34 protein-coding genes and 2 pseudogenes (1 of these 36 running past the window's edge) are annotated in these 57,671 nt (G+C 54.7%); 27 read left to right on the forward strand and 9 right to left on the reverse strand.

Annotated elements, in window-relative coordinates:
* Positions 1 to 104: 104 nt before the first annotated feature.
* Entirely contained in the window at positions 105 to 332 is a 228-nt protein-coding gene (locus IE099_RS15960; RefSeq protein WP_189572017.1) for a hypothetical protein, read from the reverse strand.
* 307 nt (positions 333 to 639) lie between these two features.
* Between IE099_RS15960 and IE099_RS15965 the strand changes: the two genes are divergently transcribed.
* The 5 genes from IE099_RS15965 (at position 640) to IE099_RS15985 (ending at position 8,956) form a co-directional block, all read left to right on the forward strand.
* Positions 640 to 2,142 carry a sulfatase family protein gene (locus IE099_RS15965; RefSeq protein WP_189572020.1) on the forward strand — a complete coding sequence of 501 codons (1,503 nt, stop codon included), beginning with the start codon at positions 640 to 642 and terminating at the stop codon, positions 2,140 to 2,142.
* A gap of 456 nt (positions 2,143 to 2,598) precedes the next feature.
* Entirely contained in the window at positions 2,599 to 4,575 is a 1,977-nt protein-coding gene (locus IE099_RS15970; protein ID WP_189572022.1) for a glycoside hydrolase family 97 protein, read from the forward strand.
* An 11-nt stretch (positions 4,576 to 4,586) separates the two neighbouring features.
* Positions 4,587 to 5,945, forward strand: a complete 1,359-nt coding sequence (locus tag IE099_RS15975) for a sulfatase-like hydrolase/transferase (protein ID WP_229809546.1) — start codon at positions 4,587 to 4,589, stop codon at positions 5,943 to 5,945.
* Positions 5,946 to 6,021: 76 nt separating this feature from the next.
* Complete coding sequence (locus IE099_RS15980; RefSeq protein ID WP_189572024.1) at positions 6,022 to 7,446, forward strand: sulfatase family protein; 1,425 nt, start codon at positions 6,022 to 6,024, stop codon at positions 7,444 to 7,446.
* 79 nt (positions 7,447 to 7,525) lie between these two features.
* Positions 7,526 to 8,956, forward strand: coding sequence for a sulfatase family protein (locus IE099_RS15985; protein WP_189572026.1), 1,431 nt, complete (start codon positions 7,526 to 7,528; stop codon positions 8,954 to 8,956).
* A gap of 138 nt (positions 8,957 to 9,094) precedes the next feature.
* On the opposite strand, the gene IE099_RS15990 is transcribed toward IE099_RS15985, so the two are convergent.
* Positions 9,095 to 10,087 (reverse strand): AraC family transcriptional regulator, encoded by a 993-nt coding sequence (locus tag IE099_RS15990; protein WP_189572028.1) that lies wholly within the window; start codon positions 10,085 to 10,087, stop codon positions 9,095 to 9,097.
* A 71-nt stretch (positions 10,088 to 10,158) separates the two neighbouring features.
* Between IE099_RS15990 and IE099_RS15995 the strand changes: the two genes are divergently transcribed.
* The 12 genes and pseudogenes from IE099_RS15995 to IE099_RS16050 all read left to right on the forward strand — a co-directional run bounded on the left by IE099_RS15995 (position 10,159) and on the right by IE099_RS16050 (position 31,252).
* Positions 10,159 to 11,004, forward strand: coding sequence for a sugar phosphate isomerase/epimerase family protein (locus tag IE099_RS15995; RefSeq protein ID WP_189572030.1), 846 nt, complete (start codon positions 10,159 to 10,161; stop codon positions 11,002 to 11,004).
* 87 nt (positions 11,005 to 11,091) lie between these two features.
* Complete coding sequence (locus tag IE099_RS16000) at positions 11,092 to 13,116, forward strand: DUF6807 family protein (protein ID WP_189572033.1); 2,025 nt, start codon at positions 11,092 to 11,094, stop codon at positions 13,114 to 13,116.
* The gene (locus IE099_RS16005; RefSeq protein ID WP_189572036.1) at positions 13,113 to 14,573 is read left to right on the forward strand and encodes a DUF7133 domain-containing protein; all 1,461 of its coding nucleotides are present in this window, start codon (positions 13,113 to 13,115) and stop codon (positions 14,571 to 14,573) included. The genes IE099_RS16000 and IE099_RS16005 overlap by 4 nt, the downstream gene beginning before the upstream one ends.
* A gap of 183 nt (positions 14,574 to 14,756) precedes the next feature.
* A pseudogene (locus IE099_RS16010) lies at positions 14,757 to 14,930 on the forward strand (alkyl sulfatase dimerization domain-containing protein); the annotation flags it as partial.
* 234 nt (positions 14,931 to 15,164) lie between these two features.
* On the forward strand, positions 15,165 to 17,576 hold the full coding sequence (locus tag IE099_RS16015) for a DUF7133 domain-containing protein (RefSeq protein ID WP_229809548.1): 2,412 nt from the start codon (positions 15,165 to 15,167) through the stop codon (positions 17,574 to 17,576).
* 11 nt (positions 17,577 to 17,587) lie between these two features.
* Positions 17,588 to 20,362 (forward strand): glycoside hydrolase family 20 zincin-like fold domain-containing protein, encoded by a 2,775-nt coding sequence (locus IE099_RS16020; RefSeq protein WP_189572043.1) that lies wholly within the window; start codon positions 17,588 to 17,590, stop codon positions 20,360 to 20,362.
* Positions 20,363 to 20,524: 162 nt separating this feature from the next.
* Positions 20,525 to 21,244: a PEP-CTERM sorting domain-containing protein gene (locus IE099_RS16025; protein WP_189572046.1), complete on the forward strand. Its 720-nt coding sequence runs from the start codon at positions 20,525 to 20,527 to the stop codon at positions 21,242 to 21,244.
* Between the two features lie 206 nt (positions 21,245 to 21,450).
* Positions 21,451 to 24,708 (forward strand): family 20 glycosylhydrolase, encoded by a 3,258-nt coding sequence (locus IE099_RS16030; RefSeq protein WP_189572049.1) that lies wholly within the window; start codon positions 21,451 to 21,453, stop codon positions 24,706 to 24,708.
* An 84-nt stretch (positions 24,709 to 24,792) separates the two neighbouring features.
* Positions 24,793 to 25,587 carry a glucosamine-6-phosphate deaminase gene (nagB, locus tag IE099_RS16035; protein WP_189572052.1) on the forward strand — a complete coding sequence of 265 codons (795 nt, stop codon included), beginning with the start codon at positions 24,793 to 24,795 and terminating at the stop codon, positions 25,585 to 25,587.
* A 2-nt stretch (positions 25,588 to 25,589) separates the two neighbouring features.
* Positions 25,590 to 26,990 carry an ROK family protein gene (locus tag IE099_RS16040; protein ID WP_189572055.1) on the forward strand — a complete coding sequence of 467 codons (1,401 nt, stop codon included), beginning with the start codon at positions 25,590 to 25,592 and terminating at the stop codon, positions 26,988 to 26,990.
* Between the two features lie 108 nt (positions 26,991 to 27,098).
* Positions 27,099 to 28,946, forward strand: a complete 1,848-nt coding sequence (locus tag IE099_RS16045; protein WP_189572058.1) for a sodium:solute symporter family protein — start codon at positions 27,099 to 27,101, stop codon at positions 28,944 to 28,946.
* A gap of 38 nt (positions 28,947 to 28,984) precedes the next feature.
* Entirely contained in the window at positions 28,985 to 31,252 is a 2,268-nt protein-coding gene (locus IE099_RS16050) for an alpha-N-acetylglucosaminidase (RefSeq protein WP_189572060.1), read from the forward strand.
* A 3-nt stretch (positions 31,253 to 31,255) separates the two neighbouring features.
* Here IE099_RS16050 and IE099_RS20870 read toward each other — a convergent pair whose 3' ends face one another.
* A complete protein-coding gene (locus tag IE099_RS20870) occupies positions 31,256 to 32,542 on the reverse strand; it encodes a fatty acid desaturase (protein WP_345778128.1) in 1,287 nt (428 codons plus the stop codon).
* Between the two features lie 200 nt (positions 32,543 to 32,742).
* Between IE099_RS20870 and IE099_RS16060 the strand changes: the two genes are divergently transcribed.
* On the forward strand, positions 32,743 to 33,660 hold the full coding sequence (locus IE099_RS16060; protein WP_189572062.1) for an AraC family transcriptional regulator: 918 nt from the start codon (positions 32,743 to 32,745) through the stop codon (positions 33,658 to 33,660).
* Here IE099_RS16060 and IE099_RS16065 read toward each other — a convergent pair.
* The 3 genes from IE099_RS16065 to IE099_RS16075 form a co-directional block, all read right to left on the reverse strand.
* Positions 33,653 to 34,504: a protein phosphatase 2C domain-containing protein gene (locus IE099_RS16065; protein WP_189572063.1), complete on the reverse strand. Its 852-nt coding sequence runs from the start codon at positions 34,502 to 34,504 to the stop codon at positions 33,653 to 33,655. The two genes, IE099_RS16060 and IE099_RS16065, sit on opposite strands and share 8 nt — an antisense overlap.
* Positions 34,505 to 34,565: 61 nt before the next feature.
* Positions 34,566 to 36,500, reverse strand: a complete 1,935-nt coding sequence (locus IE099_RS16070) for a family 20 glycosylhydrolase (RefSeq protein WP_189572065.1) — start codon at positions 36,498 to 36,500, stop codon at positions 34,566 to 34,568.
* Positions 36,497 to 37,279: a glutamine amidotransferase gene (locus IE099_RS16075; protein WP_189572067.1), complete on the reverse strand. Its 783-nt coding sequence runs from the start codon at positions 37,277 to 37,279 to the stop codon at positions 36,497 to 36,499. The genes IE099_RS16070 and IE099_RS16075 overlap by 4 nt, the downstream gene beginning before the upstream one ends.
* Before the next feature lie 156 nt (positions 37,280 to 37,435).
* On the opposite strand from IE099_RS16075, the gene IE099_RS16080 reads away from it, so the two are divergent.
* From IE099_RS16080 to IE099_RS16115, 9 genes and pseudogenes are all read left to right on the forward strand, one after another.
* The gene (locus IE099_RS16080) at positions 37,436 to 38,254 is read left to right on the forward strand and encodes a helix-turn-helix transcriptional regulator (RefSeq protein ID WP_189572069.1); all 819 of its coding nucleotides are present in this window, start codon (positions 37,436 to 37,438) and stop codon (positions 38,252 to 38,254) included.
* Positions 38,255 to 38,359: 105 nt separating this feature from the next.
* Positions 38,360 to 41,578, forward strand: coding sequence for a beta-N-acetylhexosaminidase (locus IE099_RS16085; protein WP_189572072.1), 3,219 nt, complete (start codon positions 38,360 to 38,362; stop codon positions 41,576 to 41,578).
* 44 nt (positions 41,579 to 41,622) lie between these two features.
* Entirely contained in the window at positions 41,623 to 43,695 is a 2,073-nt protein-coding gene (locus IE099_RS16090; RefSeq protein WP_189572075.1) for a six-hairpin glycosidase-like protein, read from the forward strand.
* Positions 43,696 to 44,457: 762 nt separating this feature from the next.
* Positions 44,458 to 47,106 carry a fibronectin type III domain-containing protein gene (locus IE099_RS16095; protein WP_189572078.1) on the forward strand — a complete coding sequence of 883 codons (2,649 nt, stop codon included), beginning with the start codon at positions 44,458 to 44,460 and terminating at the stop codon, positions 47,104 to 47,106.
* 415 nt (positions 47,107 to 47,521) lie between these two features.
* The gene (locus IE099_RS16100) at positions 47,522 to 50,992 is read left to right on the forward strand and encodes a hypothetical protein (RefSeq protein WP_189572081.1); all 3,471 of its coding nucleotides are present in this window, start codon (positions 47,522 to 47,524) and stop codon (positions 50,990 to 50,992) included.
* Between the two features lie 11 nt (positions 50,993 to 51,003).
* Positions 51,004 to 51,720: a hypothetical protein gene (locus IE099_RS16105; RefSeq protein WP_189572084.1), complete on the forward strand. Its 717-nt coding sequence runs from the start codon at positions 51,004 to 51,006 to the stop codon at positions 51,718 to 51,720.
* Between the two features lie 183 nt (positions 51,721 to 51,903).
* Positions 51,904 to 52,104, forward strand: a pseudogene (locus IE099_RS21155) (GntR family transcriptional regulator); the annotation flags it as partial.
* A gap of 156 nt (positions 52,105 to 52,260) precedes the next feature.
* Positions 52,261 to 53,022: a substrate-binding domain-containing protein gene (locus IE099_RS16110; RefSeq protein ID WP_411847739.1), complete on the forward strand. Its 762-nt coding sequence runs from the start codon at positions 52,261 to 52,263 to the stop codon at positions 53,020 to 53,022.
* A 381-nt stretch (positions 53,023 to 53,403) separates the two neighbouring features.
* Positions 53,404 to 56,853 (forward strand): family 20 glycosylhydrolase, encoded by a 3,450-nt coding sequence (locus IE099_RS16115; RefSeq protein ID WP_189572090.1) that lies wholly within the window; start codon positions 53,404 to 53,406, stop codon positions 56,851 to 56,853.
* Between the two features lie 87 nt (positions 56,854 to 56,940).
* Here the strand turns inward: IE099_RS16115 and IE099_RS16120 are convergent, their stop codons facing one another.
* The 3 genes from IE099_RS16120 to IE099_RS16130 form a co-directional block, all read right to left on the reverse strand.
* A complete protein-coding gene (locus IE099_RS16120) occupies positions 56,941 to 57,237 on the reverse strand; it encodes a winged helix-turn-helix domain-containing protein (protein ID WP_189572093.1) in 297 nt (98 codons plus the stop codon).
* A gap of 78 nt (positions 57,238 to 57,315) precedes the next feature.
* Entirely contained in the window at positions 57,316 to 57,645 is a 330-nt protein-coding gene (locus tag IE099_RS16125) for a DUF3240 family protein (protein ID WP_189572096.1), read from the reverse strand.
* 2 nt (positions 57,646 to 57,647) lie between these two features.
* On the reverse strand, positions 57,648 to 57,671 hold the final stretch of the coding sequence (locus IE099_RS16130) for a sodium-dependent bicarbonate transport family permease (protein ID WP_189572099.1). 924 nt of this gene lie beyond the right edge of the window; the window shows 24 of its 948 coding nt (coding positions 925–948); its start codon lies beyond the right edge, outside the window; its stop codon occupies positions 57,648 to 57,650.

The raw sequence follows: 57,671 nt of genomic DNA on the forward strand, positions 1-57,671 counted from the left end.
AGATGTCTTCTTTTTCGTTTCATTGGTCTGATTTCGGGGTCATTTGCCCCTTCAGACCAGCTCAACTTTTCAACAAGCTCCTGGCTCCGTTTCCCGGGACCACTTCAGTTGGCGTCGTGGGTGTTGCCGTTGAGCTGGTCGTTGGCGTTTAAGCTCTGGGACTGGTTGAGGAGGAGGGTTCGTAGGAGAATGTTGGAGCTCGTTCGGCTAAGGCGATTTCCGTCTTTGTCGGAGGCATAGCCCGGGCAGGAGGAGAAAGCGGGGAGGAAGGTTTGCAGGGCAAAGAGCAGGAGGGGGAAAAGAGCCAGTGCTCGGGAGGTCCTTCGGTTCACGGGCAGATTTTGACGAAACGGACTGGCTTGGGCAAGTGACCAGCGGGTCTGTATCAAGGCACTCTATCGGAAGATGTTCAGGCGCTGAAAGTTGCTTTTTGAGGCAGGCGCGGTGTTGGGAGCGGGTAACGTGAATTTTCAGATTCTCGCGGTTCGTTGGGGGGGAATGTGGAGGAGAGTAGAGGTGTTCGTTGAAAGAACGGTGTGGCGAGGGCCTTAGGATAGAAGCAAGAATCGAAAGGGGGAGACCGGCATTTGAAATGCTGGCTGATTTCGTTCGACTCCATCGCGCCATTCTGAAATTCAAATGAATCCAAAATTTTATCTCCTCGCTCTACTTTGTTTAACTCCGCTGGTGGGATTGTCTGGGGCGGAAAAGCCGAACCTCATTTTCCTTTTTGCCGATGATCAGAGCACGGACTCGATGGGGTGTTACGGGAATCCCGATGTCCAGACGCCTCATTTGGATCAGCTTTCTGCGGATGGGGTTACCTTTGATCGTCACTACAATACCACGTCCATTTGCATGGCATCGCGGGCTTCGGTGATGACGGGGATGTATGAGTATAAGACCGGTTGCAACTTTAGTCATGGTGACCTGGTGGCGAGCATCTGGAGAAAGTCATATCCCGTGCTGTTGCTGGAGGCTGGTTATACTACCGCCTTCGCGGGCAAGTTCGGCTTCGAATTGATGGAGGGACCCAAAGGGAAAAAGCTTCCTCTCCCCGAAAAGGACTTTGACCGTTGGGGGGGGAGTCCGGGTCAGTCGTCCTACGCGACAAAGGAGAACAAGTCGATGGTAGGCTATGCCGCCGAGTATCCTCACTCGACTCTTTCCTATGGAGCATTTGGCCGGGATTTTGTGAAGGGCTCTGCAAAGTCGGAGAAGCCTTTTTGTCTGTCGATCAGCTTCAAGGCTCCCCACAAGCCAGCAACTCCGGATCCGAAATTCGATGAGGTTTACAAGGGAAAGGCTTTTCGAAAGCCGGAAAACTATGGTCGCGAACACGGCGAGCATTTTTCCAAGCAGAGCAAGCAGGGTCGGCAGTATTCGCGCTTTCACGAGTGGAATTACTCGGACAAGTTCGATGAGGTGATGGCGACTTATCACCAACAGATCTACGCCATTGACGTGGCGGTGGGGATGATTCGGGAGGCTTTGGTTGAAAGTGGCGAGGCGGACAATACGGTGATCATCTACTCGTCTGACAACGGCTTTTTCTGTGGGGCCCATGGCTACGGTTCGAAGGTGCTTCCTTATGAGGAGTCCGCTCGGGTTCCGCTGATCATCTTCGATCCTCGTCACCCCAATTCAGGGAAAAAGTTGCGCTCAGGAGCTGTGACCGGAGGAATTGATTTCGCCCCCACGATGCTGAAGCTCGCCGGAGTGACGGTTCCCGAAAATATGGATGGAGTGGATTTGATGAAACTCTATCAGGAGCCCGAAGCTGCGGTGCGGGACTCGCTGTTGCTGATTAACGTGTGGGGCAATCTGCCGACGCAATCACTGGCGGTGGTGACGGATGAGTTGAAGTATATTTACTGGGGATACGCTGCCGGTGACTTCGAAGTGACTGAAGAGCTCTTCGACTTGAATAAGGATCCTTTGGAGCTGAAGAACGAAGCCGAGAACCCCGAATACCGGGAAGCCCTGGAGGCAATGAGAACTGCCTACGACCAGCATCTGCAGGATTGGAAAATGGAAGCGGTGGCTTACAACAATTATCAGATCTATGGCACTCTCTTTGACCGGAAAGTGAGCTGGCCGGAGAAAGCGGCTCTTTTGGGGCAACCGAGAAGGAAGAAATAGAGCGTTTCTTTATTTTTCAATATTTGCCAAGCCATCTCCTTCTAGGTGATGGCGAAGTTGGCAGGCGCGGGGTTGCTGAGGTTCGTTTCGACAACTGGGAAGGTGGTTGGGTCCTTTCTTTTCTGACAACCGGTGAGGGCTCGATTTTTGGGCTCCGGTGAAGAGTGCTGTCGTAGGAGGGCGTGGGGGTGGATGTTCAGACATAGGCTCGGAAATGAGCTTGTGCCGGCTTTTCAAAATCCACCACTTCATGCTCCAGATGCACTTCGAAGTAGCGAATCCCTTGCAGATTCAATCCTTGGCCAAGATAGGCGGAGGGGGGCTGACGCTTTTAGAATGCAATCTGAGTTGGACTTGTTAGGAAGCTTTGTTGTCCAAGCTGAAAGAACATTGGACGAACCTTCGAATATCGAATCGGCAACAGTTCTTCTCCGGTTGTCGACCGGCCGAAATTCTATGAAAATTCCTAGCGCATTCTATCTGCCCCTCATCCTTCTTCCTTCTCTGGAGGCCAAGCCCAAGGTAGTCAATTCTCCTGATGAGCGGATTCAACTTCAGGCTCACGCCGAGAACAATGGGCTGTTCTATTCGGTCACTTTCAATGGCCAGCCCATCATCGGAAAGTCCCGCTTGGGTGTGGAGTTGAATCAGGATGTATTCGCCGGTGGTGTCACCGTGACCCAGAGCGCGACCCGTTCTTTCGATGAAACTTGGAAGCCGGTTTGGGGGCAGGCGAGCGAGTATCGGAATCACTTCAATGAGCTTACTTTGGATTTGCAGGAGGTGGCTGAGAGCAAGAGGACGATGCAAGTGGTATTGAGGGCTTTTGATGATGGGGTGGCTCTGCGATACGTCTATCCCGAGCAAGAGGGGCTGCCGCATGCGAACCTTAAGAAGGAGCTAACAGAGGTTTCGGTGATTTCGCAGAATCCCGTCGCGTGGTATGCCAAATCGTCCACGGGATTGTTTAGTAATGTTCCCTTTGCGAAATTAGGTAAAAGCTGCCGCACCCCGTTCACCGCCCAATTGGCTGAAGATTGTTTCATCTCCTTGCATGAAGCCGGGGTGGTCAATTCTTCGGATGCGAATTTGATTCCGGAGAAAGATAGACGGACATTGCGTTATTCTTCGGTTTGCAATCAGGGTGCGGGGAGCGTCAGTCCCTGGAGGACGATCCAGATTGCTTCTACTCCGGGGAAGCTGATTGAGTCTTCGCTGATTCTCAATCTAAACGAGCCCAACAGGGTTGCAAAGAGTGATTGGGTCAAACCGGGCGTCAGTCTCTGGGATTGGCGGAATCATGGAGGAAAGGCGGATGACGGGTTCGAATACGGGATTAATACCGAAAGTTATCTTCGCTACATCGACTTTGCTCACGAGCAGGGCCTGGCGTATGTCTTGATCGACGCCGATTGGTATGGGCCGGAGAGGGACGACAAATCGGACCCCACGACTTATGAGCATGAAGTCGCTATCCCCAGAATTACCAGCTACGCGAAGGAGAAAGGGGTGGGGATTTGGGTCTATGTGAACGACAAGGGTCTGAAGCTCTACGACATCGACCGAACCTTCGCCCAATTTCAGAAATGGGGAATCGTGGGAATCAAACACGGCTTCCTGGGGGCAGGAAATCAGACCAAGAATGCCTTCAGCGTCGAGGTCCTCAAAAAGTGCGCGGAATACGAGATTATGTATAACCTGCATGAGCCAAACAAGCCCACAGGTCTCAATCGAACCTATCCCCACTACATGTCACGGGAGTATGTGAATAGCATGCTGGACGCTGCCAACCGCCCTCCGGCGACTCCCAGTGAACTTTGCGTCTTTCCGGTTGTTCATAATTTGGCTGGTCCCGTTGACCGCAGCTGTGGCCTCTTCGATATGGACCAGTCGATAGGTCGGGCCAAGGTACACAAGCAGATCCCGAGCACCGTGGTTTCGCAGGTTGCGCAATGTCTGGTCTTTCCCAGTGGGATCCTGACTTTGCCAGATATGCCGGACGCCTATCGTCGTAAGCTGGACCTCTTCGGGTTCATCAAGAGCTTACCCATGACCTACGATGAGACTCGGGTCTTGGAGATGGAGATAGGAAAGAAGATCACGATGGCCCGGCGATCTGGTGACACTTGGTTCGTGGCGGCTCTCGTAGATGAGAAGGGAAGACAACTGGAACTTGATTTCGATTTCCTAGAAGCGGGGGTGAAGTATGAGGTGCAGATTTTCGAGGACACTGCGGAGAGTCATTACCAGTTCCCGGGAGGGTGGAATCAAAAGGATGCCGCCAAGAAGAAGATTCCTTTCAAGCCGGTGGAGACCAAACGGGAGCTCTATCAGGTGCGTAGTAAGGCAGCAAGAAAGGGCGACAAATATACGGCCCGATTGGCTCCGGGAGGAGGGCACTGCCTGATTCTAAAGCCAGTCGCCTCAGACTAATTCCAAATTCAATGATGAACATGAAGAAGCTCTTCACCTTTGGCCTTTTGGCCGCATTCAGTTTTGCTCAAGCCGAAGAAAGGCCGAACATTGTGGTCTTTCTAGGGGATGATATGGGCTGGGGTGACTCCGGGACCTATGGGAACGATCTGATTCAAACCCCCAATATGGATAAGCTGGCTTCGCAGGGGGTGAAGCTGATGCAGTGCTACTCGGCATGCGGAGTGTGCTCTCCCTCGCGCTCGGCGATTCTAACCGGTCGAACTCCTTATCGGAATGGAGTGTGGCGACACCTTTCAGGGAATGGGCCAGCACACCTGCGGGAAGAGGAGATCACCTATCCTGAACTTTTAAAGGAAGCCGGTTACGCGACCTGCCACGTGGGGAAGTGGCATTTGCTTTCGAAGCAGCAGTTTGGCTCAGAGGATTTTCCTCATCCCGATGCGCATGGATTCGAACACTGGATGGCGACTCACAACAATGCCGCTCCCAGCCACAAGAATCCGAACAACTTCGTTCTGAACGGGGAGCCTCTCGGCGAGACTGAGGGATACTCCGCGCAGTTGGTGGCCGCGGAAGCCGGACGCTGGCTGAAGGAGATTCGCGACAAGGACAAGCCATTCGTAATGTCGGTCTGGCTTCACGAGCCCCACTCGCCGATCGCAACCGATACCCGCTTTCAAAAGCTCTACGAAGGGCATGAGAATGCCAAATACATGGGGAACATCACGCAATTGGACCATGCTCTCGGGATGGTTATGGATGCCTTGGATGAGGAAGGGGTGGCTGATGAGACCTTCTTTTACTTTTCTTCCGACAACGGGCCGGTGCCGAGTTATGGGGGGAGTTCGGGTGGTCTCCGCGGCAACAAGCGGAGCGACTATGAGGGGGGAGTTCGGGTGCCGGGAATCGTGCGTTGGCCGGGTAGAGTCAAGGCCGGCACAACCAGCGAGGTGCCTGTGATTGGGACGGATGTTTTCACCACCGTTCTCGAACTAGCCGGGGTGCCATTGCCTTCGGATCGGACTATTGATGGTGCCAACATGATGCCCGCTTTGGTAGGGAAGCCGGTCGAGCGGAAGGTCCCGCTTTTTTGGCGGACTCACGTCTCGGGACCCAAGGAGCGGGTGGCTATGCGGATTGGGGATTGGAAGATTGTGGGGGATGAGACTCTCACTCACTTTCAGCTCTACAATATTCCGGGCGATGGGCGGGAGAAGAATGATTTGGCTGAAGAGATGCCGGAGAAAACAGCGGAGATGAAGAAGGAACTCATCGCCCTCTGGAATCAAATCAAGGCTGATGGCCCCAACGAATGGTGGGAAAGCGAGCGCCAGAAGCCAAAGGGCAATGGTCAGTTGAGCTATTGAGAAAAAGCCAGTTGCCGGCGCTAACCTTTTAAAATACCGAGCTCTATAAAGCGTTCCGCTTTGGCTCGAAGACTGAATGATGATGAAATTCTGGAGAAAAATGATTCCTTCGTTGGCCTTTGCCGCCGGAGCCTTTGCCGCTGACCCACAGCCCAATTTTGTGGTCATTTATACGGATGACCAAGGTTATGCAGACCTAAGCTGCTTTGGTGGGAAGCATGTCGAAACGCCTCGAATCGATGAGATGGCCCGCGAGGGAGCCCGGTTGACGAGCTTTTACATGGGGGCACCGCTCTGCACACCTTCTCGGGCAGCGCTCATGACCGGCTGTTATCCGAAACGTATTGATATGGCCTATGGCGATGACTTCTCGGTGTTATTGGCTGCTGATCGAAAGGGGCTTCATCCCGATGAGATCACTATGGCTGAGATGTTGAAAGAGGCCGGATATACCACGGGAATGTTTGGGAAGTGGCACCTGGGAGATCAGCCGGACTTTTTGCCGACCCGACAAGGGTTTGATGAGTTTTTCGGGTTGCCGTATAGCCACGACATTCATCCTTCCCATCCCAGGCAGAATCATTTCCAGTTCCCGCCGCTTCCGCTTCTGGAGGGCGAACAGGTTGTTGAAGTGGGGCCTGATCCCGACACTCTGACGAAGCGGTTAACCGAGCGGGCCGTGGATTTTATTGGCAAGCACAAGGACGAGCCTTTCTTTCTGTATATTCCGCATCCTATTCCCCATGCGCCGCTGGCAGTCTCGGAAGAGTTTTTGAAAATGGCGCCGGAGGCCGTGCGGGAGCAGATGGCGCAAGAAGGGCCGGACATCGACTATGGGTTGAGGCGCAAGCTATTCTCCCTAGCTATCAGTGAGATTGATTGGTCGGTGGGGCAAGTTCTCGACGCGCTCAAAGAGAATGGCCTGGATGAAAAGACCGTCGTGATTTTTTCTTCCGACAATGGACCTGCAGCGGGCAAGGCGCATCCCCTCAGTGGAAGAAAAGGGAGCACCTTGGAGGGGGGAAGTCGCGTGCCGACGGTCATCCGGTGGCCGGGGAAGATCCCAAGTGGGCAATCCATAGATGAGATTTTGACTGCTATGGATTTGTTCCCAACGTTTGCCGGACTTGCGGGAGCGAAGATTCCCACGGACCGCGTGATCGACGGAAAGGATGTTTGGCCCGTTCTCATTGGACAGGCGGAAAGCCCTCATGAGGCATTCTTCTATTATCGGGACAACGATTTGAAGGCTGTTCGGGTCGGGGAATGGAAATATCACTTGGGCTTGCCCCAGAAGCAGGGTTCGAAAGCAACGCCTGTATCCGCGCTCTACAATCTGGCGCAGGATGTCGGGGAGAAAGAGAATGTCATTGCCGACCATCCGGAATTAGTCGCCGGGATGAAGGCGAGGGCCGAGAAGTTCGAACGAGAGTTGATTGAGAATAGCCGCCCTGCCGCCTTTGTGGAAGCACCCCGCGCCCTGGAGCTCAAATCCGAATGAAAACAGGGAGGAGAGCGCGGCCTTGACCTGGATTGTATTCAGAGGCTGAGGTTTCTGCGCCTGCTTTGTGCAAATCTTCATGAATCAGTTTATCCGAATCTCAGTCATCGCCTGCCTCCTCTTTTCTCAGGTCAGCGCGAAGTTGCCCAACGTCATCTTCATCTTGATGGACGACATGGGATACCGTGACGTCAGTTGTTATGAGGCCACGGCTGTGGACACTCCGCATATCGATCGGATGGCTGACGAAGGGTTGAGGTTCACTGATTTTCATACCGCTGCTTCAATTTGCTCACCATCGCGGGCGGCTTTTCTCACCGGCGCCTACCCGCAACGTTGTGGTCTCTATATGGGGATCAGTCCGAGACGCGAAGCTCATTGGTTTCTCGGCCTCGATCCGGGGGAGATCACTCTAGCCGAGCAATTCAAGAAAAGAGGCTACACTACCGCGATGGTGGGAAAGTGGCACCTTGGAATGCAGGAGCCCTTTCTCTATCACCACCAAGGCTTCGACCACTACTATGGAGCACCCGAGAATATGGGTCACAGCGCATTGTTTCGCGATGGGCGGGAGGTTGTCTACGAGAAGGCTCCGCTGGGGAAGCTAACGAGCCTTTATACTCAAAGATTGGTAAAGTATATTGAGGACTTCAAAGACGAGCCATTCTTTATCTACTATGCGCACAATTATCCCCATACTCCTTACCAGGCGGGAGAGGCGTTTCGCGGAACTTCCCGAGGTGGAGTGCGTGGCGATGTGATTCAGGAGTTGGACTGGAGCATTGGAGAGGTGTTGAAGGCATTGGAAGAGCAAAAGATCTTGGAAAATACGATGGTCATTTTCACTTCCGACAATGGACCGATTTCCAACCAATTCGCCCTCCCGTATAGCGGAACCAAATATGTTTCCCTGGAAGGCGGACATCGGGTGCCATTCATCATCTACTGGAAGGGGAATATTCAACGGCCTGCTGTTCTGGATGTCCCGGCCAACGCGATGGATCTCTTTCCGACTCTGAGTGAAATTATCGGTGTCCCTCTTCCGGAAGACCGCACCTATGATGGAGTGAGCTTGACCCCTTTGTTTCGAGGAGAGAACCTTGTCAGAAACCGGACAGATCCGTTTTACTACTACAATTGCGAAAATCTACAGGCGGTCCGGGTTGGGAATTGGAAACTTCATTTGCCACGCACCGAGAGGCAGATTCCCTTTTGGGCCGCTCGAAGACAGAAGCCGTTGGCTGCTCCGAGACTTTTCAACCTGGCTGATGATTGGGCGGAAAGGATCGATGTGGCCGCCGAGCATCCAGAGCGAGTGGCCGAGATTATGCAGCTGGCGGAAGCAACGAGGCTTGAGCTTGGGGAGTTCGGTCAACGAGGGCGCGAACAGCGTCCCACAGGAACACTTTTCCCTGAGGTTCCAATCCTTTCGAATCAACCCCAGGATTGGGACCCACTCTCCGATGAAGAAAAGGGAAGAGGGAAGACCCTTTTTCAGCCGCCACAATAGACGACGGCCCAAAGGTTTCGCCTCCGTCGAGTTTGGATTCTGCGGTAAAAATTGGCTCTAGAATTGCAGTTCTCCTGTCGGCATGAAGTATCGAACACGAAGACCTGCAGCTTGGATGCAACCATTCAGGCGCTCCGATTAGTCACGACTGCTTTTACTCCGATATTGCTGTGGGGTGGAGCCGAATTGTTTGCGAAAGCAGCTGGCAAAGTATTGGCTGGAGTTGAAGCCGCAGGTGAAGGCGATGTCGGTGATGCTGAGCTCCAGGTGGGCGAGAAGGAGGTCGCGCGCATGGTTCAGGCGAATGCGACCCAACTGTTCGGCGGGGGTGGCGTTGAAGATGCGGCGGCAGGCGGAGGTGAGGTAGCTTTTCCCAACCCGACAGGCGTGGGCCATTTTTTCGACGTTCCAAGGTTCCGCGGACTTGTCGATGCTCATCTCCAGGCCATGGAAGAACTGGCGGATGGTTTGGTCGAATCCCTGGGGGTCTTGTTGCCCGTCCTCCACTCCTTCCGCTAGTCTCGCGGCGACTGTTAGAAGGGTGGTGTTGACGATGTTGGCGAGGACGGCGTGCACGAGGGGGTCGTCGGCGCTCAGCTTTTCGCAACTCTGCTGCAGGGCCTTCTTGAGTTCATTGTCTTTGTCCGCCAGATAGCAGCACTGGTTCTTGCGGAAGATGCGCAGGAGTTCCCGACGCGAGCGTTGGTCGGGGCAGATCCAGTCGGGGAATTGCCAACCCGCCCGTTCGTGGGAGTCTTCCACATCGAGGATCATCCAGAAGAGCTTGCAGGGGCGGATGCAGGGGTCCCCGAGTTGGTGTCTCTGCCAAGGGCGGGTGATGGTGATGTCTCCGGCTTGCAGCGTCCATTTGTTGTTGTCGGTGGCAAAGCTTGTCTCGCCGCTGAGCACGCAACAGATCTCGATGCCCTCGTTGCGATGCATGGGGAGCCCCCAGGTCTGGGGACCGACGGCATCCCAGTAGCCGATGGTGCGGAGACCCGGGAGGATGCCCGGAAGAAACTTGGTCCCGGGATACTGTCCCCGGCTGTGGGCGACCAAGGTGACCTCGCCGAGTTCAACCGCGCTGGATAGTGGGGCACAGTTGTCTGGTTGCTTGCTGGGGGAGTCCATGGGTGATGTATAAAATACTGCACGGAGGAATTCGAACGTCAAGCGGGCGGGAATCTGATGTCATCGCTGCCATGATTCAGATTGGATGTTTCGCCCTCGTAAACCCGTTTTGCACGCTCGAGTCCCAGTTCCAAGCCATTCGTGAGATGGGGTTTGATTTTGCGGACCTGACCGACAGCCACGACGGCGCTCTCCTCGGCAATGAATTCGGGTTCACTGCTGCGGCGAGCTTGGATGGTCATCCCTCGCGAGTGAGAGAGATGGCAGTAAAGCATGAGCTGTCCCTCACTGCGGTGTGTGCGCATGCCAACTTGTTAGATCCAACCGCTCCGGATGTCTTTGGCACTGCCCAGATCATCAAGGCCATCCGTTTGGCGCGAGACCTGGGCGTCAAACAAGTGATCACCACCGAGGGGGATCCGAAGACCGCGTTTGGGGAAAAGCTCACCTATGAAGAGCGCATCTTTTCTATTGTGGAAAAGCTCTATTGGCCAGTCCAATGGGCGGAGGAACTCGGTATTCAGCTTCTCATCGAGCCCCATGGCATCGTGACCGATAGCGTTGCGGCGACCGCTGAACTGCTCGAGCGGCTGGGGCATCCTGAGACTGTTGGGCTGAATCTGGATACCGGCAACCTTTGGCTGGGTGGCGGAGATAACTTTGAGTACATCGAGAAGTTCGGCCCGCGCATCAAGCATGTGCATTGGAAGGACCTCGGCGCGGCTTGGGAGGAAAAGCGGGGCAAGCAATTTGGCTGCGGGATGGGTGATATCGCTCTCGGTGATGGCGTCATTGGGCTGCCTGAGATTGCAGCCGAGCTGAAAAGGATTGGCTTCGATGGCCCGACTACCTTGGAGGTCTTTGGCGAAGCGAACTTGCTTCCATCCGCAGAGCGCTTGCGCGAATGGTTTGCGTAGAGATATGGTGGCTTCTTTCCAACCGTTCTCGCAGTTGACTTTCTCCAACATTCACTGGTTCGGGACACTGGGATGAGCGGACCTTGCATGATGAAATTTTTAAGTTCAAAGCTCTTCGGCGCGACCTGCACTCTTCTCTTTCTAACAGAGGGGAGTCAATCCGTTGAATTGTCGTGGGAGCGAGAGTCCGATTTCGTCGCCTTGCGGGCTGATGGCGAGACCGTGTGGAAGCACGTTCACCGGTCATCGGAGGGGAAACCCTATTTCCACCCGCTAGCCACGATTCAGGGAAGTGTGCTGACCGACCTCCGGCCCGAGGATCATCCTTGGCACCGTGCCTTGTGGTTTTCGTGGAAGTTCATCAATGGGGTGAACTATTGGGAGGAAGATCGGAAGACGGGGGAGTCGGCGGGAAAAACGGAGATTCGTTCGGTCGAGGTGCGGACGGGTGCGGACTTTTCGGCGGATATCTCGATGACGATTGGCTATCATGAAGATGGCCAACCGGATGTCCTGACGGAAACCCGTGTGCTGACGATTTCGCCTCCCGACAAGGCTGGGAGCTACACCATCGATTGGCATTCCCAGTTCACCGCCCAGCGCGATCTTGTGCTGGATCGAACTCCGATTCCCAGCGAGCCCGAAGGCAAGAGTTTCGGCGGATATGCCGGGCTTTCGTTTCGTTCTTCGAGCGCGCGGAGCGAGACTTGGTCCTTCTTGAACAATGAGGGAAGGCAGGATGGCCTTCATGGCCGGGAATCCAGTTGGGTAGCTTTCTCCGGTCCAACCGAAAAGGGAGAGGAGGCTGTCGTCAGTATTCTGAATTCGCCCCTCAATGACAATCAGTCTATGGTCAAATACTACGTGGCCACCCGGATGAGCTATTTGAGTCCTGCCGTGTTGTTCGATGGACCTCGAAGTATTCAGAGCGGGGAGACATTTGCGCTGAGATATCGGATTCGGGTCGATTCGCAGTCTCCTGGCACGGAGAGGTTGAAGGCCCGCAATGACTCTTACCGAGATACTATTGAACTCGTTGCGCAAGGGGAGGCCCTTAGTCACCGTTTCGGGTGCTTGGAATGCCACTCGGTGGACAAGGCGGGGGAAGCCGGAAAGATTGGCCCCGGCTGGTATGGTTTGATTGGGCAGAAGGGGAAAGAAAGAGAAGTTCAGGCCAATACCGGAGACGGAGGGCCTGCCACTCGCCGGCGGGTCGCGATTGACGAGCAATACATCAAGGCCGCGATTCTGGATCCGCTCCAGCACCTCGTTTTGCAAGAGTCGGGCGAAATGAAGGGGCAACCCTTTCCTGCCATTATGCCGCCCTATCCTCACCTGGAGGGGCAGTCCATCGATGCCATTATTGCCTATTTGAAAACCCTGAACGACCTTCCAGAGCGAGGACCTACTCAAATCTACGCACCTAAAGAGAAATCGAAAGAGGGTGGGGAGCCTTCACACGTTGTCGAGGTGTTCGATAGCCCGAGGATTCAGCGGGTTGCGCTCGAGGGGCTCTCCACCCGTTCCATTTCGGTGGGTTTGCCTGGTGGGAAAAATTATGTTTTCGACCCCGCTACTTTTTCGGTTTCCCGAGTGTGGTTTGGTGGGTTCATTGACAACGGCTACGAGAGGCATGCTCGCGGGAATGGGTTCAACAAGATCTTGGGGGAGGCCATCAATACTGAAGGAGGGCTCCTTCCGCTCAGCTCGTTGGGGCCGGTCGATTTGCACTACAAGGACTACCCGAATTCCAACGAGTTTCGGAAAGAGGCTTTCAAAAAGGAAATGGCGGAAGAGAAGCCATATCCCAAGAGAGGCCTGGAGGGCGCGCCGCGCTTTGGTGGTTACCAAGTTTTGCCAAAGAAAGAGCCGACGTTCTTTTTCGAGATCGATGGGGTTCGCTATCGGCAATCGCTCGCTTTCCCGAGTGCCAACATCATTCGCTATCACTTCGAGACCGAGGGCGCGACGGGGCCGGTTCGTTTTCAAGTGGATGAAACCGCCTTGCGGGCGGTCGAGTTCAGCGCTGGCGAGCTGGCAGAGGGAGTGTTGTCCATTCCCGCAAGCGAAGCCCAATCATTCACTCTTACCTTCGAGCTCCAAACCTCATGAAGCCTCTCATTTTTCTCCTATTCGCTAATTCACTCGTGGCTGAAACCCAGCCGTATCGCGCCAAGCTGATTCCGGCGGGATACTCCGTGGAGACCATCGTCACTCCAGTTGATGCCACGGGGACTCCTCTGCAATTCGGCGTGGGTGGCCTCGGCTTTACTGAGGCAGGGGACGCCTTTGTCGCTTCGCGCACGGAAGGGGTTTGGAAGTATAGCAAAGGGAGTTGGAGCCGCTTTTCCGACCATCTCCATGACCCCCAAGGGCTGCATGTCGTGGATGAAAATACCGTCATCATCGCCCAGAAGCCGGAGCTGACGCGTGTTCAGGACACCGATGGCGATGGCTTGGCTGACCTCTATCAAACCATCTGCGACGACTGGCGCTACGGCGGGAATTACTGCGAGTATGTTCATGGCCCGGTTGTGGATTCGCGGGGAAACTTCTACCTCAATCTCAACCTAAGCGCGGGGTCCGCGGACATGATGTTTTTGGGAAAGGGGAAGTATATGGGGAGCTCGGGTGGTTACGATGGCTGGCACTGCAAGGTCACGCCGGAGGGCGACTTGATTCCCGTGGCTTCGGGACTTCGCTCACCAGCCGGGCTCGGAATCAACTCCGAGACAGATGAGGTCTTCTATACCGAGAATCAGGGCAGCTGGGTCCCGACTTCCTTTCTCGCTCAGGTGAAGGAAGGCGCATTCTATGGGTATCCTTCTTCGCTGATTGATGACCCGAAGTTCAGGGGGAAGCCTGAGAAGATCGTCTTTGAAGAATTCTCAAAGCTGCGGGAAATGCCTGCCGTGTACTTTCCTCATGGTGAGCTAGCCAACTCGCCGGGAGACCCGGTCTTTGACCTCACCGAGGGTCACTTTGGTCCCTTTGCTGGGCAACTTTTTGTGGGCTGCCAAACGCGGTCTAACATCATGCGGGTCAGTCTGGAAAAGGTGAAGGGCGAGTATCAAGGTTCGGTCTTCAACTTCATCGACCACCTTCAGTCTGGCTGTCTTCGCTTGAACTTCGATCCGCAGGGGAGGCTCTGGGTCGGGCAGACTGGGCGCGGGTGGGGTTCTGTTGGTGGAAAGACCTTTGGCTTGCAGCGAATTTCTTGGGATGGCAAGACGACCCCGTTCGAGATGAAGGCTATCACGCTCAATCCCGACGGCTTCAGGGTCAGCTTCACGAAGCCTTGTTCGCGCGACGGGGTGTCGGTCAAGAGTTTCGCGGTGAGCTCTTGGCGCTATCACTATCATTCCGAATATGGTTCGCCCAAAGTGGATACCCAAAGCCACGAGGTCGAGAGCGTGACGCTTGCTGAGGATGGCCTCTCGCTCGACTTCAAAACCAAGCTGATTCCCGGAAGAGTCTACAAGGTCACTCTAACAGGGGTTGCGGCTCAAAGCGGAGAATCCATGTCGACAGACACGGGTTACTACACTTTGAACAACTTGGTGGACTGAGGCGGGGAATTCTACTTCTTCATATGCGGCCATCGACTTGGGTGCGGGTCGACCGAACGCTTTCATTTTTCGCCAAAAACGGACTCTAGAATTGCCGGGTTCCTGCTAAGGTCAGGCATCGAACACGAAATCCAGAACCTCGGATTTGCTCATTCGAAAGGACGGGGCACTCCTATTGATGTGGTCTCCGACCATTTGAAATGGCTGAAGGAGGGCGACTGCGAACGGGCCCGGCAGGTGAAAATCGAAGCGCTGCGAGGCTTGGCGGTACGGGAATACAATGCCCCCAATCGCAACTACTACCTCAGCTACGCCAACGAACTGGAGTCCGGCAAGCTGAGCGAGGTCTGGTTCTAGACCCCAAGTTGTTCAATCTTGATCAAGGCGAAAACAGGTGGAGGCTTTCGCTGGAGAAGGATAGATTTTGCGATGTGCGTTGAAGCTGTTAGGGCTGAGACGCACCCATATGTGATGACTATCAATGGGATTGGACAAGGGGGGAAGGCTTCGGGCGCTTTGTTGAAATCGGGTTTGAACTTGAAGCCTGGGGGCAGCCAGCTTCGGTTGAGGCGGCACCTGTTGGGAGGGTTCTTGCGTAGCCTGTTGGTCGGAGCAGTGATTTCCTCAAGCTTGAGCGGCGCGGAAGTGGAGCTGATTCGCCGCGATGAACCCTCGACCCGCATGCCGAGGGTCTTTCGGGAGGTCTTGCCTGGATTCCCACGCTCGATTGTTGGGAAGTTGGATGAGAAATTGTGGGTCGCCTATGATTTGAGCAGCGGTCGACTGAGCCACATCTGGACCCCGCGGGGCGATGGCGCTGCGATTTTGATTCAAGGGATCTCATCTGATGGCACGCACGGACTAAAGGGGCAATTGAATGGTATCTATCCGACTCCGCTCGGTCGCCCCTTGTTCGAACTGGATCCCGAGAGCGATCCGGTTTGGCTGCAGGTCAACGGAGAATTGGCGGAGGTGGAGCTCCATGAGTCGCGATGGGATGATCAATCCTGGGTCTTGACCTGGCGCTATCGAAGGAAAGATGGAAGCTTCGGTTACTATAATGAAGCGGTCGGCTATGATGTGAAGGGCGACGCACTGGTGAGGACCTTTTCTTTGCCGGTGGATAATCAGGATGAATTGTCGCCCTTCGAAAAAGAGGTGCGGGAAGAAGGACTGGAACTAACCGAGGTCGAGGAGTCGTATCCCATCTTTCGCTCCACAGGGTGGAACTTTGACCGGGGTCAGCCAGCGCCTGTGCGCGAGAAGGAGAGGGGGGGCTTCAATGAGCCTCTGCGCAGCCTCCATCCCGGATTCGAAAGTTTGGACCTCACCGAGTTGTTTGGTGAGCATGTCGTGCGGGTCGGCGGGATGGACTTTCTTCCCAACGGGGACCTGCTGGTCGCCGCTTGGGAGCCACGTGGCGGAGTCTACCGAGTGCGAAACCCTGATGCGGATGACCTTTCGAAGATGGAGGTCTCGGTCTTTGCCGAGGGGCTTCATGGTCCTTTGGGTCTGCTGGTTCATGACGGAAGGGTGCTGGTTGCTGAGAAACATCAACTTACCGAGCTCATTGATGAAGATGGCGACGGACGTGCCGAAACTCATCGCAATCTCTGTAGCAACTGGGGAGTGGGAATGAACTTTCACCAGTTTACCTTTGGCCCGCTTTATGATGACGGAAAGTTTCTTGTTGCTCTGTCGGTGAACGTCCTGGCGGGAGGGGCCACGGGGTCGGATATCGAGAAGGATCGTGGATGCCTGATTGCGATTGATGAAGAGAGTCACGACTATGAAGTGATTGCGGCCGGATTGCGGACTCCGAACGGAATCGGCCACGGGCCCGGCGGCAGCCTCCTCGTGATGGATAATCAAGGGGATTACAAGCCGGCGAACCCAATCCTTTGGATCAAGAAAGGAGGATTTTACCATCACCTCTATGAACCGCGGCACCCCTTCTCCGAGAGAGAGCCGACTTGGCCTGCGGTGTGGCTTCCGCAGGGTGTCTTTGGCAACTCGATTAGTGAGCCTCTGTTGGTGAAGGGCGGGCCCTTCAAGGATCAGATCATCTTTGGCGATGTCTACTATGGTGGCCTGAAGCGTGCCTTCTTCGAGGAGATTGGCGGACGACTGCAAGGAGGAGCAGTGCGATACACCGGAGGCATCCGGGGGGGGAGCAATCGGATTCGGCGTGCACCCAACGGTGACCTGTTCATCGGCGTGGTGGGATCGGGTGGTAACTGGGGGCGCTACGCGAAGGACGGGCTCCAACGCTTGCGTCCGGTGGAGAACGAGACTTTTGAAATTCTGAAAGCTGAGCTGAAGTCCAACGGCATTGTGATTCATTTCACGGAGCCGTTGAGAGAAGGTTTGGGCTGGAGTCCGGGGGACTATCTGGGGCAGTCCTATTGGTTCAAGCCGACCAGTCAATATGGAGGCAGCCCACAGGATGCGAAGCCCCTCGTGCCTCTCTCCGCCTCAGTCTCCAGTGACCGACGGAGCGTCTTTCTCGAATTAAACGACATCGCGCCCCTGAGACATTATGAGATTAGTTTGCCACAGGGCTTCATCTCCGAACTCGGGCATGAGTTGTGGGCGGGGGACCTCCACTACACGGTGGTCAATCCAGCCTCGGAAAAGGGTGAGGTGTTGCCTGCCCCCGATGAGGTCGAATCCATGCGGACTCCGGGTCTACAGGCTAGCCATCCCATGCATACGGTGTATCAGTCGCTTTGCATGGGGTGCCACAGTTTGGATGGAACTTCGGTTGCGGGGCCTTCCTTCAAGGGGCTAGCCAGTCGCAAGCGGGTGGTGATGCGGGATGGCAAGGAGGTCGAGGTGGAGACTGATCTCGACTACGTGCTGCGTTCCATCCGTGAGCCGCAGGCAGATATCGTGAAGGGCTTCATGCCCACCATGCCTGAACTAGCGCCGGTGATCGGGGAGGAGAAGGTGGAGGAACTGGCACGCTATATTCTGGGGCTCGACACTCAAACCGCACACTAAAAAGGATCACTATGAAAACACTCGTTTGCCTGCTATCGACTTGTTTGTTGGTTGGGTTGCTGCCCGCCGGGGAGCTGCCGGCGCTCATTCCGAGTCCCAAGAAGCTGGAGCTGATGGAAGGGGAAGTCGTGCTTAATCGCTCGAGTCGAATCCTTTATTCGCAAGAAAATGCAAAAGTGGTTGCCGAGGTGTTGGCGGAGGACTTCGAGCGCCTATTTGACTATTCGTTGGAGGCCCGGCTTCTCGGGTCGGCTCGGGCAAGAGAGGGGGACATCGTGCTGCAATTGTCGAGTGAGCCCAAATTTGCAGCCGAAGAGTATCAACTGCATGCAAAGACAGGAGTGACGGTCTCTTCGTCGGATTTGGCGGGACTCTATGCGGGTACCGCAACTCTGCTTCAGACCTTTCAGAAAGAGGGAGACAAGGTGGCGATGTCCGCGTTGAAGATTCGAGATCAGCCCTCCCGCGCGTTTCGCGGACATATGTTCGACATGAAGAACCAGTGGCACTCCATCGCGGACTGCAAGCAGTTTGTCGACATGTGCCGCTTCTATAAAATCAATTTTTTGAGTCTTCATGCCGGTGAAGACCAATGGGTTGGGGCGGTGAGCACCCAGTTGAGCCGGCTTTCGCCCGAAGAGCGAGTGAAGCATCGACTCTATTCCAAAGAGGAGATGGACGAACTGATCTCTTATGCGAGCCGGAGGGGAGTTTACCTCTTTCCACACAATGAATGCACACCGGGCTTTCAGCACATGAAGAACGCGATAGCCAAGGACTACGTGCCAGGCGATCGTTATGCGGGCTTTCCTGATGAATTGGACGGCAAGGGAGCATATACGACCTTTTCCGGGAAAGCGGAGAAGCGTTGGCTGGAGTTGATCGAGATCGCAATCGGCAAGGCCATTGACCAGTTTGCCGCAGGGTATCCGGATGGGATCTTGCCTTACTTCCACGTCGGGCCCGTTTTGGGCGAAGGCGGGATGGCCCCGAGTTTGGCAGTGCAGATTTTGGACATCATTCAGCGCAAGAGCCCCGGGACCAAAATGATGTTCTGGAATGGGGTGAATGCCAAGGAGCCCCATCTCTATCCCCGGCGGAAGGATTGCGTGATCGCCTACTACGACGACGAGTTCGGAGCTAGTGACATGGAGAGCTATCTCCGGGAGGGGTGGCCCCTCGTCAATGCCGCTTGGAGCCCGCTGTATGTCGTGGGTAGTCGCTTGGCGCGTCCGGTGGAACGAATCTATCAGGACTGGAATCTGGGGCGACAAGGCTCCGATGGGATTCCGGGTGGCTATGGAGCGGTGCGATGGGAAAAAGTGTCGGAGCCGGAGTTGGAAAAGGGGATTCTAGGAGGGATGTTGTGCACCTGGGAGACGCCGCAGAAGGTTCACTTGGAACGTGTGCGCATCAGGGTTCCGGTGATGAACGAGCGGATCTGGAATCATGGACCATGGCCGGATCCGGAGAGTGATTTTCCAAATTTTGAAAGGAGATTGCAGAAAAAAAACGTGCAGCTTTCGCGCTATCTTCAGCAGGGGGGAGAGGTGCCGGCGGCCCCGATTCATGTCGCAGCCTCGGAGGGGACTGCGAAGGGCAAGGTTCGCTTGGAATGGCGAAGCGGTGGAGGGCACGCGCCCTTGGGCTATCGTGTGTTCCGCGGTCGAAGCGATGACCCCCACGAGGCCCGCCAAGTTGGCGCCGACTTGGCGGTGACGGTGGAAAGCTTTGAGGACACTTCGGTGGCACTGAATTCGGATTACAACTACTGGGTGGTCGCATTCAATGAGGCGGGAGTTTCGGAAGCCAGCGAACGGGTGCGGGGGGCCGCCGGAACGGGAATTGCCAATCTGATGAGTTACGAGCCCTTTGAATATTCAGAGTTGGAGGGTCTCTTTGCGAAAGGAGCGGGAGAGGGGTGGCCGGGTCCTTGGGAGAAGCCTAATGAACCGGGGGTGGTGACTTTCGAGCAAGAAGGGTTGGAGTATCCAGGTTTAGAGACAGCGGGTGGTTCGCTTCGCTTCCGTCCTAAGGAAGAGAAGAAGGGAGTTCATCTGAAGCGCTCGTTGAAGGGGCAGGTGGGACTGGATGATGCCACGATGTGGATGAGTTACTTGGTCAAGCCCAACAAGCTGGCGGTGGGGGACTTCTTCGTCGTGCCGGGAGAGATCGCGGGTGCAATTGGCAAGGTCTGGGGAGAGCAGTTCTCCATCTACATGGACAAGTCCGCAGTGAGAATGAAGGAGGGGGAGACCTATCTGGTGGTTGCAAAGTTTGAGTTTGGGCAAGGAGACAAGGTGACCTTGTGGGTGAACCCTTCCCTCGATAAGGAGCCTGGCGAAGAAGGGGCCGCTCTGCAAACGATGGCCGAGATTGGGAACGAGAATTTTGTGCAAGTGCAGAATCAAGGTTATGGCCTGGGGGACTACCAATTCGACGAACTGCGGATTGGGACCTCATGGCGAAGAGTGGGTGGTTGGGGCAGTCGGAGCGACAAGCAGGCCCCAGCCCCCAATCCCATGACTTGGATTGGTCCACCCAGCCTTATGGAGGACGGATCGGTCTTCATGATGAGCGTCACCGCTGAGGATGAGAGCGGGGTGGAGTATTATTTCGAGTGTGTGAAAGGGGGCGGCCCTGACAGTGGTTGGCAGGAGAGTTCGAGCTATTCCCTGAAGAGTCTTCCAACAGGGACCTATTCCTACCGGGTGAAATCCCGGGATATGTCTGCTGGAGACAACGAGACGGATTGGTCTTTCGCTGGTGAAGTCGTGGTTCCATAGGGTGCGCCTTAGGCCGGGCAACGGGGAGTTGTACTTTTGTTGAACACCGGCAAGATCAGCTCTTTCCCCTTGAGAAAGAGAGAATAAGGCAACAAATCTGCTACTGCCAATGGGGGAGCATCGTTCGGATGAGCCCGCGAATAAATACACGAGACTAATAAGATGAAGTTCGATAAATTAACACGAGGAGTTATTGGCTCCAGCGCCTTGTTTTTGGCGGTTTCCAGCAATGCTGCAGTGGTGGCTTTTGTTGATTTGCAGCAGACCGAAGCAGGAGACCTCTTGGCTGCGCAAGCTGGGGCTGACGTTCACTTGGCAACTAATGCTGGTGATGCCTTCTACGCTTTCACTTCCGGGGGCTTGGATTTCAATGTTTCTGCTGGTGGAGGTGGAATCATTGTTGGGCGAGGAGCCAACAATGGACGGACCAACACGTTGCCCTCCCTGAGTCAGCCCGACCTCTACGCCGACATGTGGGTTGGTCGCAACGGGAATGGGACGGTTATCCTCAGCATCGTTGGATTTTTGGCGGGAGATGAAGTCTCGATTACCCTCGGACACAACGAATCCCATATTCCTAATGCTGGCTTCGACCAAGGGCAGACCATTGCCGCCAGTTTGACCAGCGGAGGGACTTTGCTTGGACCCGTGACGGTTGGTGATGTCACCAACATCAATGGGACCGCCACAGCTGCGGACTCTGACTTGACTCCTTCTGTCATCAGTTTCACTTCCGATGGGACGACGGCGGAAATTCTTTTGACTGCCAACGGTTCGACTTTCGTTCCAATGAACGGTTTCACTGTAGACGTGATTCCCGAGCCTTCCTCGTTGGCTCTACTCGCTCTTGGCAGCATCGGTTTCCTTCGGCGTCGACGGTAGTTTGCTCGTTCTTCAGAATGCTTTGTTCGAGGCCAGCCCGTAGAGGCTGGCCTTCATTTTTTACTGCCGCTCCAATTGGTGAAAAGTGGGCAGAAATTCCGATTTGCATAGGAAGAAGTCCATTCGTTGGACAACTTCGTTTTTGATGTCTTCGGCGATATTATACTCTAGTGTTTTTGAGGTCCGAAGAGAGCCGATCAATATCTATGAAGTTACAGTTCAGTCCCCTTACCGTGTTTGCCTTGGCGAGCAGTTTGTTCACTAGTGCTCGCTCGGAATTGGTGGCAGCCTACGACTTCGAAGGAGGCTCCTTGTCGGATATCTCTGGAAACGGCAGGTTGGCCTCTGTGGTTGGCGGGATCATGGCGGGACCGGAGAGCGAGCCTGAAAGAGGGGCGGTCTTTAATCTAACAGGAGGCTCGGGATCAGAAAGTAACCCGGGAACTTACCTTGAGCTTCCAGTGGCTGGGACGCAGACGGGTTCCTGGTCATTGGCGATGTGGATTCGGGATGGAGAGGCCAAGAACAGCTACCTTTTCGACAATCGCGACGTGGTTGGTGGTGGAGGGGGCGCTGCCAGACTGATCTTTTCCACCGAGCACAATGCGCCTTCGGGAGGAATTGGTCTTTTCAACGGATCTTGGGCCGGAGCGAGTACCCCGATTCGTGATGGCGAGTGGCATCACGTGGTTTGGGCGTATGAAGGTGAAGGGCAGGTTTTGACTTTGTTTACCGATGGGGTGGGGGTCGCCGGTTCCTATGCGGCGGCTGATCTCTTGACGTCGTCCGTGCGACTGGGGAATCGCTCCGGGGATGGCGCTCCCGGGGTCCAGAATGGTCGCTTGGTTGACGATGTGTATCTCTATAATCATGCGCTCTCGGAGACTGAGGTGAGCGCGCTCATTGCCGCGACGGGGCCTAGCCCCGAAGTGGAGCAACCATTTCAGATCACCACTATCCTCGCTGATCCGGAAACTGGAACGGTCGACCTCACGTGGAACTCGCGAAACCTCGGTTCGGAATTTGATGTTTTGGCAACGGGCGATCTTGAGCAAGAGATCGGTCAATGGGAGGTTGAGGCGGAGCTCATTTCCAATGCCGGAGACACCACCAGTACTCAACTGACCGGAGTGACAGAGGAAAAGCGGTTCTTTGTGGTGAGGGAGACTCCCCCTCCGACCTCGGACGGCACGGCCCTGATTCCTTTCCCGTCTTCTCTTGAGGTGTCTGACGAAGAGCCATTCCGATTTTCCTCTTCTTCACGCATTCTCTTTGAGACTCGAACGGCGCCCCGGTCGATGGAGACCACTCTGGCGCCGTTGGCTGAAGTCTTGGCAGGAGAGTTTGAAATTCTAACAGGAGACTTGCCGGACGTGATTGAGCTGGGTGCGGCAGGGACCGTGCAGGCTAGTGATATCGTTCTTCGCTTTGATGCTCTCGCGAATCCTTTTCCAGTCAGCGAAGCGGAAGAGGTGCAAAGCTACACCTTAGCTTCTGGTGCCAATGGGGTAGAGGTGAGGGCCAGCTACTATAAAGGAGTGGCCTACGGGACAGCCACGCTTTTGCAATCTCTCGGCGAGGATGAGGACGGCTTTTATGTTCGGGCGATGGCGGTCGAGGATGAGGCGGATGCCGGCTATCGCGCAATTATGTTGGATGTCGCGCGTCAAGTGCACTCGATTGAGGTGATCAAAGATGTCGTCCGCGTGGCCCGGCTTTTCAAGATTCGCTACATTCAGCTCCACCTCACTGACGACCAGAATTTCACCTTTCCGTTTCCAGCCGTCACGGACGGTCTAACAGGAAACTTTACCTATACCAAAGAGCAATTGGATGATCTGGTTGCCTATGCGGATGCGAGAGGGGTGACCCTGATTCCGGAGATGGATTTGCCCGGTCATTCTTCCAAGCTGAAGCAGTCAGGCTATCTCAATCCGAGCAGCAGTGATGGTGATGTCGCGGCTCCGGCGAATTTCTCGAAAATTCAAGCCATCATGGACGAGATGTTAGATGTGTTTGCGAGCTCACCCTACTTCCACATAGGAGGAGATGAGTCGGCGGCGGGGAGTGCGCTTGAACCCTTTCTGGCGGCGATGAACGAGCATTTGCGTGATGACCCTCCGGGAGGAAAGCGGCGCATGTTGGTGTGGGAAGGCTTTGGGGGAGCTCCGGTAGATGAGCTGCCGGCCACTGGGGACGACCGCATCATCGTGATGTCGTGGGAGTCGAGCTATAACGCCCCTTGGAATCTTTTGGAGGCAGGATACGAGATTATCAACGCGTCGTGGAAGCCGATGTATGTGGTGGGAGGCGGAACTCTTTTCCATCCGGGATCGACTGGCGGCAAAAAGTTTTTCTCTGAGGACATCCATCGTTGGAACAAGGATATCTTCATGCACTGGGAGCCAGGTCGCCCGGTCTTCGAGGACCTGGGACCGCAGGATGCCGACCGCACGGATCATGAGTGGGATTCCACGGTCTTGGGGCGTGAAGATCAGATTCTGGGAGGGCAGTTGCTCTTCTGGGAGCAGGAGGAAAAATCGGTCGTCAATCAGTTGCTACCGAGAATTTCCGCGACCGCAGAGCGACTTTGGAACCCCACGCTGGATGACGACTTTGCGACTCTGAGTGCGCGGACCGAGAGCGTGATGGTGCGCTTGTTGCCCATCATTCAACCAGTGGAGATCCTGCCTGCCGAACCAGCGGACTCCTACCCCATCACGGATATCTATCAGCCATACGAAGGCTCCCAGGTGCAGGTCACCCTTCGGAATCGGACGCGGATTCCGGGCACGATTCGGTATGAGATTGGTAGCTTCTCGAACAATCTAACAGGACCCTACTTTCCCGCGCCAAGTGCGCCGGGGACTGGGAGCACTGCTTACTCGGGACCGTTCCAGCGGGGTGGTGGCTTCTCTGTAAGAGCGCGATTGTTCCGTCAGGACGATGGTTCGCTTGTGGGTGGTGATAGCTTCACCTTCTTCAACAATTGGCCGAACCGCGTGAAGGTCACCGACTATGATATCGGCGAGCTGGGTGGTAGTCAGGTTCCTGATATGACCTCGTTCTCAGTCGATGATGTGCTGAGAGAGTATGAGCTACCTATGCTGCGGGGAGCCTTCCGCAATGTGGAATTGGTGGGCCAGCTCCAGGAGACCATGCTCACTCCTCCGGGCTCGGGTGATTATGTTCTCTCCGCCAAAACCCAGAGTGGACATGCGAGTGTTTACCTGGACCTCAATCGCAATGGAATCTGGGAGGCCAATGAGAAGCTGATTAGCGATACCCCCAATTCTGAGGTGGAGCAGACCGCTTCAGCCGTCACCTTGGAAGCGGGAACCAGTTATCCCCTGAGGGTGGATCACAAAACAGGAATTCCGCGGCCGGTGCTGGTGGTCTACCTCAATGGTCCAGGCACGGGAGGGCGGGTTGAGATCAGTCCCTATCTATCACTTCCGAACTAGTCGATGGGTGTAAAAGGGGAGCGGGATGGGCCCTCTCCCCACCGAATCAGCAAAGAGAAACCGAATCAGAATCTGAAAAATATTATGTCTAATCTTTCGATGGAACAATGGGGCGAGCCAATTGGGCCTGAAGTGATGGTTCACTCGACATCCCAACAAGCAGTTGAGCAACTAGCGGGGGAGATTGCGGCGGGAATCCGGAAGCGGACCCGGCAAGGGGGACGCTATGTCTTGGGCTTGGCTACGGGGTCGACTCCTATCCCGCTTTATGAGGAGTTGGTTCGACTCCATCGGGAAGAAGGTTTGAGCTTCGAAAAAGTCACCACCTTCAATTTGGATGAGTATTACGGCCTCTCTCCCGAGAGCGAGCAGAGCTATCACCATTTCATGCAGAAGCACCTCTTTTCGAAAGTCGATATCGCTCCCGAGCGCATCCATATTCCAGACGGAATGGTTCCGCGAAATGAGGTGGAGCGCTATTGTGCCGAATACGAGGAGGCCATTACGCAGGCTGGGGGAATCGATCTACAGATTCTGGGAATCGGGCGAACGGGCCATATCGGTTTCAACGAGCCGCCTTCCGACGACTCGACCCGAACTCGCCTGGTAACTTTGGATCCTGTGACCAGGCAAGATGCGGCCAGTGACTTTGGGGGGCTTGACTTTGTTCCCAAGGAAGCAATCACGATGGGGATCGCCACCATTCTGGAGGCCCGGACGGCGGTTCTGCTGGCTTGGGGGGAACGGAAGCAGGAAATTGTGAGCCGCTCCTTGGCAAGTAGTCCCAGTAGCTCCATTCCGGCGAGTTTTCTCAATCTACACCAAGATGCGGCCTATCTGCTTGATGAGGCTGCCGCTCCTGAATTCCAACCAGCTTGACGATGAACACTCTTTCCCAATTGCACTTTCGCTTGCGACATCAGCCGGAACTGGACGCTGACTTTCAGCCCGCCTCGCTATGGACTCAGGCCTACTATGACCTTGCTTCGGAACTCGGGGAGCGTCCGGTGGAGATCTGCCTCTTGCGCCCCGATGGCACCGGGAGCGTCCATCGGGATGTTTTGCTTCCGGCGGTGGAGGAATATGCGGAATGGAACCGTTTGCATCTGGAGAGAACAATCAAGTTCCTGCTGTGGAGCCGCGGGGGAAGCCGGATCTATCTGATCGGGGCCTCCGAGTTGATTCCGTTTCTGAGCCAGGCCTATTCTCCTAGTGGTGAACGAGCTTTCGACTATCAATTCGTCGATCGTCTCTTCGGCGACGGTCTGACTATTCAAGAGGGGTATATCGAACCAGTCGGTGGACCCAAAGGTGAGGATTCAAGCGATGATTCCAAGCTGAAGGGATGTCGCATCGGGTTCGACCTGGGAGGATCCGACCGGAAGTGTGCGGCGGTGATCGACGGGGAGGTTGTTTACTCCGAGGAAGTCCCTTGGGACCCTTATTTCGAAGCTGATCCGAGCTATCACTACGAAGGAATCATGGACAGCCTGAAGCTTGCTGCCGTTCATTTGCCGAGGGTCGATGCCATTGGTGGATCCGCCGCAGGGGTCTATGTCGACAACCGGGTGAAGGTCGCTTCACTTTTCCGGGGAGTTCCTGCGCCTGTCTTCGAGAGGCGGGTTGAGAACATGTTTTTGGAGATAGCTCGTGAGTGGGGAGATGTTCCTTTTCGGGTGGTGAATGATGGAGATGTTTCCGCGATGGCGGGAGCGATGTCGTTGGGAGACGGAGGCGTTCTTGGCCTCGCGATGGGAACTAGCACGGCAGTGGGTTACGTGGATCTGGACCGACGCATCAACGGCTGGTTGTCCGAACTTGCATTTGTCCCCATCGACTATTCTCCTGACGCTCCTGCGGACGAGTGGTCGGGGGACCAGGGCTGCGCGGTGCAGTACCTGAGCCAGCAAGGGGTCTCTCGCTTGATACCCAAGTCCCGTCTGAAAATTGATCCGGTGATGGGCAAACCCGAGCAGTTGGTCGAGGTGCAAAACGCGATGAAGGCTGGAGATGAGCGGGCGGCTCGAATCTATCGCACCCTCGGCTCCTACCTCGGGTATGCGATTCCACAGTTCGCCCGCTTCTACGAGATGAGACATTTGCAATTGCTTGGAAGGGTCTTGAGCGGAGAGGGAGGCTGCCTGTTGATGGAGCAGGCCCAAAAAGTTTTGCGAGATGAGTTTCCTGACCTCGCAGAGAAAGTCATATTGAGCACCCCCGACGAGAAGACCAAGCGCCACGGACAAGCAATCGCGGCCGCGAGCTTGCCGGAGATTCGATGAACGTCAATTCCATGCGGGGATGAGTGCTCCTCCATCTCGCATGCTCCTTCAAGACTCGGGAGATGGTTGTCCCGAGAGAGAACCTTTCAATCTTAAGCCACTTTATTCATGAACTTACAAACTATCGACTGGGTCATCATCGCGGTCTTCTTCGTCATTGTCATCGGCATTGGCTATGTTGCTTCGCGGACGGCGGGAAAGAGCACGCAGGAATTTTTTCTAGGGGGACGTCACATGCCGTGGTGGCTGTTAGGGATCTCGATGGTGGCCTGCACCTTCTCGGCAGACACCCCCAACCTGGTCACCGGGATGGTGAGGGAAAATGGAGTGGCAAAGAACTGGGCCTGGTGGGCCTTCCTGATTACCGGAATGGTCACCGTCTTCATCTATGCCAAGTTGTGGCGACGGTCCGAGGTGATGACTGACCTGGAGTATTATGAGCTCCGTTATCACGGGAAGGCTGCGGCCTTTCTTCGCGGCTTCCGTTCGCTGTTCCTTGGCCTGTTTTTCAACCTGCTCATCATGGCCACCGTCACCTTGGCCATCATCAAATATGGTCAGATTCTCTTCGGTATTGAGGCGTGGCAATGCGTCGTCTTCGGCTCCATCGGAGTAGTGATTTATGCGACTTTGGGAGGCTTGAAGGGCGTGATTTGGGCTGACTTCTTTCAGTATTCCATCGCTATGTTTGGAGCGATCTACGCGGCATATATTTCGATTCAGCAACCGGAGGTGCAAGCCATTGGCGGCTTGAGCGGACTGGTGGGTGCGGAATCTCCTATCGCCAGCAAGTTGGCGATTTTGCCCGACCCGGGTGATCTCTCCCTTCTGGTCTCCATGCTGATCATCCCTGTAGCGGTGCAGTGGTGGGCGGTGTGGTATCCCGGTGCCGAGCCCGGGGGCGGGGGATACATCGCGCAGCGTATGCTTTCGGCTAAAGACGAAAAGAATGCCATTGGGGCCACTCTCTTGTTTAACTTCATGCACTATGCCATTCGTCCTTGGCCATGGATTATTGTGGCTTTGGCTTCTCTGATTGTCTTCCCGGAATTGGATGATATCCGGCAGGCCTTTCCCGGGATTGACGAGGAATACCTCGCCCACGACGTGGCTTATCCCGCGATGATTTCCAAGTTAGGACCCGGGGTGCTGGGCATCGTGATTGCCTCGATCATTGCTGCCTACATGTCGACGATTGGCACCCACCTGAACTGGGGGTCATCTTACCTGGTCAACGATTTCTACAGCCGCTTTGTGAAAAAGGATGCGAGTCAGAAGCACCTTGTCGCGGTCGGTCGGGTTTCCACCGTGGTCCTGATGGTGGGAGCCGGTTTCTTCGCACTACAGCTCAAGAGCGCCACGCAAGCCTTTGACCTGCTGCTGCTTTCCGGGGCGGGAACAGGTTCGATCTATCTCTTGCGCTGGTTCTGGTGGCGGGTCAATGCCATCACCGAAATTGTTGCCATGATCAGCGCGATCGTCGTGGGCATCGTTCTCGTCTTTGTCGTGGACCCGGCGTCCTTGGCCTTGAGTCTGGGAGGGACGCCCGATGCGCCAACCCTGTCGCTCGACGGAAATACCGTGCGATTGCTGCTGGCGGTGCTGATCAATACCGTGGTGTGGGTGACTACAACCTTTCTCACCAAGCCTGAACCGCAGGAGACCCTCTTTTCCTTCTATCGAAAAACACGTCCGGGAGGTCCGGGGTGGGCCAAACTTCGCCAGCTAGCGGAGGGTGAAGGGGTGGATATCGAGGGAGAAAGCAAAGGCCAACGCTGGGAGTTGCCGTATGAAATCGCCTGCGTATTCATCGGCACCATTATGGTCTACGCCTGCCTCTTCAGTATCGGCAACTTCGTCTACGGGAACCTCCTCACCGGCGTGGCGCTCGGCTTGCTGGCGGTAGGCTCCTGCTACGGTCTCTTCCGGGTCTTTGCCAAAAGTCGCTCGCTGTAGTTTTTATCTCTTACCTTCTAAAAATTCCTTTTTTCTAAATGAACCAACCGTTATTCAAATATCGATTATTCGCTCTTCTCTGTGTCTTTATGTCCGCTGGCCTGTTCGTCAGGGCGGCTGAGGAGGATGCTCCCACTATCGCGCCGGCCACTGAGTTGTTCTCAAGAGTGTTGCCCGCTGAACGGGTGGACGAATTTGTTCTCGAGCTGATTCCGAGTCCGGATGGAAAGGACGTTTACGAGGTCGAATCACAAGACGGCAAGCTGGTAGTGCGGGGGAATACCGGGGTGGCCATTGCTTCCGGGCTGAACTGGTATCTCAAGGAGAAATGCAACAGCCAGGTCTCGATGAATCACAATCAGATCAGTCTGCCTAACCCCTTGCCGCTGGTTGAGAATAAGGTGCGGGTCGAGACCCCCTTCGAATATCGCTACCTCTTCAACTACTGCACTTATGGCTATTCCATGCCTTGGTGGGACTGGGAGAAGTGGGAAGAGATGATCGACTACATGGCCTTCATGGGCGTGAACATGCCCTTGGCTATGATTGGGCAAGAAGCGGTGTGGCAAGAGGTCTATCGCGAGTTGGGAATGACCGACGAGCAGTTGGACAAGTTCTTTGTCGGTCCAGCTCATCTGCCTTGGGGCTGGATGGGGAATATCGATGGCTTGGGTGGTCCTCTGCCGCAGGATTGGATCAGCCAGCGGGCGGAGTTGCAGAAGAAGATTCTCGCCCGGATGCGTTCTTTGGGGATGAAGCCCGTGCTGCAAGCGTTCACTGGTCATGTTCCGGTCGAGCTCAAGGAGATTTACCCCGAGGCTGAGATTACCCAGATTCACGATTGGGCGGGGATTCCTGGAACAATGTTTCTCAGTCCGACCGACCCGCTTTTCACGCGGATTGGCACGCTCTTTATTGAAAAGCAGACCGAGATGTTTGGCACCGACCATCTCTATGATGCCGACTGTTTCATCGAGGTCGATCCTCCTTCCAAGGACCCCGCTTACCTCTCGGAAGTGAGCAAGACTGTCTACGATTCTATGGTGGCCGCTGACCCTGAAGCGATTTGGGTTCTGCAGGGTTGGTTCTTCTTTTTCCGGAGTGAGTTTTGGCAGCCTGAGCAAGGGCGTGCCTTCGTCGGGGGAGTTCCCAAGGACAAAATCATCGTGCTCGATCTCTATGGGGAAAAGAACACCACTTGGGATAAGACGGAGTCATTCTTCGGCCAGCCATGGATCTGGAATGTGATCTGCAATCAGGATCAGAAGGTGAACATGTCGGGTCATCTCGCCAAGATGCAGACCAACTTCCAGACGGCCTATCAGTCGGAGATTGAAAAGAATCTTCGTGGGGTTGGGACGATTCCCGAAGGAGTCGGCTACAATCCCATCGTGCAGGACTTCATCTACGAACTGGCTTGGAACCAGTCCGAGAAGGACTTGGAGAAGTGGGTGAGCGACTATGGAAAGCGGCGCTATGGCACCGAGGACGAGCGGGCAGGGGAGACTTGGCAACGCTTGCTGAGCTCGGTCTATGGCAGGACCCGCACCGATTGGGGCCCGCTGATCACCACGCCGACGCTTCAGATTTTCGGGAAGCCCAAAGAGGATATCCGGCATGTTCGCAAGAATGTGAGAATCACCGAGGAGAATCCATTCGGGCAGGATTATGACGTCTACGAGTTGTATGAGGCGTCCCAGATTTTACTCTCGATGGCGGACGACCTGCAGGAAGTGGAGACCTATCGTTTCGACCTGACGAACGTTCATCGCGAACTCATCTACGGGTTGTCCTATCTGGTCATCGATGACCTCACCCAGGCCTATCTCTCGGGGGAACCAGCAAGATTGAAAGCGGCAGGCGACCAGCTGTTAGGTCTTCTCGATGACCTGGAAGCAGTCACGGGATCGCATGAGATGTTTCTTTTGGGCAAGTGGTTGGAGGACGCACAGTCCTGGGCCACTACGGAGGAAGAAAAGGCCTACTACAACTGGAATGCGCGCACCATTGTCTCAATCTGGCAGCCTTGGAAGAATGGTGGCTTGCGTGACTATGCGAGCAAGCAGTGGAACGGGATGTTCTCGGGGTATTACAAGCCACGTTGGGAGCTCTTGATTCAAATGCTGGAGAAAAACTTGGAAGAGGGCACCGACTTTGATGCCGGAGCTTTCAATCAGGCCGTGCGTGAGGTCGACTTTGCCTGGACCCATGCGCAGGACGAGTATCCGTCCAAGCCGACAACCGACCCCGTGGAGGAGGCTCGGCGGATCCAGAAAAAGTATCAGAAGTATTTCCTCAAGAAATAGAGGTTAGGATTCTGGAAGTTCCTCTTTCTCGGATAACTCTTCCATGTGGAATTGAGCCTTCCTCACTCCGCAGTCCGGGCAGCGCCAGTCGTCGGGGATATCCTCCCAAGCGGTGCCTGGTGCGATTCCTTCCTCTGGAAGCCCTTTTGATTCGTAATAAACAAAGCCGCAAACCCGGCATTGCCAACGTCTTCCGGAAGGCGCTTCGGCTTGCGCTTGTTCTGCCAGACGTTGTTCCGCTTGGTCGTGAATTTGTTTCAGTCGTGAGGATTGAGGCTCGTTCTCTTGATCCGGAGAGGGAAGCTCGGGGATGAACCGATAGTCGGGGTCGCGTCTGCGCCGATATTGGATGTAGGCGATCTCGATCCAAGCCTCCACCAGACCGCGGGGGCAGTGGGGGAGCTCGTGTTTGATCGCTCGATGAAGGCGGTGCAACCGGTAGCAGGGGACCGCGGCATACATGTGGTGCTCGATGTGCCAGTTCATATGCCAATAGAGAAAGCGCGTAACTGGATTGAGGTAGATTGTGCGGCAATTGAGGCGAAAGTCGTCGATGTTCTCGGTGAGACCGGCGTGCTGTGTGAAGTTGCAAAGGTAGAACAGCCATGCCCCGTAAGCTCCTGTGAAGGTGGTGAGAACTGGAATGATCCACAAGCCGCTGGCGATGGAAGCAACGAGGATGATGAGATGGAGGAGCAGAGCCATACGGGACCAGTTCACGACTTTCCGTTTGCGGTCCTCCGGTTTGTTCGGAACGATGACGGTCTCCCAGGGACCTCGGAAGATTCCGCAGCTGTGGCGGAAGAGAATCACGAAGTCGTGGTAGCAATGAACGTTGAGTAAGGCTGAGGTCAGGTATTTGGCTTTGGAGTGATAGACGGGTAAGGTGACCTCCAAATCATCCGGTGGATGGAGGGTGAATTTGTGGTGTTCGGCATGGCTGAACCAGAACATGTGAGGGTTCACCAGACCGATAAAGCCGAAGAGATTCGCAAAGAAGTCATTCAGCCAAGGCGTTCGAAAGACTGTACCGTGGACGAGCTCGTGAACCGCATTGATACAGAATGAGGTGACCGTGCCGTGGGCAAAGAGCGCGATGGCGAACAGCCACCAGTCCTTCTGAAGCCAAAAGTAGAAGCTGGTGATTCCAGTTAGTAAGAGGACCAGGAGGAAGCCCCCGGTCTGTAGTGCTCCCAAGAGATTGCTTCGCTCGTTCAGGCTGGCGAGCGTCTCGGGTGCGAGCGCGCTTCGTCGCCAGTTGATTTTGATATTCGGTTTGTCCAATTCCATTTCGGTTTTCTTGGTTCGTTGTCCCCTGGCCTTTGGTCGAGTAGGCCATGGGAGGGAAGAGCTTAGCTCGCTAACTCCGGATGAGTCGTTCGAATAGCCTTCAGATAGAAAAGTGAACGCCTGCGGGAAAGGTCTCCAAGTCGCCTTTTCCTGCTGGAATAGAATCAAGAGAGTCTTAGCATCAAGGCGAGAAGACCGTGATGAAATCCAGCGAACAAGTCGACGTCACCAATACGCCAGAGCGTCGGATTCTGGATTTGAGCCAGATTGGGATGCAGAGCGCTCTTTCGCTCGGGAGGTTTCACTACACTCGGGTGGCTCCGGGAATCAGGAAGCAGTGTCACGCCAACTGGTTGGTGCTGCAGTATGCGTTGCGGGGGAGTCACTCATATTACGTCGATGGCAAGAGTCTTGAGATTCGTGGCGGGCAGGGTCTCCGCATTCTCCCTGGTGAAGAGTATTCTTCTCGGTTTCAGAAGGAACAGAGAGGGGACCTCGTTTGGTTGATTCTCCAGGTGAACCCTCTTCCAGTTGGTGCTGATTTGGGGATGACTGAGACGGGGGTGAAAGACGTTTTTGCACGCCTTCTTGATGGAGAACTGCCTGCTGAATTCCTTTTTGGCGAAGATTTGAAAGCGTCCATCGAGGAAGTGTTCGGTGCTTGGGAGAGGAGAAGGGACCCGCTGATTCAGGAACTGATTCGGAACAGAATCGCTTCCGTCGTTCTCGCCTCCGCATTGTGTCTGGAAAATTTCGAAGCCGAAGAAATGGAGAGCCAGAACTCTGGACGAGTTGGGGAGGTGATGAGGTGGCTTGAGCAAAACATCGAGAAGGAGCTAACAGTGGAGGAGATGGCAAAGGTGGCCGGTCTGTCTGTTCCTCATTTTTTCCGTGAGTTCAAGCGTTTCACCGGGACCAGTCCCAATGACTTTCTTCTTCAGAAAAAGGTGGACCGGGCAGCGGTCCGGCTTGCGGAAAAACCACCTCCGACAGTGACCCAAATCGCGCACGAACTCGGCTTCTCCAGTTCGCAATATTTCTCAACCGTCTTTCGCCGCTATCGTGGAATGAGTCCGACTGAATGGAGAAGTGCCCGGTCACCTTCTTCTCCTAGCTGAGAGTTAGAAGGAGACCAGTGGCATCGTCGCTTGTTTTGATGCGGGGAGTGGTCGTGCAGTTTGGGTCCATTGACTCGAGATGGCGAACTTCTTCAAGAAGACGGGGAATGCCGTGAGTTCGAGCCCTATCAAAGAAGGAGTCGGGCTGGTATTTGTGGAAAAGGTCGCACAGCCGATAGAGTCCATCCGTGCAGAGGAGAATCTCGCAACCTTCTGGCTCGGGAATCGTGACCGAGACGAGTTGAGGCAGCCAATTCGTCGTTGGATCGGCGACCCAGAATCCTTTGGAGGAGTTGCGGTGACGCCTTTGTTGCAGCAAGGGCTCGCGCAGAGCCTCCAAATGAGTTTCTCGCGGAGCCTCCGGAGCTTGGTGCTGGAACTCGGAGAGAAGGGTGATTGTCTCAGCCTCGAATGCGGTGACTCGGTTGTCTCCGAAGAGTTGAACTGAGCCGTTGGGGGACTTTACCAGAATGGGACTGTCTCCGATGGAAGCAAGGTGGAGGCCATCCTCGGAATGGCAGATGATCGAAAAAGAGGCCGCTGGAAGGAGGTGGGGGGGAGTTCGGAGAAAATCCTCGATCTCGTTCTTCGCCCGAGAAATCGTCTCAGTAATCGCGATGCGGATCAGCTCATTGATATTGGGTTGGGTGATGGCGGCCTCTTTCAAAAAACGGTCAATGGTGCGGACGAACCACACCGCATCCGTGGGAGAGCTTGGGAAGAGCCGGCGGTCAGTGATTCCTGTCACTCCATCCATGATCCATGCGAAACGGCCTGAAACGCTGAACAGGTCTTCGTTGTGCTGGTTACCGGCAAGGGTGCCGCTGGAGAGAGCCTGGAACATAAGAAAGGGTTGCGAGCCATCCGTCTGGTGACGGATGGCTCATCCGATGGAAAAAGGGAACCTATTCGCCAAAGACCATCACCTCACAGAGTCGGGAGAAGCTGGGAAAGGTCAGATCCTGGCAGCCCTCGGTAGAGATGCGGATGTAGCGGGCGGTGACGTTGTCGCAGGGATGGGAGACCATGTTGCTTTCGCCCCGGCTTCCTTTTTCGGTCTCGCCGATGATTTTGTAGCTCTTGTTGTTTTTTGAATACTCGACCTTGTAGTGCTCCCAACTTTTCCCTACCGCAGCTTCGTAGACATCTACCTTGGTGAGGGTGCTCAACTTGCCTAGGTCAATTGTGATTTCGAGGGGCTCGGGCTTGGTGGGGAATCCGAGGAAGTGGTCGAAGCGTTCGGTGACCCCGTTGGTGAGACGTTGCGGCCCGTAGAAGGGTTGGCTTGCGCCTGCTGAGACAGTCACCGTTTTGCCGTGAGCAAGATTGCCGGGAGTGGGCTCGGCTTCACGGTCGGACCAGCCGCCAGTTGGTTCTCCAAGGGTGCGGGGACGCATCGTATCCAACAAGAGGCCAAGCTTCTGGTCCCGCTGCAGGAAGCTGTCGAAAGAGGTTTCGCCCCGGTCGTTCCAAGCACGCGCGGTTGCTGCGGTGAGCCTTTGCCGGCACAGGGGAATCACGTTTTCTTCGCGACCCTCCCACCAGGCGAGGCAGAAGCCTAACAGTTGGTCGCTCTTTTTAATTGTCACCGGGTTGCTGAAGGTGCCGATGGCGTGATTGACGTGCTTGAAGCGAGTGAAGTTGACTTCGTAACAGTCCTTGCTCGGCACGGCAGTGAACATGGTGCGAGGATAGTGGTCGACGACATAGAGAGGATCCCAAGTGGCGTTGATGACGCGGTAGCCTTCTTTGATCATCTGCGGAGCGGGCATCTCGATGCAGCGCCAGTTCATGTGGATGACCTCTTCATTGACCTTGTTCTTGCCTTTGCCCAAGCGAGGGCCTTCCCAGACGATGGTTTGACGACCGTTTTCCTTCAAAAACGCGTGCAGTCGGTTGACGAGATCGCGCTGCAGCTTTTCATCGACCCCGTAGGCCTCATCGCACCCAATGTGAATGAAAGGAGTCGCCTGGAAGACATCCATCATCTCTTTCAGAATAGTCGTGAGGCCCTCGTAGGCGGTATCCAGCGAGGCGAGGTCAGTTGGGGTCTTGCCAAAGACTTCGGGATACTTGCCCCGAAGAATTCCGGAGTGGCCCGGTGCTTCCAGCTCGGGAATGATGGTCACGCCCCGCGCCTGACTATAGGCTTCGATCTCATGCCAGTCGGCGAGCGTCCAGCCGGCATTCTTGCTCAGAAGTTCAGGGTAGGCTGTGGAGGGAAAGGAGAAGAGTTGGTCGTCGGTGAGGTGGAGATGGAGATACCGCGTCTTGGCCAGCCACATGCTGTCGATAATGCGCCGAAGGGTCTCGGGGGAGTGGGGATTGCGGCCCATGTCGACGAGAAATGCCCGGAAGTTGTAGTCAGGGCTATCTTTGATTGTGAGCTTGGGAACTTGCCAGGTGGAGTCCGGTGACTTCTCTAACAGCTGTAAAAAACTGACGCTGGCCCGGGCAATTCCGGTGGGGCTGCTGGCTGTTAATTTGATGTCCTGTCGGGTATCGATGAGATATTCCTCCTCATCCAGTTGGGCCGCTTGAACGAATTGAATGGACGAGCCATTCTCGCCCGTTCCCGGCGCAAAGGTCTCACCTGTGACCTTGGCGAGAGCCAGTTGCAAGGCTTCCGCCTGAGGGGCAAAGGCCTCCGGGTTGAGGATTGTAGTGGGGAGGGGGGTGGCTCCGCGCGAAGTCTTCATCTCGCGTGGAGTAGGCAGGACTTCGGGCGCTGCATGAGCTAGCGGAGGGGTGAAGAGCAGGGCGGTTAAAATCAGTTTCGGATAGAACTTCAGGTTCATAGAGTTGTTATTAAAGAGTTCGTTCAGAGTGAGCGCTTTCATTTCTGGAGGAGCCATTGCAGGGCGCATATCCAGAACTTCTCATACTCGCTCCAGTAGACAAAATTACATCCCCAATGCGGAGCGGGGTCAGAGGTGTAGGCCAGGACTCGTCCTTTTCCAAATTCTCCAACACAGATTGCAGGGTCGCCATCGGGCCATTGCAAGATAACGTCGCATCCCGCTCTCGGTTGGACAATATTGTATCCTAAAATGGGAGGGATTTTGGAGAAGTCCACTTGGGAAAAGATGTCATTGGGTAGAGCGGATTGTTCGAGGTGAAATCCTTCCGTCGATTCTCTAAGGTCCTCCACCGCAAGGCACTCGCAGGGAAGAATTTCCCGCAGGCGGGTTCTGCCCCAGCCTCCTTTGCCCATCTCGCCATTGAAGCTGAGCCAACCGCCCAGAAACATGAAGTGGGTTCCCGCATGGCAGGCCTCCACCGTGAGGCGAACTCGATCCGGAAAGGTGAGAGGCTCCTGTCCGAACTTGCTGCGGTCGAAAAATGAGGGGTCGAGTTGGAAGTTCTTAGCCTCCACATCAGAGAAAATAATGACGTCGTATTCAGCGAGAATTTTTTCCCACGCACCCGGCTTGTTGCGGTAGAAGTCCCAAGTGGGGATGCTATCGCATTGATGTTCGCCAGTGGATTCCAGCGCATTCTTGAGCCAGACTCCGTAGTTAAAGATTTCGGTTCCTTTCGCAGCGTAGTTAAAGGGGGTCTCGGCAAAGACTGGGCCAAGCATGACAGCCCAGTCGCCTACGTAATAGATTTTAGCCATGGTGATTTTGGTTGGAAGGTCCGTGAATTCCGACTCTTCGGCAGGGAGTGTGTCAGATGCTTTTCTTTCGTGCTGCGCTGATTGGTTGGTAAGATGTCGCAATTCTTGCCATAGTGGAATTCTGGTCCGAATTTCATGAAAGCCCCTTCCTCGCCAATGATGATTCCAATTGAAAGCATTCTGTTTGTGGATGAGATCGCAAGGGAGGAGCTTGGCCGCTTTCATTCCGCCAGCACGCCGCAGCATCTTCTTCATGTCACTTTGTCTGGCGAGGTGAGTCAGTTGGCAGGAGGGCAGGTCGAACGATTTCGGGAAGGAGATGTCACTTGGTATCATGAGGCGGAGCCGATTGAGGGCGAAATCCTGCGGGCTCCCTGGCGCTTCATTACGATTGGTTTCGTTGCACCCAGGCTGTCTCCACCTTCCTTGGACCGGCGTGTTCTCGCTGGCGGGGAAAGGGCTGTTTCACTCGCTTGCGAGCTCTTGGAAATTTGGCGGGACCCTGAGCGGGTTCCGATGGAAAGCTCGCTCCTGTGCACTGCCCGACTTGCCGAGCTACTGCTGGAGGTGACGTCGTTGGAGCGACTGCTGGTGCAGGAAGGCGATTTTCCTTTAGGCGGGGTTGCAAGATGGTGGCAGGTGGAGCGCGTGCTGCGGCAGCGTCTGGAGGCCCCGTTCAAATTGGAGGATATCGCAAATCTTGCCGGGCTCAGCCCTCGCACGGTGAATCGTGCCTGTCGGCAAGCGACCGGTTGTTCGCCAGTAAAGAGGCTGCGGATCTTGAGATTGAGTCACGCTCGAGGATTGCTGCAGCATACTGGGATCCCTGTGACAGAGATCGCATTTCGCATGGGTTACGCGCGAGTGCAGGAGTTTTCGCGCGACTTTAAAAAGCAGTATCAACAGAGTCCTACCGAGGCTCGCAGGGAAGCTCCAGATTATCAGCAGGTTTCCAAGCAGGGACCTCCTGCTTGAGACTGGCTGGGTTCGGAGTTGTTCTATCTTTGAACAACTGCAATCCGCTTGTTTGGACCGAGTTCTGGTTGCTTATTGGTCACTGCATTCTCCTGTTTGTCCAAAATGACTCTTTCGTCCCAGCTCGCTTCGGCTCTTTTCTATCTGGTTCTCACTTCGCTCGCATTTTCGGAAGTGAAGTTGGTTCCACTACCTCAAACGATCAAGGAGGGGCGGGGGCGCTTTGAGATCACGGATCAGACGCGAATCGTATTGGGAGACGAAAGTCTTCGGCCTCTGGGAGAGGTCTTGTCTCGAGACTTGATTCGCCTTGTGGGGGAAAATCCGATTGTGGCGACGGGTGAGCGGCGGGCGGGTGATATCGTGTTGACGATCGACCCTGGGTTGAAAGAGGAAGAATACCATCTCCGCATTCGCGAACAGGTTTTCATCACGGGAGGGAACCCAAGCAGTCTGTCCTATGGGGTGACCTCTGTTCTGCAACTGCTTGCCGCATCCGAAGGGGTTGCGAGTTTGCCCTTCCTTCAGATTGAGGACCATCCTGATGTTCCCTTTCGGGGAGTTCTTCTCGATTTGGCGCGCCAACAACACAATGTAGCCAATCTACGGCATGTGATTGAGCTCTGTCGCTTTTACAAGACTCGCTATCTCATCTTGCACTTTGGCGATGATTCAGCGTGGACTTTTCCTTCGGAAGCCTTTCCTACTTTGGGAGGTGCGGGACACAACCAGTCCTACAAAGGACCTGCCATCAAGCCCTTCACCAAGACTGAGATTGAAGAGCTGGTTCGCTTTGCAGATGCGCGTGGGGTGACCCTAGTGCCCGCCATCGACGTGCCCGGGCATTCCTCAGCCATGCGCCGAGCTGCAAAGAACGAGTTCGACCCCGCGGGAATCGGAGTTGTCAATGTGGCGACCCAGTCAGTCTATGATAATCTGGAAAAGCTGTTTGCCGAAGCGGCCGCTCTCTTTCCGTCCTCTCCCTATCTTCACTTTGGAACCGATGAGGTGGGATTGGGCAAACTCTTCGAGGTCTATCAGGATGACCCGTGGGTGAAGGAGCGGAAACTTAAAGATGCGGGAGAGTTGTTTACCGCCTTTCAAGAGGAGATGGTTCTGATGATAGAGCGTCTCGGAAAAACTCCCTTGGCCTGGGAGGGGCATCGTCCGAGAAAGGCGACTCCGATTCTGAAGAGGATGATTTGGATGAACTGGGCCTTTGGTTCGTATCCCGCCCAGGACATGCTCGATGACGGGTATCAGGTGATCAATGCCAGCTTCGCGCCGACCTACGTAATGGAGGCCGGGGTGGATGCCACGACGAAAGATGTCTACGAGTGGGACCTCGGAAAGTTCGCCAACTACCCCAAGCTTCCGCGCTTCATGAAGGAAGTGAACTATCGCGAGATTCGGCCCAAGCAAGATGGCCTCATTGGAGGCTGCATGTGCGCTTGGGAGAATCCGGGATGGTGGCAGTTCCATGGTTTGCGATACAAGCTGGCCGCCTTTTCCGAGCGGACCTGGAATGCCTATCGCTCGGTTCCAGCGGCGGACCATTGGGCGGCACGGCAGAAGGTCAATCCCTTGTTGGACCTCATCATTCCAGACCTGAAAGAGGAGACTCCCGAGTGGGATTACGGCTCGAAGGATTCTGTGCTGGAAGTCTATGAAGGGTTTGCTGACCCGGACTTGAGCTGGGAAAGCGGAGTGGGTTTCAAGCGTGGAACCAAGTGGGAATTCTTCCAAGGAGAAGGGAAGTCGAAGCACCTAAAAAGGGGGCTGAGCTATATTGACAAAAACGGGAAGCAGTTGGCTACCAGCCAGGGGGCGCTTGAGCTGTCCTGCAAGGAGGGTTCCGCGTTGTTTGGGCGTGCACTGGATAATCCGAAGCTTGGTGGTGGAGGGGCGGACTTTTGGGTCAGCTTTCTCATTTCGCGAGAAGGGAAGAATGGTGGGGCTGGCTATTGGCGCATGAATCGTGCGGGCGTCGATGGCAGCTTCGGGTATGAGCGCTCTACCGTGCTGCGGCATATTCGAGCCAGTGGCTTCATCGACCAAGCGAAGAAGTCGGGGGAGGAGACCTTGGTTGTTATCAATCTGCGACCCGACTATGTCTCGCGCGTCTGGCTCGATCCCGACCTCACCAATCCCGGGGCGCCCCGCTTGCTTGGAATGCGCACCAATGCGGGCTCCATGGAGGACCTGATGTTCTTCATCGATAGTGCGGGTGGGAATCGTTATCGTTTTGACGAGTTCCGGGTGGGCAATAGTTTTCAAGCGGTCACTCCCGTTGTGGGGCGCGACCCAGAACCCGAGCAGCCGCAGCAGAATGAGAATCTTCTGAAGCCGGTGGACGGCTTTACCTATAGTCCATTCTATCCTGAGCAGTGGAAAGAAAAGGGGTTGCCCACTGGGATGACGGTCTGGAAGGGCCAGAAAATTGCCTTTCTAACAATGGATGATAATCACGATCCCGAGGTGATCTCCCGTCTGGTGGACAAGCTCGACAAGGGGTGGGGAATCTATCAGGACTTGATTGGGCGGGAGCCTCGGGGCTTTAAGAACTACGAGGGCCTACCCACCATCGCCGCCATTCCCGAAGGAATGAGCTGTGGGGCGGGCTGTGGATTTGTGGGGGCTTCCGGCATTGAGCTTTGTCTCTTCTACATGCGAGATTACGAGCAATTGAAAGAGAATCCCGATTCATGCCCACACTATATTTTCTATGAGATGGGGCGCAACTTCTACGTGTTTGGGGAAAAGTTTACCTACTTCGCGACCGGGTTCGCGGTCTTCATGCGATACGTCTGCATGGATGGGACCGAGAGTGAGGATCTCGGTCTTTCCGAAAGGGAAGAGATTGAAGCCTTGGAGGTGAACCTGGGGAAAAAGAGCAATCCCATGACCTTCTTGGAAATGTTCACGAGTGTCGGTGATCAAATCCGAAGGGAGAAGGCGAGTGAGGCCGGAATTTCCTCCAGCCAGAATACCAACCATGCTTCGGTGATGCTCTATCTGCGCAAGAACTACGGTGGAGATGAATGGGTGCGTAAGTTCTATCACACTTTGCCAAGCGCGGATGAGTTCCCGGTCAATACCGAGAATGCTCCCTATCGTCAGTCCCTGAACTGGTTGGTGTGTGCATCCATTGCGGCCGGCGAAAATTTGGCCCCCGTGTTCATGGAGCGATATAAGCTGCCTCTGACTCCAAAAGACCAGGAGACCCTTTCCAAGGTCGATTGGACTCGCAAAGGACTGACGATTTCTTCCGTAGTGAAAAAGTTGTCTGACGAAGAGCCGAGCGCCTCATCGGTCAATTCGTAGGTGCATTCGAGCCTGACCCCTTTCCTCCTCAAAAAAATTTCAATATGCTAGACCCAAAAACTGTTTTGCCCCTGTTAGTCTCACTCTTCTCATCGGCTTCGTTCGGTTTCTCCGCCGAGGTGCCCGAAGAAGAGCCAGTGCCAGCCCCAGAAAAGCCCGCGAAATGCTGGGAGATTTCCGGACCAAATGAGATTCGTCTGCTTTGGAAGGAAGAAGGGGTCTTGCCTTATGAGGACAATATTGAAATGTCCGGAAAGCGGGTCTCGGGCATCATTTCCTATTCCATCGATGAGGAGGGCAAGGTCTCCATTGAACGCGAGATCTTCTTTCCCCAGTTGCATGAATTCAAGAGCGACGAGGACAGCTGGTTCCACGATTATCGAGCCTACTTGCAGGATACCTATGGGGATGAGCTGTTGCCCAAGTTGTATGTCGATGAGGTTGAGTTCGTGCCCGGGGCCTTGGAGGATGTCGTGATTAATGGGGTGCTCAATATTCATCACGCTCCGTCAAAGTCCGGTTTGCAGCTTTCGCGGGCTTTCTTTCCTTCCATGGATGAAAGACGGTTTGTTGAACAATGGACGCTCCGGAATACCACGGAGGAAACGGTGAAGATCCAATCCGGAAATTCGGCCCTGCGTCTGGAAGATTTCGGAGCGAGAGGGAAGTTCAGCCGTTTGGTCACGAGCAATGTGCCCGAGACCCTCAGTTTGGAGGCAGGCGAGTCGACGGTCTTTTCATTCGATATCTCGGCTCGGATGGAGGGAGAGGAGTGGCCCGCGTCCAGTTCGAAAGATGAGCTGGGAAAGCGGAAAAAGTTTTTGGGTCAAATGTCTGGTTCGTTGCAGCTGGAGACTCCGGACCCGGTCCTGAACACCTTGTTCGAGTTTTCAAAGATTCGAGCCTCGGAGAGCATCTTCGAATCTGATTTGGGCTTGATTCATTCTCCAGGTGGAGGGCGCTACTATGTCGGGATTTGGGCCAATGATCAGGCGGAGTATATCAATCCGTTCTTCGCCTATTTGGGCTACGATGTCGGGAACAAGTCCGCGATGAATTGCTTCCGCGCCTTCGCGAAGGAGATGAATCCGGAATACGAGCCGCTGCGCTATTCCTTCGAGATCGAAGGCCTGGTGAAACCCTTTCCGAAGGACCGGGGAGATGCGGCCATGATCGCCTATGGAGCGGCTCATTATGCTCTTGCTTTGGGTGACAAAGAGATAGCTCAAGAGCTTTGGCCTTTGATCGACTGGTGTCTGGAGTATTGCCACCGGATGCTGACTGAGGAGGGAGTGGTTGCTTCCGAGTCGGATGAGATGGAAGGACGGATTGAAACTGGAACGGCCAATTTGTCGACTTCTTCTCTTTATTACGGCGCGTTGGAGCATGCCGCCGATCTATCCAAAGAGCTGGGACACGACCCAGCGGAGGCAGACCTTTTTCAACAGAGGATGAAGAAGTTGTCCGCCGCAATTGAAAGTTACTTCGGCGCGGAAGTCGAAGGGCTGAATACATACAAATACTACAAGGAGCATCGCTATTTACGGCACTGGATCTGTCTGCCGCTGGTTGTGGGGCTGCACGATCGGAAGGAGGATACCATCAAGGGATTGTTCGAAGGCCTGTGGAGCGACAACGGAGTCCATGTGGAAAAGAATAGCGCCAACGAGAAAGTTACCCGGATTTTCTGGGACCGTGGAACGCTGTATGCCTTGCGGGGAACCCTTGCCGCAGGAGCGACCGAGCAGTCTCTCGAAAAGCTTTCCCAATTCTCTAACAAACGACTGTTGGGCGATCGGGTGCCGTATGTGGTGGAGGCTTATCCGGAGGGGGACATGGCCCATTTGTCTGCCGAGAGCGCTCTCTACTGCCGGGTCTATATCGAGGGCCTGTTCGGACTTCAGCCAACTGGGCTCAGAAGCTTCGCGGTCACTCCCCGGTTGCCTGAGGGCTGGAATTCCATGAGCTTGAAGGGAATCCAGGCCTTCGGTGAGGATTTTGATCTGGTCGTGTCCCGAAAGGGGGATGGAACGCTGAACGTGACGGTGGGCAAGGGGGACAAAGTCTTACAATCCGTTCAGCTTGAGGAGGGTGGAACCGGGGATTTCTCTTTCTAGGCGAAAGGGCCTCTGGACCCCGGCTTGTGGTGCTGGTAGCAAGCCGGGGTCTTTATTTCGGGACTCAAGCGCCGCCTGTGCCGGAGTCCATTAGCATGCCAAGAACTGGAATAGCCGGTAGTTGTGCAAATGTTGGACAACTTTCGAATGAGGCTCTAACAGCCTGATCCGGTGGGTTTTGGCCTGTCTTCTGCTGAATTGGTAACAGTCGTTCGAGCGATTTTTTCAGGGCTTTTTCCGGTCCCGATTTGATTGCGCTCGAGTGGTGTTGGCTGAGTGAGCTGGATTATGAAGATTGAAGTAAATGTTAGACTTTCTGAGACAGGTGATGGTGGAGGACGGAGGTTTCGCGACTCTTGTTCGGAGAGGAGGGTTTCCTGAAAATGTCGCGAAGATGTATGTAAATCAATGTAATTTTTCTGAGGCGATTGAGATGAATGTTCGTTCAGGCAGGTGGGGGTTGTTTTTTGAGAGGAATGGGGGAGCTGTTTGTTATGTTAGACGGTTGGTTTTGAGTGGGTTTGGAAATGTCCATTTCGTGGACAACTAGGAATCGGTTTGACCGTGGACGGCTTTAGGTTTGGCATGAGAACGTCTCGAAAGAGTGAATTTACTCGTGATGAAATACCGCGATTCGGTTGATGGTTGAAGTGCGGTTCGAGATTGAAAAGGTAAGCGTAAAACGGTTCTAAAAGTGAACGGTTAGAGAAGGTTTTATAGGGTTAAAGAATTAGTAGTAAGTATAGAAAAGACTAAGGTATTATGAAAAAAACACAGAGAACACTAATGGCGGCCGCAGCCGTCGTAACGTTCGCGCCTGGCTTCAGCCAAGGTGGAATTCTCTTTCGAGAGGAATTTGATAGCTACGTTCAGGGCTCAATCGATGGTCAGTTGGGGATGGGGCTTGGAACGACCGGAGCCTGGGAGGTGACTGGTAATGGAGGAACCTTCACAGTAGGGCCAGGTCTCTCTGGACAAGAGGGCTTGGTCATATCCAGCAATGTGAGTAGCAACGCGTATGTGGCGCACACTGTTCCCGGGTGGGGAACTGGTCAGCTCTGGTTCAGCTACCTTTACAACGAGGCAACTTATGGAGGGCACTTCTACGTGTCGGGGGGCGAGAACTATGCCGGTGCTTTCGGCCATCCTTGGACAACAACGTGGGGAATCAACAATGAAGGCGAAGGAGTGGGCTATGCCCCGAAGCAGACCTATCGGGTGGTGGCTCTGCTCGATTGGGATGCGGGCACGACCACGATGTGGGTTGATCCTGACCCGTCAACCGCTCCGGTAACGGACCCTGCTGACGCATCCTTCGATGCGGTTGCTCATAAGGAGGAGGCTCAATCGACAACGGGTCGACTTCGGATCGCATCACGGTGCAGTGGTGTGATTGACGACATTATCATCGGAACAGAATACGCCGATGTCGCATTGGCCGTGCCAGAAGTTCTGCCGGTAGCTCCGTTCGCAGTTTATCCAACTGAAGGAGAGATTGGCATTCTGTTGGATGAAACTTTGATTTGGACTTTTAATGGGGCAACGACCTTTGATGTTTTTCTTTGGAAAGATGGCGAATCCGTGCCGGAGTCCCCCAACTTTACGACTGGTCTAGCAAGCTACTCATTCAGCGATTTGGAGCCCAGAACTCTGTATAATTGGCGGATTGACTCGACAAACGAACAGGGAACCACGACTGGGTCAGTCTTTACCTTTGTGACAGGCGATGGGGTCAGCGCAATTCTTCCTCCTACGGGGGCGAGCAATGTTCCTTCCGACCTCGCCCTGAGCTGGACCTCCAGTGGAGCTGTGAGTTACGACGTTTATCTCTGGGAAGAGGGGGAAGAAAAGCCCGCCACACCCACTGCCACCGTTATGGAGGAAAGTTATCCCCTTGAGAGCTTGGAGCCTTCGACCAACTACGTTTGGGAAGTTGTTTCCAACTATTCTTCGGGTTCTCCGACGACGAGTGTGCAATTCACTTTCACCTCGGACTCGGGAGTTCCGGGCGAGCTGCTCTTACACGAGGAGTTCGAAGACTACGCTCCAGGCGACCTAATCGGCCAATTTGCCTCGGGCGTGGGTCTGGATCCTTCTCAAGTTTGGGCCTATCAGGCAGTCGAGGGAACCTTCGTAGTTGGAGAAGGTCTCTCAGGTAATCAGGGAGTCATTGTCACTGGGTACGACGCAGACAACACTGATTCGGTAGATGCCAAGGTTGGTCATACTGTCGAAGGTTGGGGAACAGGGGTGTTCTATATGAGCTATCTCTACAACCAGATTTCCGCCCGTGGCCATGCCTACCTTTCTGGAGGCGGAAGTTTCAACGGGGCTTTCGGTCACGGATGGCAGTCTTTCTTCGCGATTGACAACGTGACGAATCCAGGAAATGTCCCGTACGCAGCAGAGCAGACTTTTCGCCTGGTCGCCAAGATTGATTTCGATGCTGGAACTACCACGATGTGGGTTGATCCCGAGTATGAGTTCGATGATCCGGCTGCATTCAAGACTGATGCACAGTTAGCTAATCCTATACTCATCATTCGTTCCGCTGGAACCGACTTTATCGTCGATGATGTTCGAATTGGAACCAACTTTGCTTCCGTTATCGCCGAGCTTGATACTTCGGTCGGACCTGATCTTTCCATGGTTCGCAATGACGGCAATTTGGAGTTCACTTGGACGAGTGAAGATGGGATGATCTATGACTTGGTGAGTTCAAGCGACCTCACTACCGCGCCCTCGACTTGGCCTGTCTACGAGGACAACAGCGAGATTCCCGCCGATGGAGATGGATTCAACGAGCTTGTCATCCCGCTTCCTTCCGACGCAGAAATGTTCTTTGCGGTGAAGGCTTACATGCCTCCTCCGACCGCCTTGTTCTCGAGTGATTTCGAGAGCGACAATGGTGGCTTGGTCGCAGTCGACTACAGCGGAGGTTCCGGGACTGGTTGGGCTTGGGGAGGGCCTGATTCGAACAACGGATACGGGAGTGTTGTGGATTCCGGAAACGATGGTTCAAGCAACGTCTGGGCTTTGAATTTGGGAACGTTCTCCGGGGCAGGCGATCGTGGTTTCTATAATACCGATACTGATGCCGGCTTGCAGATCGCAGTTGATTTGACGGGGGTTGCGGAGGCGACGCTCAGTTTCTCACAAGCTTTGGATTTGGACGGTAGCGACACGGTTGCCATCAACTTCCTGGATGTGAATGATTCGAACAACGTTGTAGCCAGCATTCCGATTACTGATCCAGACCCCAATGCTTCCCCTTGGGAACCTAGGATGGTTGCTGTGCCGAGCGAGACCCTTGGGAAAAATATCCTGATTGAATGGCGGGTGATTTCTGGAGGCCTCTCCTCGGAGTTCATTGGTCTGTATCTGGACGACATCAGCGTCACAACTCCCTGAGTCTTTCGCGAGTGAGCGTTAAAAGTTTCCGTTAAAAGGCACATCCCAAAACCCGATTTCCTCCTGTGTGAGGAAATCGGGTTTTTTGTCTTCCGGGGCGTGTCGAAATTGCGTGAGGGCGTCGATATTCGGAATCGAGTGGTGGTGGGCAAGCTGTTTATCGAATGAAAATTTATGCATTTGTCAGCAAGTTGTTCAGCTATTGAACAACCGGTAATGAGGGGTCGGGAGTTGAATGTGGCCTAATCCTTGCTTGATTATTCTTGATATCGAAATGAGAACTTATCGCGGAAATAATACTGTTTTGAGGGAGGGTTCTTCTGGGTCAAGATCTGTCACAAGAAGAAGGCTCAGAGGCTCTTCAGTCAGCGCCAAAGTCGAGGCGAATGGCTTCAGTTTGATAGCGGTAGTGCTCATGATGGTGCTGCTGTCTCTCATCGCTACCGGCTTGCTTTCCTTGTCGGCCTTGACCTTGCGAAGTGTGTCGCAAACTGAAAAGAGTTCAGTGGCTCGGGCCAATGCTCTTTTGGCGATGAATATAGCGATCGGTGAGCTGCAGCGAGCAGTTGGTCCCGATCAAGCTGTTACTGCGATGTCGGATATCGAAGGGGAGGATACCGTGAAGCGGAATCTCGTCGGGGTATGGGAGTCCTGGGATTACAATCCCGAGTCAGCCCCCGATTATGAGCAGGCGAAAACAGAGAAGTTCCGCCGTTGGTTGGTGTCGTCCGCTGATGAGGAGGAGGTCGAGGACCGTTCCTATGTATCCAGCCCATGGGAAACGAATTCAGTCGAATTGGTAGGTGAGGGAGCATTGGGCGCCGGGATATCTGAGTCCGATAAAGCTTATGCGGAGCGGGTTACTGTTAGAAATGCGGAGGGAGAAAGTGCAGTGGGCGCCTATGCCTGGCACGTGGCTGATGAGTCCGTGAAGGCAAAGATCAACCAATACCGGGATCCCCGTCAGAATGACCTCTACGAGAAGAGGGCCTTGTTGGGTGGACATCGTCCAATTGCGTCGGTGGCAGTGGGTGCCGATGGCACAACGGCCGACTTTCTCCCCGTGGATTTCGAGCAGGCCGATTATGATGAGGCGCAGCTGGTCTCCGGTAAACTGGTGGACATCAATCAGTATGACCTTCTTGGGGGAAGCTCTTCTCTCAAGCCTTTTCGCAATCATTTGACCCCTTATTCGAAGGGAGTTCTTGCTGATGTCCGGTTGGGTGGTTTGAAAAAGGACCTCTCCAGTCTGTTTGAAATGGATGGAGGATTTCCTGCCGAGCTGGGTGGTCAGAATGGCCGCTTGTATGAGTCGACCCACGGAATCACCGGGCCTTCCGACCCGTATTGGAGCGCTCTCGCAGGCTACCACAACATCTACCAGAAATTGGAGAACGAGGACGGGAGTCCCACCTTGCCTGTTGAAGTTGAGCAAAGCGTGGCTATCAACAATTTGAGTCCTCGCAAGGAGTTCTCCCCGGTTCCGGTTCTCACCAAGATCGAGATGCTCTATTCATTTGTGAATCGGGACTCGCACTGGTGGGGACCTTATATGGGTCATTTGGTGTATACTCCATTGGTTACATTGCATAATCCCTACAACATGAGTATATCTTTCGACCGCATGAAGGTTGCGATCGGAAAGGTTCCGTTCGGGGTTCGGCTGAATGTGAATCGTAGGTCGCAGAGCCTGAAGCTGGTTCCGCTCAATGATATGTTTGTTCATTCGGAACCTCGCGAGAAAGAAGGTAAGTTCCTTCTCGATATTGCCAAATGGCCGAGTCCTTTTTCTTCCCAACCCCGGGGGTCAATTGTTCTGAAGCCTGGTCAAAGCTTGATCTGCGGGCCTTACCTCGACCCGAATTCGATCTTGGCCGAACAAATTGGGGACAGTAACCCGGGCGTGACCCAATTCACGAACTGGGGAAACCAGTTGGTGGACAAGGAGATGAAGGCCCGCCCCGGATTCTATGGTCGCTGTGTGGGATTCGACTTGGACTGGATCACGCCAACTCATGCGCCCTACGATACCAGTCCGACGATGCAGCAAGATGGGCAAGGGGTGTGCCTACTCAAGGATACCGATATGATGAGCATCGACTTCGGTTTCGTTGACCAAGCCTCAAATCCCACGGGGCAGTTCAAGGTGGAGGCCGAAGTCTATTCTAACGGAAATTGGGTTTCTTATGGAGGACTGGATTTTCGCTTCAATGATGAAGAAGAGTTGCAGGATATGATTGGGAAGAAGTCCTATCGCTATCCGGCCTCTGGATCCTTCTCGGTGATGGAAGCCTATGTTCCCAACAGCGAGCCAATTAAAGATCATGCCCGCGCCAAGACCTTTGCGGTTTTCTCCGCCTATGCCAGAACGACAAACGGGGGAGTCTACGAGACCGGCAGCCGTGACCAGTTGAATGGAGCGCTCAATTCCCTGAAAGATGGCCGACTGGCAGGGAAGCCGTTCCTGCACCACAACCCCGCCACGCCAGTCGTCAGTATCGACCTTGCCACCCGCAAGCCCGGTGGGCTTTCCCACGAGATGAACTTGCAGGAATTTGCTTCGAATGGAGATGCAGAGGACTACCTGACTTCCGACGCGGAGTCCCGGACGCCGATCATTCACGGGAACTCTTCCTTCACAGGAATCAAGAACGGAACTCTCTTTGAGCTCCCTTCCGGGCCGATGTTGGCGATTTCCGATTTCCGCCGATCAAACGCCCTTTCCTCGTCCTACCTGCCGAGCTTCGTGCAGCCGGTCGCGAACTCTGGGGTTTCTCCTTTGATGGATACTGATCGAGTGGTGCAGAGCAATACGGAGATTTCCTCCGCTGCCTTGTTAGATCATTCGGTGTTGGCCAATCATGCCCTCTACGACAGCTTCTATTTCTCCTCTGTGGCAGCCAGAGGGGCGCGGAGCGCTGATGATATTTGGACCTCGTTTTTAGCAGGGGATGAGAAGTTGCCCTCCCAGTCCTTCGAGCCCTATCTGCCCGGCGGAATGTCACGTGATGAGGCGGAAGAAGAGTTCCAGAAGCAGTCCTCGCAGGCTTATGAGTTTCTGGCCGAGTATCAAATGACGGGAGCACCGTTCAATGTGAATTCAACCAGCGTTGAAGCTTGGAAAGCGGTTTTATCCTCTTTGTCGGGAAGCGAGATTGTGACGCTGTGGGGGAAAGATGGTTCGTTGGAAGAAGAGCTGGCCGTCAATGCTCCCATCCTACCCATGACCTTGCCGAACGGCTCGCGGGTCGGCACTCCGACGGAATTCTCCAAAGTAGATGATGAGAAAACGAATGAATGGAATGGTTATCGGGAATTGAACGAAAACGAAATCGAGAGCCTGGCGAAGGAGATTGTAGAAGAGGTTCGTTTGCGTGGTCCTTTCCTCTCCATGTCGGAGTTTGTGAATCGTCGAGTGGGGGGCAATTCCGAGTTGTCGCGGGCAGGAGCACTGCACGCTGCCATCGAGCGGTCGCAGATTAACGAGGCTCTCTTCGCTGACCAGATTCCCATCGAGTTGAAGGATGTCTCCGACCCCGCGACCTATCCCTACGCTACCCCTGAAGTGGTGGTGGGCAATCCGGCCGAGGGAGCGCCCTCTTGGATCACGCAGGGCGATATCATGAAGTTGTTAGAGCCCGGCGCGACGGTGCGGTCCGATACCTTTGTGATTCGGACCTTGGGGGAGGCCTGGGATCAGAGCGGCCGGGTGGTCGCGCGAGCTTATGCGGAGGCGGTTGTCCAGCGCTTCCCCGACTATGTCGACTCCAGTGTCCGTCCTTCCGAAGAACTGGACACCACCACCCCGGCAGGCGATGTTAACAGCCGCTTTGGAAGACGGATCAAGATGGTCTCCTTCCGGTGGTTGAAGGCGAGCGAAGTTTAATTTTGATAAATATGAGTCTATTGAAAAAAAGGGGGAGCGGTTTGGCGTGGTTATTGATTCTGGTTGGTGCTCTGCAGTTGCAGGCCGAGACGCGGAGTTTGGAAATTCAATCCATTGTCCACGACCCCTTGCGGAGAGCGGCCGAACTCTATGTGACGAATGACAAGAGCAAAGTCGTTCCACTCGCGTTGCGTCCCCGGGAGCTTTCTGCCGCGCAGAAAGTGCAGATTGTCGACGGTTTCTTGCGCCTCTATACCACAGAGCACGTTGATCCAGAGGCGCCCACTGCCAACTTGGGGGCCGCGGTTCGGGTAGCCGATTCGATCGAGAGGGCACTGGTTGTCTTTTTCCCTGCGGAAGAAGAGGGCAAATTCAAGGGCCTGGTCATCGACGACTCGCCGGGTGAGTTTGCCTATGGTGAGTCCCGCTTTGTCAACGCCACTGCTGCTGAGATAGGAGTAATGATTGGCGAACACAAGCTGGCAGCGAAGCCCGGGCAGGTGAAGGCCATTCCGGCAGTTCGGCAGCTCGACGATTTCAACATGGCTCAAACAGACTTTCACTTTCGGCTCAAGAGCGATGATGCTTGGAATGTTTTTTCCCAGCGACGCCTCAAGTTTGTGGAAAGCCAGCGCCGGATATTTGTAGCTTCGGTGAGCAAAAGAGCTTCGGCTCCGGCTATTTCGACCATTGTCGATATGAAGCCAGTTGTGATTCCAAAGAAATAGGCCAAGACAGATTGTGTGCGATTGGTCGTTCTCGACAGGGGCTCAGGGAGAAGGAACAGAGATTAAAGGGCCCTCGGGATTTTTTTGGTTAAAAATTGTCTTTTTCTGCAGTAATGACTGATGGAGTGACATAATCGTCACCAGGGGGGCCTGCGGCCTCGAAGACGTCTTGAACCCAATTCCATGTCCCAGTCTGAATCTCCCAATCGTCCTGTTAGAGCAAATCTAGTCGATCAAGTCGTCGGGTGTTTGAGGGAAAGGCTAGAGGACGGAACTTGGACCGACTTCCTGCCTTCGGAGGGGGAGATCTGCAAGGACTTGGGCGTGTCGCGAGGAACCTTGAGGCGGGCACTTGGGACCTTGTTTGATGAGGGGCTCTTGATCCAAGGAGGGCGTGGCGCCCGGCATGAAGTGTCCAAGGAGGTCGTTCCCGCACAGCCTGCACCAAGTTCCAGTCGCAAGGCGTCCCAGTTGGTTCGCATTCTGAGTTCTCATCCCCGCTTTATCTTGGGAGGGCAGACGCAGGTGATTCTACAGGTGGTGAGTGAGGCCTTGGGCCGAGCGGGCTATCATCTCGAGTTCGACTACCATCCCGGCCTCTGGAGTTTGCGACGTCCGGCGACTACCTTGTCCAAGATCACCGATTGCCCCAATACCGCTGCCTGGTTGCTCTATCGACCGACCCAACAGATTCAGGAATGGTTCTCGAAGTCCGATATTCCTGCCGTGGCCATTGGAGATGTCTTTCCCGGGGTGGTTCTCTCTCACGCCGGATTCGATTTGCCGGCGGCTTGTCGCCACGCGGTGGGGCTCCTGGCGTCGCGGGGAAGGCGTAGCTTGGCTTTTCTAACAGTAACCAACTCGACCGCGGGGGACTTGGCTTGCGTGGCTGCTTTCAAGGAGGCCTGCGCGCAACTGGGTCTGGAGGCCAACTGTCTGGAGTATGACGACACCTTGGACGGCTTGTGCCATACCTTGGATTCCTTGTTGGCAAAGACGCCCCGGCCCGATGGCTATCTGGCTGCCTTCGCCAATCACGTTCCCGCTACCATTGGCCACTTGAATCGGCGGGGGTGCAGGGTGCCCGAGGATGCGGCCGTAATTTCGCGCCTGGACGCCCGCTTGTTGGCGGAGAGCATTCCCAGCATCGCTCGATACGAGGCTGATGAAGAACGGTTGGGGCGTTGTCTGGCCCGTCTTCTTCTCCAGGAGATTGAAAATGAGAAAAAGGGGGTCCCTCGTTCGCATTGGATTCTCCCTGAGTTTGTGGATGGCGATAGCGCCAAGAGCTCTAGCTCTTAGTGAAGCGAGAGCGGGCGAGGCGGGCGGTTTGGAGCCGAAATTGTGCTGCTCTTTTCGGGTGGATGTTCTCTTTTCTCTGGTTTTGCGTTGAAGTGACCGGGTGAATGTTTGTAGGAGATTCATGTATTCGAAAGATGGGTTTTCGATATGAATTGCATAGTTTCTGAGGCGCTTTCTGGTTGCGAACCGATTTTGCTCGTCCTGGTGAAAGAAGAAGGACGGAGTTCCTTGGATGAGGAGGTTGGGGTGAGGTTTCAACCTGTTCAATATCTGCACAACTTCCTTTCTATTTGACTTCTGTGACGGCTGTCGTTTGGTGGAGTTTGCTCGGTCTCCGCACTCTATTAAGAGTCGGAGAGGCTTGGTTTCTTCGCCCCGATTATGAAAAATATTCTAACTTTGCTCGCTGTTTTTTTGTGTTGTCTGGTGAACCCGGTGGTCGCGTTTTCGCCTCATCCTCAGTCCATTATCGCTGGTGAAGGCAGATTTGGTTATTCGACCGAGACTCGGATCTTCTACGAGACAAGAGTCTCTCCTCGTGCAATCGAAAGCACGCTGCGACCTCTCGCTGAGGTCTTTGCCGGGGAGCTAGAGATCCTCACCGGGATCAAGCCCCTGCTCGTTGAGAAGAGTGGGAACGTGGAACCTGCAAGTGGCGATATCTCTTTGGAGTTTTCAGCAGTTCCCGGTGACTTGGTATTGAGCGAAGAGGACGAGGATCAATCCTATGTGCTCGAGGTGGGTGAGTCGGTCAAGATAGAGGGGGCGTATTACAAAGGGATATCTTACGGAACGGTCACCTTCTTACAGGCACTGGAGGAATCGGAGGGCTCGTATTCGGTTCCGCAGATGACGATCTCGGACTCTCCTGCTGCGGAATACCGCACGGTGATGATTGATGTCGCCCGCCAACCCTCTGGGCTCGGGATGTTGAAGGAGGTTGTTCGCCTGGCTCGTCAGTTCAAGCTTCGCTACGTTCAGCTTCACCTCACAGACGACCAGCACTTCACCTTTCCCTTCAGTCCCGTTACCGATAATCTCAGCAACAATTTCACCTATAGCCGGGCCGAGTTGTTAGACCTTGTTGAATACGCGGATGCGAGGGGAGTGACCCTGATACCCGAGTTGGATCTTCCGGGCCATTCTTCGAGATTGCGTGAGTCCGGTTATCTCAATCCATCAGCGAATGATGCGGATGTGGCGGCGCCAGCCAATTATTCAAAAATAGAGGCAATCATTGATGATATGTTGAGCGTATTCGTGAACTCACCCTACTTTCATATCGGAGGGGATGAGTCTCAGGCTGGCTCCGCACTGGAGCCGTTCTTGGCAAATATCAATGAGCACCTTCGCGGAACTCCCGTGGGCGGAAAACGGAGGATGTTAGTCTGGGAGGGCTTTCATGGCGCACCTGTCAATTCTCTCCCCGCGACTGGCGATGATCGAGTGATCGTGCTTTCTTGGGAATCTTCCTATAACGCGCCATGGGACCTCCTCAACGCCGGCTATACCGTGGTCAACGCCTCGTGGAAGCCGCTCTATGTGGTGGGCAATCGCTCTGGCGTTCGTTACGCGCACTCCCTCCAGCGGATGTGGTCGCCGGAGGTGATTCACACTTGGAACAAGGATACCTTCATGCATTGGGAGCCCGGCCGTCCGGTGTTCGAAGACGCGGGACCCAACGACCCGGATGACGATGACGGGGTCTGGGACGCCAATTGGATTGAGCGTCAAGATCAAGTCATTGGAGGGCAAATGCTCAGCTGGGAACAGAATGAAAAGAGCATCGTCGGAGACCTCCTGCCCCGCTTGCCGGTGATGGCGGATCGCTTGTGGAATCCAGTGGATAGCGAGGATTATGCTGGCTTCGAGGTTCGCTTGGCGGGGGTGAGAGAAAAGGCTTTGGCCATTGTGCATCCCGTGGAAATTCTGCCCCTCAGCGAGGACCCCGAGGCCTTTCTATCCAACCCGGATTATCGCAACTACACCGGCGACAGTGTTTCGATTGAGCTACGCAACCGCACCAAGATACCCGGCACGATTCGTTATGAAGTGGGGGGCTCTAACAACTCTCTCAGTGCTTTGAATTTTGACGAAATTCCCGAGACCACGCCGACGAGCACGGCCTACTCGGGTGAATTCAATCGCACCGGTGGCTTCGGGATTCGCGCGGCATTGTATCGCCAGGATACTGGCGAGCTAGTGGATGGACACGATTATCAGTTTTTCAGCAATCTGGAGAATCGGGTGCGAGTGACGTCCTATCACGTTCCCCGTCGTCCGCTTGGGCAGGTGCCGGATTTGGCGAGTTATGAGCAGACGGAGATCAAGGCGGTTTACGAACTTCCGATTCTCCATGGCCCCTATATTCACACCGAGAGTATCGGTCAAAAGCACGATGCGATTCTCACCGTGCCGGGAACTGGAGAGTATGAGTTTGAGCTCCGGACCAACCAGGGACGCGGGAGCTTCTATCTTGATCTCAACAAGAATGGTCTTTGGGATGCCGATGAGTTGCTCATCGCGGATACGACTCCGGATGAAGCGGCCAAGGACGCTCGCGTCGTGCTCAATGCCGGCGAATATCGTTTCCGCTTGGACCACGTGACGAATCCTATTGGTGCCACGATTCTTTTGGGTATGGAAGGCCCGGGAACGGGCGGGAGAAAGGACATTCAGGAATATCTGAGCCTCCCGAATGAACCAGTTGGTCCTCCCATTGAACCACAGCCGCTGAATCCTGCAGACGAGGCCGTCGGTATTACGCCTGACGCGCCTTTCCTTTGGACCGCGAATGGTGCGACCAGCTACGAGGTCTATCTTTGGCGGACCAGCCAACCAGAACCCACCATGCCTACCGCGACGGTTTTTGGCAGTTTCTACGAGCACGACGGGCTGGATGAGCTCACAGCCTATTCTTGGAAAATCGTCTCACACAACGAATTGGGTTCAACGACTAGTTCGATCTGGAACTTTACGACCGGAGCTCGGCCTGAGATTGGAGCTCTTTTGCTGCATGAGGAGTTTGATGGCTATTCGCCCGGTTCGATCATCGGGCAAGCCGCCCAAGGGTATGGGTTGACAGGGAACTGGGAATTCGGCGGGAGCGAAGGCTCTTTTGAGCTGGGACCTGGCCTTTCGGGAGAAAATGGCTTGCTGGTGACCGCCACCGGTGCGGGTGATCTGGATGGTAAAATTGCGCATACCGTCGAGGAGTGGGGCAGCGGGGTTCTCTACCTCAGCTATCTTTGGTATGAGACGTCGTTCTGGGGTCATGTCTACGTTTCCGGTGGGGGCAGTTGGGAGGGGGCGTTCGGACATGCTTGGACGAGAGCCTGGGGAATCAATAACGCGAGCGAAGGAGTTGCCTATGATTTGAACCGCACCTACCGGCTGGTGGCTAGGATAGACTTCGACGAGGGGAGCACTACGATGTGGGCCGACCCACTTGCTGAGTCTGACCTCCCGGTCGCGTTCAAGAATGAAGCGCAGGCGGCCCTCCCTCGTAGCTTAATCCTACGATTCTATGGAACCGATGGAACTATTGATGACCTCCGGGTTGGAACCAGTTTCGAGGGAGTGATTGCTGATTTAAGCAATCGCGAACTTGAGCTACTCAGCTTCACTTTGCAGGGGACGCAAGGAACATTGAGCTTTCGTGGAAGCGTGGGGGTGAGTTCCTGGCGAGTGATGGCTTCGACGGATTTGGTAGCCTTCGATATTGATGAGACCTCCAACGCGGTGATTACGGAAGACAGCCCCGGAATCTACACTGCGGAGCTCGACCTAACTGGTTTTCCCGACCGATATTTTCTGCGGGTGGAGGGGTAGGATGCTTGAGCTCTGTCTTTCAGTTGACCTCCGTCGTTATTCTTTCGGGGAGGCCTTTGGCTCCTACTGGCACCCACTGGCGACAAGCTACGAGAGGATGTCGAGCAGCTCGCCGATGGAGTGCTTGCTTTCCAAAGAGTGCTTCAGACGCTTCTTTCGATTGATGGTGTAAATGTTACGCCGGCCGTCTTTCTTGATTTTGATGACCCCGTCCTCGGTCAATTCAGAGAGGATGCGTTGCACTGCTCTTTGGGTGATTCCGACTTGAGTTGCCATGTCGGAGATGCGCAGGGTGGGTTCACGCGAGAGAACAACCAAGATATGGAAATGGTTGGTCAAGAAGGTCCATTGGGTCTTTTTCGCTGGTTCGCCGTTAGTTGCCATAAAGGGTGAAGTTGAATTCTTGAATGAAAAAGCATGATTCAAGAGTCAGGGGAACTCAAGTCCTAAGGTGAATGCTGACTAGCTGCTTTTTGATTGAGAGGGTTGAGCGAACTTGCCTCCACGTAACACCGCCACATCGCTCAGCCAAGCGATAACGGCGTAGTTGTCGAAGAACTGGGCCGAGATTCGTTCCAGGATTTGCTCAGCCCCTTGGGGGGAGATGATGGCCTCGATTTTCAGGTTGGGACCTTCCCAGTCGCTGGCCCGCACTCCGCGGGAGCCTTCGCCTTCCACCCGGCTGATGGTGAATCCGGTGATGTGATGCTCTTTCAGCAGCGTGATGATCTGTTCCTTCAGGAGGTTCTCCGTCACGATGGTGAGGAGCTTCATGGTGGTGGTTTGGGACATAACTAGGAGAAGTGTTGCGCGATTTT

The organism is Roseibacillus persicicus (assembly GCF_014651675.1).
GTDB lineage: Bacteria > Verrucomicrobiota > Verrucomicrobiia > Verrucomicrobiales > Akkermansiaceae > Roseibacillus > Roseibacillus persicicus.

Bases quoted from the DNA above. Each gene is read 5' to 3' on its own strand.
- IE099_RS16085 (WP_189572072.1), top strand. From the start codon at position 38,360: ATGACTCTTTCGTCCCAGCTCGCTTCGGCTCTTTTCTATCTGGTTCTC.
- IE099_RS16105 (WP_189572084.1), top strand. From the start codon at position 51,004: ATGAGTCTATTGAAAAAAAGGGGGAGCGGTTTGGCGTGGTTATTGATT.
- IE099_RS16070 (WP_189572065.1), bottom strand. From the start codon at position 36,500: ATGAAAGCGCTCACTCTGAACGAACTCTTTAATAACAACTCTATGAAC.
- IE099_RS16025 (WP_189572046.1), top strand. From the start codon at position 20,525: ATGAAGTTCGATAAATTAACACGAGGAGTTATTGGCTCCAGCGCCTTG.
- IE099_RS20870 (WP_345778128.1), bottom strand. From the start codon at position 32,542: ATGGAATTGGACAAACCGAATATCAAAATCAACTGGCGACGAAGCGCG.
- IE099_RS16115 (WP_189572090.1), top strand. From the start codon at position 53,404: ATGAAAAATATTCTAACTTTGCTCGCTGTTTTTTTGTGTTGTCTGGTG.
- IE099_RS16005 (WP_189572036.1), top strand. From the start codon at position 13,113: ATGAAGCCTCTCATTTTTCTCCTATTCGCTAATTCACTCGTGGCTGAA.
- IE099_RS15970 (WP_189572022.1), top strand. From the start codon at position 2,599: ATGAAAATTCCTAGCGCATTCTATCTGCCCCTCATCCTTCTTCCTTCT.
- IE099_RS15990 (WP_189572028.1), bottom strand. From the start codon at position 10,087: ATGGACTCCCCCAGCAAGCAACCAGACAACTGTGCCCCACTATCCAGC.
- IE099_RS16000 (WP_189572033.1), top strand. From the start codon at position 11,092: ATGATGAAATTTTTAAGTTCAAAGCTCTTCGGCGCGACCTGCACTCTT.
- IE099_RS16075 (WP_189572067.1), bottom strand. From the start codon at position 37,279: ATGGCTAAAATCTATTACGTAGGCGACTGGGCTGTCATGCTTGGCCCA.
- IE099_RS16125 (WP_189572096.1), bottom strand. From the start codon at position 57,645: ATGTCCCAAACCACCACCATGAAGCTCCTCACCATCGTGACGGAGAAC.
- IE099_RS16090 (WP_189572075.1), top strand. From the start codon at position 41,623: ATGCTAGACCCAAAAACTGTTTTGCCCCTGTTAGTCTCACTCTTCTCA.
- IE099_RS16045 (WP_189572058.1), top strand. From the start codon at position 27,099: ATGAACTTACAAACTATCGACTGGGTCATCATCGCGGTCTTCTTCGTC.
- IE099_RS15995 (WP_189572030.1), top strand. From the start codon at position 10,159: ATGATTCAGATTGGATGTTTCGCCCTCGTAAACCCGTTTTGCACGCTC.
- IE099_RS16030 (WP_189572049.1), top strand. From the start codon at position 21,451: ATGAAGTTACAGTTCAGTCCCCTTACCGTGTTTGCCTTGGCGAGCAGT.
- IE099_RS16100 (WP_189572081.1), top strand. From the start codon at position 47,522: ATGATGGTGCTGCTGTCTCTCATCGCTACCGGCTTGCTTTCCTTGTCG.
- IE099_RS16065 (WP_189572063.1), bottom strand. From the start codon at position 34,504: ATGTTCCAGGCTCTCTCCAGCGGCACCCTTGCCGGTAACCAGCACAAC.
- IE099_RS15965 (WP_189572020.1), top strand. From the start codon at position 640: ATGAATCCAAAATTTTATCTCCTCGCTCTACTTTGTTTAACTCCGCTG.
- IE099_RS16040 (WP_189572055.1), top strand. From the start codon at position 25,590: ATGAACACTCTTTCCCAATTGCACTTTCGCTTGCGACATCAGCCGGAA.
- IE099_RS16050 (WP_189572060.1), top strand. From the start codon at position 28,985: ATGAACCAACCGTTATTCAAATATCGATTATTCGCTCTTCTCTGTGTC.
- nagB (WP_189572052.1), top strand. From the start codon at position 24,793: ATGTCTAATCTTTCGATGGAACAATGGGGCGAGCCAATTGGGCCTGAA.
- IE099_RS15975 (WP_229809546.1), top strand. From the start codon at position 4,587: ATGATGAACATGAAGAAGCTCTTCACCTTTGGCCTTTTGGCCGCATTC.
- IE099_RS16060 (WP_189572062.1), top strand. From the start codon at position 32,743: ATGAAATCCAGCGAACAAGTCGACGTCACCAATACGCCAGAGCGTCGG.
- IE099_RS15985 (WP_189572026.1), top strand. From the start codon at position 7,526: ATGAATCAGTTTATCCGAATCTCAGTCATCGCCTGCCTCCTCTTTTCT.
- IE099_RS16120 (WP_189572093.1), bottom strand. From the start codon at position 57,237: ATGGCAACTAACGGCGAACCAGCGAAAAAGACCCAATGGACCTTCTTG.
- IE099_RS16080 (WP_189572069.1), top strand. From the start codon at position 37,436: ATGATGATTCCAATTGAAAGCATTCTGTTTGTGGATGAGATCGCAAGG.
- IE099_RS16095 (WP_189572078.1), top strand. From the start codon at position 44,458: ATGAAAAAAACACAGAGAACACTAATGGCGGCCGCAGCCGTCGTAACG.
- IE099_RS16020 (WP_189572043.1), top strand. From the start codon at position 17,588: ATGAAAACACTCGTTTGCCTGCTATCGACTTGTTTGTTGGTTGGGTTG.
- IE099_RS15980 (WP_189572024.1), top strand. From the start codon at position 6,022: ATGATGATGAAATTCTGGAGAAAAATGATTCCTTCGTTGGCCTTTGCC.